Source organism: Agrococcus sp. UYP10 (assembly GCF_040547205.1).
Taxonomy (GTDB): Bacteria; Actinomycetota; Actinomycetes; order Actinomycetales; family Microbacteriaceae; genus Agrococcus; species Agrococcus jenensis.
The window spans coordinates 2118443-2174632 of record NZ_JBEPPG010000001.1; the positions used below are offsets into that span (position 1 = coordinate 2118443).

The window sequence follows — 56190 nt, forward strand, 5'->3', positions numbered from 1 at the left end:
GTCGCCGAGGCGCTCGGCTCGCTGCCCTGGTAGGGCCGGTCAGAGCTCGATCGACGCCATGTGCGAGCCGGAGACCTTGACGTAGCCGAGCCGCGCGTAGAGGCCGTCGGCGCCCGTCGGGCTCGCGGTGTCGACGTCGAGCACCGCGGCATCCATGCCGTCGGCGGCGAACGCGCGGATGCCCGCGGCGAGCGCGACGACCGCGACGCGGCGGCCGCGGTAGGCGCGGCGCACCCCGAGCAGGTCGGTGTAGCCGAACGAGTAGCCGCGCAGCGCGAAGTCGCCCTCGTAGCGGCTCGCCAGCTGGTAGCCCACCACGAGCGGCTCGCCGGCACGCAGCGATGCGGCCGTCTCCTCGTCGGTGGACGGGTCGGCGAGCAGCGCGTCGACGTCGGGTGCGTCGTCCACGACGAGGTACGACCACGTCGGCGCGAACTCGCTGCGCCCGTTGGTCCACTGCTCGCGGGTCTGCGGCTCGCTGCCCCAGTGGTCGCGGAAGGCGTCGTTGTGCGCGAGCCGCGCAGGCTCGTCCAGCTCGTCCGACCAGGGCACGAGCCGCAGGGAGCCGGACAGCGCGACCTCCGGCACGGGCTCGCCGTCGACGATCGGCCGCTTGAGGTCGGCGAACCAGCGCCGGATCTCGAAGCCGCCCTGCTCGTGGAGCCGCAGCTTCGACTCGGGCGCGTCGTCCTCGGCGAACGTGGCGATGCGCGCGGGGAGCTCCTTGCCGGAGGCGGCGAGCACCTGCCGGGCGCGCGCGATGAGCCATGCCTGCAGCTGCGTGCCGATGCCCTCGCCGCGGCGCTCGGGGTGCACGTTGCCGAAGACGAAGGCGCGCACGGCGCGCACGTCGCCGGGCGCGGTGTTGACGAAGCCGGATGCGCGCAGCTCGCCGTCGGCGTCGAACCCGAGCAGCGAGTCGGTGTCGAGGCTGCGCCACGGCGCCGCGAGGTCGTCGTGCACCTCCTCGAGCGACTCGCGGTACGGCTCGCGGTCGGCGTCGCCGACCGCGCCGTAGAGCGCGACGAGCGCGGGCGCGTCGTCGACGCTCGCGGGGCGCCACGTCAGCGAGCCGGCGGTGATCTCGGGCAGCGTGGCGGGCGCCTGGGCGCGCTCGGCGATGGGGGCGAGGGGCGTTGCGGTCACCGCCCCAGGCTAGCCGCGTAGGGTCGATCGCATGACTGAGCGACCCACCAGGATCGGCGTGCAGCTCGCGCCGCAGCACGCCCCCATGCAGGCCACGATCGACGCCGCCCGCCGGCTCGAGGACATGGGCGTCGACGCCGTCTTCGGCTGGGACCACTTCTTCCCGCTCTCTGGCGATCCGGAGGGCGTGCACTTCGAGTCGACGACGCAGCTCGCGGCGTGGGCGGTCGCGACCGAGCGCGTGCAGATCGGCCCGCTCGTCTTCTGCAACTCGTACCGCAACCCCGATCTGCTCGCCGACGTCGCCCGAACGATCGACCACATCTCCGGCGGCCGCTTCGTCTTCGGCATCGGCTCGGGATGGTTCGAGCGCGACTACATCGACTACGGCTACGACTTCGGCACGGTCGGGACGCGGCTCGACGCGCTCGCCGAGGCGCTGCCGCGCATCCGCGCCCGCTGGGACCAGCTGAACCCGCCGCCGCTCGGCCGCATGCCGATCCTCATCGGCGGCAAGGGCGAGCGGAAGACGCTCCCGCTCGTCGCGCGCCACGGCGACATCTGGCACTCCTTCGTGGGGCCCGACGAGCTGTCGCAGAAGCTCGACGTGCTGCGCGGGCTGTGCGAGGCGATCGGGCGCGACGTCGCCGAGATCGAGATCTCGAACGGCGCGAGCGTGCGCGACGGCATCGGCGGCGTGGGGTTCGAGCGCCTCGACGCGCTGCACGCGGCGGGCACGCGGCTGCTCACGATCCCGCTCTCGGGCGACGACGGCCCCGACGGCTACGCGCTCGACCGGGTGCCGGCCTTCCTCGAGTGGCGCGACCGCAAGAACGCGTGAGCCGGCGCTAGGAGCGCATCGCCTCGATGAGCTCGGCGAGCACCGCCTCGTGGCCGCCGCGCTCGAACGCCGCGCGCTGCCGGGCGGCCGAGCCGCCGCCGTCGAGCACCCGCTCGACGGTCGCGAGCGAGCGGGATGCGCCGAGGTCCTCGGCGATCGGGCGCAGCCGGTCGGCCGCCTCGGCGATCGCGTCGCGGGCGTTCTGCAGCGTGCCCTGCTCGTCGACGATCACGGTCGCGCCGAGGCCGTCGCGCGCCGCGCGCCACTTGTTCTCGCGCACGAGCCAGTAGGGCAGGTGGTGCTGCGGCGCACCGTCGTCGAGCGCGCGCGACGCCTCCTCGATGAGGCAGTGCGTGAGCGCGGTGACGGCCGCGAGGTCGTCGACCGACGGCGCCCCGTCGGCGACCCGCACCTCGAGCGTGCCGATCGAGGGGGAGGGGCGCACGTCCCAGCGCAGCTCGCCGAGCTCGTCGATGACGCCGGCGGCGAGCATGTCCGAGAGCGTGCGCTCGTACTCCGCCCAGTCGACGAGCATCGGCGGCAGGCCGCCGGTCGGCAGCTGCTGGAAGAGCATCGTGCGGTGCGACGCGAAGCCGGTGTCGAGGCCCTGCCAGAAGGGGCTCGACGCCGAGAGCGCGAGGATGAGCGGCAGCCGGTCGAGCATCGTGCGCAGCAGCGGCACGACCTTCTCGCGCTGCTCGATGCCGACGTGGTTGTGCACGCCGAAGATGATGAGCCGACGGCCCCAGTCCCCGGCCTTCTGCACCACGCGGCGGTAGCGGGCGTCGTCGGCCTGCTCCTGCTCGCGCCAGCGGCTCGTCGGGTGCGTGCCGGTGCCGACGATCGCGACGCCGAGGCGCTCGGCGGCCGTCACGGCGACGTCGCGCATCTCGCGCAGCTCGTCGACCGCCGCATCCGTCGTGGTGTGCACGCCCGTGATGAGCTCGATCATCCCGGTGAGGAACTCCTTGTCGAACCGCGGATCGTCGATCGCGGTGAGCAGCTCCTTGGCCCGGGGCACCATCTCGCCCGACTGGGGGTCCACGAGCGCCAGCTCCCACTCGACGCCGAGCGTCGAGCGCCTGGAGGATGCGAAGTCCATGGGTCGAGCGTAGGGCCGCGCCGCTGGATGGCGCGCACGTCGCCCCGCGGTGTGCCAGAATAGGGGGTCGAGCACGCGCCCGACCCTCTATCCGGCGCGCGGATGCTCACCGAGCTTTGCGGGCCGCGCATATCCCACGTGCGCAGGCCGCGGTGCAACACGAGAACACAAAGCAGGAGAACTGTGGCAGTCAAGATCCGTCTGAAGCGCTTCGGCAAGATTCGCGCACCCTTCTACCGCGTCGTCGTGGCCGACTCGCGCACCAAGCGCGACGGCCGCGTGATCGAGGAGATCGGCAAGTACCACCCGACGCTGAACCCGTCGCTGATCGAGATCGACAGCGAGCGCGCCCAGTACTGGCTCGGCGTCGGCGCGCAGCCGACCGAGCAGGTGCAGGCGCTCCTCAAGCTCACGGGCGACTGGGGTCGCTTCACGGGCGAGGGCCCGACCGAGAGCCAGGTCAAGCAGCCCGAGGGCAAGAAGGCGTTCGTCGCCGACGAGCTCAAGAAGCCGGTGCTGAAGCCCAAGGCCGAGAAGCCCGCCGAGGCTCCGGCCGCGGCTGCCGAGGAGGCGCCCGCCGCCGCCGAGGCCGAGTCGACCGAGTCCTGAGCATGCTGCGCGACGCCCTCGAGCACCTCGTCAAGGGGATCGTCGATCGCCCCGGCGACGTGCGCGTCGGCGCGCGCGACACGCAGCGCGGCGAGGTCCTCGAGGTGCGCGTGCACCCCGAGGACCTCGGCCGCGTCATCGGGCGCGGCGGCCGCACGGCCGGCGCGCTGCGCACCGTGATCGGTGCGCTGCCCGGGGGGCGCCGCGTCCGCGTGGACGTGGTGGACACCGATCGCTAGGCCCGCCGTGCCCGCTCGCACCCAGCTGCGCGTCGGCCGGCTCACGCGCGCCCACGGGCTGAAGGGCGCGATCAAGGTCGAGCTCTACACCGACGACCCCGCGCGACGCTTCACGCCCGGCGCGAAGTTCACGCTGCAGGTGCCCACGTCGTCGAAGTGGCACGGCAAGACCCTCGAGCTGCTCGAGCTGCGCGTCTACAACGGCACGCCCGTCGCGTTCTTCGCCGGCGTCACCGACCGCACCGAGGCGGAGTCGCTCGTCAAGGCCGTGCTCTGGATCGATCAGGATCCCACGGAGGTCTCCACCGAGCCCGACGCCTGGTACGTGCACCAGCTCGCCGGCCTCGACGTCATCCGCGACGGCGCCCGCATCGGCCGCGTCGTGCGCGTCGACCCGATGCCCGCGCAGGACATGCTCATCATCGACATCGATGGCGCCGAGACGATGGTGCCGTTCGTGAAGGCGATCGTGCCGGAGGTCGACCTCCGCGCCGGGCGCATCGTCGTGACCCCGCCGCCCGGGCTGCTCGAGGATCTCGAGACGCCCGACGAGCCGGCGGAGGGCACGGCCGACGAGGCCGCCGACGAGGCTGTCGTCGACGAAGCGCCCGAGGCGACCGAGGGCGCTGTCCCTGTTGACGCATCCGTCGACGACGCAGCCGCGGACGACTCGCCCGCCGACCGGGCCTAGGCCGTGCGCTTCGACATCGTCACGATCTTCCCCGAGTTCTTCGGCGTCCTCGACGTCTCGCTGCTGGGCAAGGCGCGCCGCGACGGTGTGCTCGAGCTCGGCGTGCACGACCTCCGGCAGTGGACGCACGACCGCCACCGCACGGTCGACGACACCCCCTACGGCGGCGGCGCCGGCATGGTCATGAAGCCCGAGCCGTGGGGCGAGGCGTTCGACGCGCTCCTCGGACCCGACGAGGACGCGGCAGGCATGTCGGACGCGGTGGTCGTGTTCACGACGCCCGCCGGCACCCCGTTCACGCAGTCGCTCGCGCGCGAGCTCGCGGCCGAGCGGCGCATCGTCTTCGCGTGCGGCCGCTACGAGGGCATCGACGCCCGGGTCGTCGAGCACGTGGCCACGCGGGCGCGCGTGCTCGAGGTGAGCCTCGGCGACTACGTGCTCAACGGCGGCGAGGTCGCCGCGATGGCGATGATCGAGGCGATCGGCCGGCTCGTGCCGGGGGTCGTCGGCAACCCCGAGAGCCTCGTCGAGGAGAGCCACGAGAGCGGGCTGCTCGAGCACCCGTCGTACACGAAGCCGCGCGTGTGGCGAGGCCTCGAGGTGCCGGAGGTGCTGCACGGCGGCAACCACGCCGCGGTCGCCGCATGGCGCCGCGAGCAGGCGCTCGAGCGCACCCGTCGCGTGCGGCCGGACCTGCTGCCGGACCTGCCGCCGGACGGCGACGACGCGGAGCGCGCGGCGTCCCGCCAGCCCTGAGCGAACATCCGGGCGCCCATCGGCTCTGCCGGTTAGCCTCGATGGCATGGCAGGGACCGCAGGCACGTCGGCAGGCTCGCGCACCGGTGCTCGACCCGGTGCCGGACGACACTGGGCGCTGCGCGGCTTCTTCTGGGCGATGATCGCCGCCATCGTGGTGCTGCCCGCCTGGATCATGTTCGGCCGCGCCTTCGCGGGTGCGCCGCTCGGCGACTGGCTGCTGCTGCAGGCGCTGCTCGGCCCCGGGCTCGCGGTGCTCATCGGCGTCGTCGTCGGCCTCACGGTCGCCCGCAAGGAGGTGCGCCGGCCCCGCGCCGTCCAGTGGCGCGACCTGCGCATCGTCGGCCCCTGGCTGCTCGTGATCGCGCTCCTCGGCTTCACCGTCGTCGACTCCGGCGGCGGACGCACCGGCAGCGCGATCACCGCGTGGTTCGGCGACGGCTGGCTCACGGCATCGCAGTCGCTCACCTCGATCGGCATCCTCGCGGTCGTCCTCGGCGGCGCCGTGATCGCCTGGCTGCAGGTGCTCGAGCTGGGCCGCGAGACGCGCGCCCGCGTCGAGCGCGCCGTGAACGACCTGCAGTCGCCGCTGCTCGAGCAGCGCGCCCGTCAGGCCGATGCGACCTTCGAGCCCGTCGACGGACCGCAGGCAGGCCGCATCATCAGCATCGACGACGACCCCCGCCGCTAGCGAGCTCGCGCGCGTTGGCGCGCGCCGCCGCGGTATGGCAAGATGGTCCGTTGGTGCCACACGCAGTCACCGCCTTCGTGCGGCCTCTGCCACATTTCCTCTGCCACAGGGGAGCGGCGGGCACCGAGCAAGAACCCCTGATCCTTCCATTCACGCGCAGCCGACCTGTGGCGGCTGCAGAGAGCGATACCGCCATGCACATCCTCGACAAGGTCGATGCCGTCAGCCTCCGTTCCGACGTCCCCGACTTCCGCCCCGGCGACAACGTCAAGGTCCACGTCAACATCATCGAGGGCTCGCGCTCGCGCGTGCAGATCTTCCAGGGCGTCGTCATCGGCCGCCAGGGCCACGGCGTGCGCGAGACCTTCACGGTCCGCAAGGTCTCGTTCCAGGTCGGCGTCGAGCGCACGTTCCCCGTGCACTCCCCGGTCATCGACCACATCGAGCTCGTGAGCCGCGGCGACGTCCGCCGCGCGAAGCTCTACTACCTCCGCGGCCTGCGCGGCAAGGCTGCGAAGATCCGCGAGAAGCGCGACTTCTCCTGATCGCACCAGAACGGGGCCGGCATCACGCCGGCCCCGTTCTGCGTTCGTCGCCGAATCGTGACCGGATGCGTCGCGGCGGCGCCGGGGTGGCGCACGCGCGCGCCTAGACTTGCCGAGGCGAAGGGTCGAGGGATGACGGAGACGGTGGAGACGGGTGCAGCGGGCCGCGAGCAGCGGTCCGGTGGCCGTGGCTTCCTGCTGTTCCTGCGCGACCTGGTGGTCATCTTCCTCATCGCCCTGCTGATCTCCTTCCTCGTGAAGACGTTCCTCATCCGGCCGTTCTGGATCCCGTCCGAGTCGATGAACGAGACGCTCCAGGTTGACGACCGCATCATCGTCAGCCTGCTGACGCCCTCCGTCGTGGCCGCCGAGCGGGGCGACGTCGTCGTCTTCGAGGACCCGGGCGGCTGGCTGCCCGAGCCGACGCCCGAGCCCGAGTCGGGCGTCTTCGGCGCGATCGACTGGTTCCTGACCTTCGTCGGCCTCGCCCCCGAGGACGAGCACGGCTACCTCATCAAGCGCGTCATCGGGCTGCCCGGCGACCGCGTGCAGTGCTGCAACGACTTCGGCCAGCTCACCATCAACGGCGTGCCGATCGACGAGCCCTACGTGCACCTCGACGCCGCCGGCCAGCCCGCGAGCTCCGTGCCCTTCGACGTCACCGTGCCCGAGGGCCACGTCTGGGTGCTCGGCGACAACCGCAACCACTCCGGCGACTCCCGCGCGCACATGGATGCGCCGGGCGGCGGCTTCGTGCCCATCTCGTCGATCGTCGGCCGCGCCGTGCTCGTGTCGTGGCCGCTCGACCGCTGGACCTGGCTGGACGGCTACGAGCCCTCGTTCATCGGCGTCGAGCCGCAGAGCGCCCCCGCGGAGCAGCTGCTGCCGGTCGCCGTCGCCGGCTGATGCCCGCGCTGCCGACGCTCGAGGTCGAGCGCACGCTCTGGGCCCAGACGCCGCTCGTCATCGGGATGGACGAGGTCGGCAGGGGTGCGCTCGCCGGCCCCGTGAGCGTCGGCGCGCTCGCGCTGCAGGCCGACTGCGGTGACTGGCCCGAGCACCTGCGCGACTCCAAGACGATGACGGAGCCGCGCCGCACGGCGACGGCGCCGCTCGTGCGCACGTGGGGCGTGAGCGCCGTCGGCCACGCCACGAACGACGAGATCGACGAGCTCGGCATCCAGGTGGCGCTCGGGATCGCCGGTCGGCGCGCGCTCGTCGCCCTGCACGAGGCGGGCATCGACGTGCCCGCCGCCGCGATCCTGCTCGACGGCATCCACGACTGGCTCGCGCCGGCGCTGCGGCGGCCGGTGCGCACGATCCTGCGCGCCAAGGCCGACCGAGACTGCGCATCCGTCTCGGGTGCCGCGCTCGTGGCGAAGGTCGAGCGGGACGGCCGGATGATCGAGTGGGACGACGTGCACCCCGGCTACGGCTGGGTGTCGAACAAGGGCTACGGCTCCGCCGCGCACATGGCCGCGATCGCCGAGCTCGGCCCGAGCGCGCTGCACCGGCGGTCCTGGCTGCACGCGCCTGGTGCGGCGCCCGTCGAGGCGTGAGTCTCACACACTGTGCCTCAAGCCCTGAGCCTCACGCCCTGAGCGCCGCGCGGATGTCCTCCGCGACGACGCGCAGGTCGTCGCCGAGCTGGTGCCCGCCCGTCGTCGTCCGCGTCGTGGCCCAGGGGATCGCCGCGGCGTAGCGGGCGCGGTGGGCGAACGGGACCGTCTCGTCGTCCTCGCTCGCGCACAGGAGCACCGGCGCATCCGCCGGCAGCAGCCGGTCGAGGTGGTCCGGGAGGTCGAACCCGTCGAACGTCCAGTCCGCATCGGCGCCCGGGAACGGCGCGGCGATGAGGCAGATGGCGGCGACCGCCCGGGCGCTCGGCCGCACCGCGAGGTGCTTGACCAGCAGGTAGCCGCCGATCGAGTGACCGACGAGCACGACCGGCTCGGATGCCGCATCGATCGCCGCGCCGATCGCGTCGAGCCATCGCTCGTCGTCGGGGTCGTCCTCCGGCAGGCGCGGGAACGCGACCGAGAAGCCGGAGCCCAGATGACGGGCGAGGCTGTCGGCGAGGGCCGCGTCCTCGTCGAAGGCCCCCTCGCCGGCACCGTGGAGGAACACGACGTCGATGATCACAGCGGGCACCTGCTCTCCTGATCGGCCGTGCAGACGGGGCGCCCGCACGGGGGCCATAGGATGGCACCGTGGAACCCGAGGACATCGAGGACTACGACCGCGAGGTCGAGCTGGCCCTCTTCAAGGAGTACCGCGACGTCGTCGGCATGTTCAAGCACGTCGTCGAGACCGAGCGACGCTTCTACCTGGCCAACGACGTGAAGGTCACCCGCCACGATGCGGGCACGGACTTCTACTTCGAGCTCGAGCTGACCGACGTCTGGGTGTGGGACATCTACCGCTCCGACCGCTTCATCAAGTCGGCGCGGGTGCTCACGTTCAAGGACGTGAACGTCGAGGAGCTCGCCTCCCGCGACCTCGAGCTGCCGAAGGACCTCGCGATCGAGGAGTAGCGGCGGTGCCGTGGCACGCATGCCGCGGCGTCAGCTGAGCGTGCGCTTCGACCGCTCCTCGCGCACCATCGTCGCGACCTCATCGCGGGCGGGCTCGAGCCCCGCGTCGCGCAGCTGCCGCTCCACGTCGTCGATCGCGGCGTCCTCGTCGCCGTCGAGCTGCACGTGCACGCCGGTGGTGAGGAGCTGCCTGAGCTTCGGATTCCACTCGATCTCCATGGACCGAGGCTCCCACGGGCGCGGCCGTCCGGCCAGGGGTTGTCCACAGGGCCGACCGTGACGCGCCCGCCGGGCGCCATCGCTGCGCTTCGATGCGCCCATGCGAGCGAAGGACCAGCTGGGCCTCGACGGTGAGGCAGCCGCGAGCGTGCACCTCGAGCGCGCCGGGATGCGCATCGTCGAGCGGCGCTGGCGCTGCGCCTACGGCGAGCTCGACATCGTCGCGCTCGACGGCGACACGCTGGTCTTCGTCGAGGTGAAGACCCGGCGCGGGCTGGCCCACGGCCATCCGTTCGAGGCGATCACGCCCGCGAAGGTGCGGCGGCTGCGCACGCTCGCGGGGCTGTGGCTGCAGGAGCGGCCGCACCGCGGCCCCATCCGGATGGATGCGGTCGGCATCGTCGCGCCGCGCACCGGTTCGTGGCGGGTCGAGCATCTCCGGGGCATCCAGTGAGCGGCTTCGGCCGCGCGGCGTGCATCGCGCTGCAGGGACTCGCCGGCATCAGCGTGCAGATCGAGGTGCACGCGGCATCCGGGCTGCCGGCGGTCTTCATCGTCGGGCTGCCCGATCAGGCGGTGCGCCAGGCGCAGCACCGCACGTGGAGCGCGATCGCGCGCATGGGCATCGCGGCGCCGAGCGGCCGCGTCGTCATCAACCTCACGCCCGCGTCGCTGCCCAAGGCCGGCACCCACTTCGACCTCGCGATCGCGATCGCGGTGCTGCGGGCGACGGGCGTCGTGCCGCCGGACGACGGCGAGACCGCCCTCATCGGCGAGCTGGGCCTCGACGGTCGGCTGCGACCGGTGGCGGGCACCCTGCCGCTCACCAGAGCCGCCGCGGAGGAGGGACGCACGCGCATCGTGGTGCCGACCGGATCCGTCGGCGAGGCGTCGCTCGTCGAGGGCATCCGCGTGCTCGGCGCGCCGAGCCTCGCGCATGCGGCGGCGCTGCTCGGCGCCGAGCTCGACCCCGAGCCGGTCGACGCCGTGCAGGCGCCCGCGGCGGTACCCCGCATGCACGCCGACCTCGACCTCGCCGACGTGGTCGGCAACCGCGATGCCGTGCAGGCGCTCGAGATCGCGGCCGCGGGCGCGCACCACCTGATGATGGTGGGCCCGCCCGGCGCCGGGAAGACGATGCTCGCCATGCGGCTCCCGGGCATCCTGCCCGCGCTCGACACCGACGCCGCGCTCGAGGTGGCGTCGTTGCGCTCGCTCGCGGGCGAGCCGCCGCCGTCGACGCTCGACGTGCTGCCGCCGTTCGAGCACCCGCACCACTCGGCGACGGCGGTCTCGCTCATCGGCGGCGGCTCGGGCACGATCCGGCCCGGTGCGGCGGCGCGCGCGACGCACGGCGTGCTCTTCCTCGACGAGGCCCCCGAGTTCCCGCGGGCGGTGCTCGACATGCTGCGGCAGCCGCTCGAGTCCGGCACGATCACGATCCACCGCGCGATCGGGGTCGCGACCTTCCCGGCGCGGTTCCAGCTGCTGCTCGCGGCCAACCCCTGCCCGTGCGGCCTCTTCGGCTCAGGGGAGTGCACGTGCGCGCCGCAGCAGCGCCGCCGCTACTTCGGCAGGCTCTCGGGACCGCTGCTCGACCGCGTCGACCTGCAGGTGCGCGTCGACCGGGTCGCACCGGGCGCCGACGGCGCGCGTCGCACGACCGCGGAGGCGTCGGCCCGGGTCGCATCGGCGCGGGAGCGCGCAGCGCAGCGCCTCGCCGGCACCGGCTGGACCGCGATGGGCCACGTGCCCGGGCCGTGGCTGCGCCGCAACCTCCCGCTCGACCGCGCCCTCCTCGAGCCGCTCGAGCGCGCCGTGGAGCGCGGCGCCCTGACGATGCGCGGCATGGACCGCGCGATCCGCGTCGCGTGGACCGCAGCCGACCTCGACGGCGTCGCGGGCCCCACGCGGGCCCACATCGGTCGCGCGCTGGCGCTCCGGAAGGGGATCCCGGCATGACGCCCTTCCGCATCGAGCTCGCCCGGCTGCGGGCGGCCGTCACGCCGACGCTGCCGGACGGGGAGGCCGACATCGCGGATGCCGACGTGCTCGAGCGCTTCGCGGCGGGCGCGTGGACGGTGCTCCCCGAGCCGGGCGACGGCGTCGCAGGCCTCGTGCGGGAGCGCCTCGGCGCCGTGCGATCGCTGCAGCTGCTCATCGACGGCGCGACGGCCGCCGACTGGGCGCGGGAGCTCGGCGATCGTGAGTCGGCGAGCGCCGTCGCCCAGGGGATCGCGCGCTGGCAGCCGCGCCTCGCGGCCGAGCGCATCCTCGGCGCGTTCACGCAGGGCGCCGCCTTCGGACAGCGGCTCCTGACCCGCGCCGACGAGCACTGGCCGCACGCGCTCGACGACCTCGGATCGCACGCCCCGGCGGCGCTCTGGCTGCGCGGCGACCCGGCGGCGCTCGCGGCGTGCGAGCGGTCGGCGGCGCTCGTCGGCTCGCGCGCCTCGTCCGGGTACGGCGAGCTCGTGACGGGGCAGCTCGCGGCGGGCCTCGTCGGCCGGCGCTACGCCGTCGTCTCCGGCGGCGCCTACGGCATCGACGGCACCGCGCACCGGGCGACGATGGCGGCAGGCGGCAGCACCGTCGCGGTGCTGGCCGGCGGCCTCGACCGCTTCTACCCCGCGGGGCACGACGAGCTGCTGCAGCGCGTCGCCGACACCGCGTGCGTCATCGCCGAGGCGCCGAGCGGCGTGCCGCCGACCCGCTGGCGGTTCCTCGCGCGGAAGCGACGTACTATGCGTCCATGACGACCTACATCTACGCCCGGCAGTCGGTCAACCACGCCGAGGGCATCGACCGCCAGGTAGCCCGCTGCCAGGCGCTGTGCGCCGCGAAGGAGTGGGAGGTCCAGGCGGTCTTCACCGACAACGCGGTCAGCGCCACCAAACGCCGCGGGCTGGGCACCTCATGGGTCCAGCTCCTGGCGGTCATGCAGCGCGGCGATGTCGTGGTGGCGGTGGACGTGGACCGGCTGCTGCGCTCGCTGGAGGACCTCGTGGACCTCCAGCGGCTCGGCGTGCGCGTACTCACGGTGGACGGCGAGATCGACACGACCACGGCGGACGGCGAGTTCCGGGCCTCCATGCTCGCCTCCATCGCTCGCTTCGAGACCCGCCGCAAGCGGGAGCGCACCCTCCGCGCGAACAACGCTCGGGGCGTCCAGGGCAAGCCCTCGCCGTCCCGCCGCCGCTACGGCTACGAGTCCGACGGCGTGACTCCCGTGTCCGAGGAGGCGGAGGTCGTTCGGCGCATCTTCGACGCCTTCCTGGCCGGGGCTTCCATCCGCTCCATCACGCGGGGCTTACAGGCGGACGGCATCGAGCCCACGACAGGCACAGGCTGGAGCACGAGGCGCATCCGGGACACGCTCTCCAACGTGCGCTACGGCGGTGCCATCGAGCACGAGGGCGAAGTGATCCCGTCGCCCGTCATTGTCCCCATTGTGGAGCCGGAGCGCGCCGCCGAGGCTCGGGCGCTGCTGGCCGACGAGTCCCGCCGCACGACGCCAGGGCCTGGAGTCCGGCACCTGCTCTCGGGCATCGCCTCGTGCGGTGTCTGCAGCTCGTCCATGTTCTTCATGCGGGACTACCGCTGCCGGGCCGACACCACGCATCCGTCGATCCAGAAGCGGCTGCTGGACCCGAGGGTGGAGAGCGAGGTCGTGAATGCGCTGCTGCTCGGCGGTGGGCGCATCGACGCTCTGGACGAGGATGCTGCCGCCATCGGTCCACTGACGGCCTCGCTGGCCCGGATAGAGGCTGAGACCCAGCGAGTGGTCGATGAGCGCTCTGAGGGGCTCCTGTCGCCTGCGGTGGCTCGGCTGGCGCTGCTGCGCTGGAAGGCGGAGCGCGAGGAGGTGGAGGCGAAGCTGGACCAGGCCCGCGAGCGCAGCGCCATCGCCCGGCTGCTGCTCGACCTCCGGCTCCGCCTCGCCCCAGACAGCCGCATTGACATGGACGAGGCCGTGCGGGTGAAGCGGGAGATCCGGTCCAGGTGGGAGGCGCTCGACCTGGACACCCAGCGCACCATCGTCCGAGCGCTCGTCACGGTGACGGTGCATCCAGGGCGGAAGGCCGAGCGAGTGGTGATCGAGAATCGCTGACTGCTGGTCAGCATTGCCTGTACAAAGTAACTAGGAATGGCCTATATCTCGAAATAAGGCTGCAGCTTACAGAGGCCCGATGGCAGCGCTGCCTGTACAAAGTAACTAGGGACGCCCGTACCAAGTAACTAGGAATGCGCTCTCGTGCCCTACGCTGAACACCGAGGGTCCAGACGCATGGTCCTGTCACAGCCCCCCGGCTGGGTCTCCAGCCCACACAGTCCGGGGGGCTTCCTCATGCCCGGACGCAGGTGGATGCCCTGTCAGGTGACTGGCTCGTGCCTGTACAAAGTAACTAGGGGCGAGAGGCCTTGGATCAGGCGTCTAAGGGTGTACAGAATAACTATCCGACCAGAGGGAGGATTGCAGGAAGAGAGAGTCATCTCGTGTTACTCTCGTGTCGAGCGCTTCGGTGCTCATGAGCGCTAGGGCTCCCGTTGAGAAGAGATTGAACTCCGGGGGCCTTTCGTGTGCCGCACCTCTGGAGTCTGGAGCAGGCACTCGGACACGAAAGACACACCATGCGCATCTACCCCTTCCCGAAGCCCAAGCTCGGCTCCGACTACTCCACCGATGTCATCCGCTGGATGGGTCGAAACTCGCTGCGTCGCCTGCACGCTGCGCACCTGGCAGGTCAGCCACTCCCAGATGAGGACGCTCTGATGGAGTGGATCTGCGACATCACCTTCGCCAAGGCTCCGCACGCTGGCGACACGCAGCAGTCGTGCACCAAGGTCGAGAAGCAGGCCATGGCCGCAGCCAAGTGGGCTCTGGACATCTACGACCCAGAGGCCAAGGTCTACCAGCGTGCGCGCCTTGGAGGCTCGAACTCCCGCCGTGGACCCTCCGCCATCACCGAGGCCAATCTGGATCGTCTGAGGGCTCTGGAGGGCCGCTCCAAGGCTCAGCAGGCGAAGGACCTGGGTGTGAGCACGTCCACCATCGCCTCGATGCGCAAGGAGCTGAAGCGCAGGGATGCTGAGGCGGCAGAGATGCTGGAGCGTGAGGAGCAGGACGACTTCGAGGCGCTCTTCGCTGCATCGACGGGCGAGATGATCGAGGTCGCTCACGAGCCCAGCCCGCTCGACTACCTGCTGGAAGCCCCGCAGGAGGACACGTTCTCTGCCGAACCGGATGCGCTGTTCACGCCTGCACATACCCAAGCCCCTGCATGCTCGGCACAGGCGGTCGTGGCGGCACTGGAGGGCGTGCCAGCGTGCCTGTTCGATGACATCGACCTGGAGCAGCACCTTATCCAGAAGAAGCGCCACCTGACGCTGGTGCCGGACTTCATCCCGGTCGATGGCGTGGCACCGCACTTCGCTGCTCGGAACGTGCTCGACACGCCCTCGTGGCCGGCTGCAACGTCCCCGCCCCGCCTACGCGCCTAGAAGAGGTCGTCCTCCGACAGGCTGATCAGACCGCACCGGCGGCAGACGTAGTGCGCCGATGACTTGCCCGCTAGCGCCATGCGCTCCAAGCACCTCGGACAGTTGGGGCAGGCCATCGCCTGGGCATCCTCCATGGCGACAGGGTATGGCCCCCCGGCTGGCGCTCGCGGAACTTGTCCACCGACAAGAATTCGGATGTCAACCGCCTGGCTACGCCGAGCGTCGCTATCGATGCGCCCGTTGCTAACTCGATGAGCTGCCGCGCACGAACGCGGAGCCCACGTTGCTCAGCAACCGCAGCCAAACCCTCCTTGATCGCGTGAGGATCACCACGAGAAGTAATGCGCCAAACCACCAGTGGGAGAGAGCTGTTGCCCACAGCGCATCGGCAAGCACCACGAGACCATCCCAGCGCGCCTCCCAGAACAGGTCTCGCAGATCCAGCCAATCCAGCATCGATCTCCTCCTTTGAACTGTGTCTAGCAGTAGGTCCCGACAGGACGGCGCAGGAGTCCTCGTGTCGTCCTCCCATTAGGAGCACGCTCCGAGCCATGGCGCTCCAGCGGTCTGTCGCGCATCAGCGCTTCGCCTGCGAGGGCTGCTGCCGCCGCACGGACACTTGGGATGAGTCGTGTCGGCAGGCGTCACGGCGTCGCCGACCGCTGAGGCTCAGCGCCGATAGCGTAAGAGGCAGGTCAACTTCAAGGGAGAACCTGCGTGCCCGGAATCCATCAGATCCTCGCCGAACTGCGCTCTATCGCCTACGACGAGCGCGACAAGGGCGACCGGTTCGAGCGTCTGATGCTGGCGTACCTCACGGTCGAGCCGCGGTACGCGCAGCTCTACGACGCGGTGTGGATGTGGACTGACTACCCGCAACGTGGTGTCCGTCGAGACACGGGGATCGACTTGGTTGCCCGCTCTCGTGACACGGGTGAACTGACCGCGATCCAATGCAAGTTCTTCGATCCGGCCACGACGGTGACGAAGCCGATGCTCGACTCGTTCTTGGCGGCGTCCAGCAAGAATCTTGAAGGCAAGCCGGAGTTCGCCGCTCGCATGGTGATCTCGACGAGCGACAACTGGGGCAGCAACGCCGAGGACGCCGTCGAGAACCAGAACCCTCCGGTCCAGCGTCTGCGAGTGCAGGACCTCGATGACTCCTCCATCGACTGGGGCCAATTCTCCCTGGCCACCCCCGGCGAGCTGACCAAGAAGCCAGCCAAGCAGCCGTTCCCGCACCAGGAACTGGCGATATCGAAGGTCGTCAGCGGCTTCGAGACAGCCGACCGGGGCAAGATGATCATGGCCTGCGGCACGGGCAAGACCTACACGAGCCTCAAACTCGTCGAGCGGATTGTGCCGCGCGGAGGCACGGTGCTGTTCCTGGTGCCGTCAATCTCGCTGCTCTCCCAGACACTGAAAGAGTGGACCATCGAGTCGGCTGTGCCGCTGCGCTCGTTCGCGGTGTGCTCGGATGTGAGCGTCGGCAAGCGCAAGTCGGACGAGGACATCCCGGTCACGGACCTGGCCTACCCGGCGACAACGAACACCACCAGGCTGGTGCAGAAGTTCTCCGAGATCCCCGAGGCCTTTGACGGCATCACAGTCGTGTTCTCGACCTATCAATCCATCGATGTCGTCGCCCAGGCACAGAGCAAGGGCATCCCCGAGTTCGATCTCATCGTCTGCGACGAAGCTCACCGCACGACCGGTGTGACACTTGCGGGCGAAGAAGAATCTTCGTTCGTGAAGGTCCACAACCAGCGCTACATCAAGGGCAAGCGGCGGCTCTACATGACCGCCACCCCGCGCATCTATGCGGACGCGAGCCGGTCGAAGGCGGAAGAGGCCGGGGCCGTGCTCACCGACATGGACAGCCCCGAGTACTACGGCGAAGAGTTCCACCGCCTTGGCTTCGGCGAAGCGGTCTCCATGGGTCGCCTCACCGACTACAAGGTGCTCGTGCTGGCGGTTGACGAGTCCTACGTCTCGACGCGCTTCCAGCGCCTCCTGGCGGACGAGAACAACGAGCTGACACTGGATGACGCGGCCAAGATCGTCGGCTGCTGGAACGGCCTCTCCAAGCGCTCCCTGACGCCGGAGGAGTTCGCTCTCGACCCCGAGCCGATGAAGCGGGCCGTCGCGTTCGCCAGGAACATCAGCGAGTCGAAGAAGATTGCGAACCTGTTTGAGCGTGTTGTCGAAGCCGAGATCGAGGCCATCGACCGTGAGACCGACGAGACCGCGTCGGACCTTCTCGATGTCGAGGTGCACCACGTCGATGGCACCTACAACGTGCTGGACCGCAACAAGGAGCTGGACTGGCTGAAGCAGGACCCAGGAGCGGGCAACGCACGCATTCTCACCAACGCGAAGGTCCTATCTGAGGGCGTGGACGTGCCCGCTCTCGACGCCGTCATGTTCCTCAACCCCCGTGACTCTGTCGTCGATGTCGTGCAGTCCGTGGGCCGGGTGATGCGCAAGCTCGAAGGCAAGAAGTACGGCTACGTCATCCTTCCTATCGGAGTGCCCACCGACATGGACCCCGCGACGGCACTGAACGACAACAAGAAGTACAAAGTCGTCTGGCAGGTACTCCAGGCCCTCCGTGCCCACGATGAGCGCTTCGACGCCATGGTCAACAAGATCGACCTCACGAAGTCCACCGAGGGCAAGCTCTCGGTTATCGGCGTCGGAGGTGGCGGCAAGGACGGCGATCAGGACGAGACCGGCAACACCGCCGTCACCCTGGATTTCCCAGCACTGGACCAGTGGCGCGACGCGATCCTCGCCAAGATCGTTCAGAAGGTTGGCGAGCGGCGCTACTGGGAGAACTGGGCCAAGGATGTCGCGGGCATCGCGTCCGACCACATGACCCGCATTAAGGCCTTAGTCGAGGGGTCGGACGCGACTCTCGGCAACGAGTTCGCGCGGTTCTTGAAGGGCCTTCAAGACAACCTCAACCCGTTCATCACCGAGCGTGACGCCATCGAGATGCTCTCCCAGCATCTCATCACGAAGCCGGTCTTCGACGCCCTCTTCGATGGCTATGCGTTCAGCGACCACAACCCCGTCTCGCAGGTCATGCAGCGCATGATCGACGCGCTCGAAGAGCAGCACCTGGAGAAGGAGACCGAGAAACTCGACAAGTTCTACGAATCCGTGCGCACCCGTGCATCAGGAATCACGGATGCGGTAGCGAAGCAGCAGATCGTGAAGGAGCTGTACGAGAAGTTCTTCCAGACCGCGTTCTCTGGCACCAGCGACCGACTCGGCATCGTCTACACGCCGAACGAGATCGTGGACTTCATCATCCGATCCGTTGATGATGCGCTGAAAACCGAGTTCGGAGCCAGCCTCTCCGATGAGGGCGTCCATGTCCTTGACCCGTTCACCGGCACCGGAACCTTCATCGTCCGCCTGCTTCGGTCAGGCCTCATCAGACCAGAAGACCTCGCTCGCAAGTACCGCTACGAGCTGCACGCCAACGAGCTGGTACTGCTGGCCTACTACGTGGCCGCGATCAACATTGAAGAGACGTATCACGACCTCGCGGGCGGTGACTACGAGCCGTTCGAAGGCATCGTCCTAACTGACACGTTCCAGATGACCGAGGACGACGACGAGCTGGATGGCGGCGGCGTCTTCCCCGAGAATAGCGAGCGGGTTGAGGCACAGAAGGCTCTCGACATCCGGGTGATCATCGGGAATCCGCCTTACTCGAAGGGGAGGGAGTCGGGCGACGACACCGACGGTAACGTTCGGTACCCGACTCTGGACGAGAAGATCGCCAAGTCTTATGTCGCGCGGTCAGAAGCTCAGCTGAAGTATAAGCTATACGACTCTTATATCCGCGCGATCAAGTGGTCAACCGAAAGGATCGCCAACGCGGGCGTGATTGCCTTCGTGTCCAATGGTGGTTTCATTGACGACACGCATGCCGACGGGCTCCGCAAGCAACTGCTGGACGACTTCAGCTCGATTTACGTCTTCAATCTTCGCGGAAACCAGCGAACCGCTGGAGAGGTGTCGCGTCGAGAAGGCGGGAAAGTCTTCGGGGCGGGCAGCCGGGCGACAGTGGCCATCTATCTGCTGGTAAGAAACCCACTCCAGGACCGTCCGGGCAAACTCTACTACCGAGACATAGGCGACTTCCTCACGCGAGAAGAGAAGCTAAGCATTGTCAGTGATGCGGCATCCTATGTCGGTGTCCCGTGGGGCGAGATTGAGCCGAGTCCAGATGGTGACTGGATCAATCAACGGAGCGCTGCGTTCGAAACGCTCATCGCCTTGGGCGACAAGAAGGCCGACCTTAGCGCGACTCGATACCTCGACTCGTACAGCAACGGCCTCCTATCGAACCGCGATGCGTGGGCCTACAACTTCTCGAAGCCAACACTAGAGGCGAACATTAGGCGGTCTATATCCGCGTACAACGCCTGTATCGACGCTGCACCTCCGGGATCTCGCCCAGAAGTTCTTGTGGACGCGAGCAAGCTGAGCTGGTCACATAAATGGCGAGCCGCACTGGCGCAGCGTCGCTACCTGGAGTTCGATCCAGATGCACTGACGGTCGCAAACTATCGGGTATTTCAACGGTCGTGGGCTTATACCGAGCCGCACTACATGGAGGCATTGTCGTTGATGCCTTCCCTGTTTGCGGGTGAGCCGAACTATGGCTTCTACTGCGTGGGAAAGAGTTCACAGGTCCCGTTCTCAGTACTAATGGTTGATGCTCCGCCTGACCTGCATCTCACGGGCGCGGGATCGGGCGGACAGTTCTTCCCGCGCTACCGATTCGAGAAGGGATCCGACGACTCGCTCTTCGCGGGGTTCGAGGACGGCGGCGACTCCCATCGACGGATCGACAACGTAACGGACGAGATCCTCACGGAGTACCAGGAGCTGTTCGGCGATGCGGTGACAAAGGATCACATCTTTTTCTACGTCTACGGCGTTCTGCACAGCCCTGATTACCGCGCGCAGTTCGCCGCCGACCTGAAGAAGATGCTGCCGCGCGTCCCGAAGTTGAGGGCCTTCTTCGAGTTCGCAGACGCGGGCCGCAGGCTCGCGGAGATGCACTTGAAGTACGAGACCGCCGAGCCGTACCCACTCGTGGAGACGCGCTCCGCGAACGCGAGCAACCGCGTGGAGAAGATGCGCTACCAGAAGCGCGGACGCGAGACCGACAAGTCCACGATCATCTACAACTCGGGTATCACGCTCTCGGGGATCCCTGATGAAGCACACGAGTACATGCTCGGCTCCCGCTCGGCGCTGGACTGGATCGTCGAGCGCTACCAGTTGAAGACGGACAAGGCGTCTGGCATCGTCAACGACCCGAATGCTTGGGCCGACGAGCAGGGAGACTCCCGGTACATCCTCGATCTGATCGCTCGCATCACCAGGGTCAGCGTGGAGACGGTGCGGATCGTGAAGTCGTTGCCCCCACTGGTCCTGGCCGACTAGGAGGTGACAGACGCGTTCCAGCATTCAATTGCGCTGCGCGTCGGGCGTACTCCACCGGCAGCGCTGGAGGCTCGCATCGCACCGACGGGGCCTTGATGAGCGGCGTCCGCCAACGCCGTGACCTACAGGTCGGCTAACACCCGGTAGAGGGTCGCCGGGGAAATCTTCACCATGTCCGCGATCTCAGCGCGCGTGTGGTCATTAGAGGCGACGAGGGAACGAATCTTGGCCAGCTTCTTGTCGTCCACCTTCGATGGGCGACCGCCGACCCTGCCCTTCGCTTTTGCAGCGTCGAGTCCAGCTCGGGTGCGCTCCAACATGGTGTCCCGTTCGAGCTGGGCGAAGGCGCTCATGATCGTGAGCATGGCCTTCCCCATCGGGCCGGTGGTCGTGATGCCCTCGGTGAGCGACCGGAACGTCGCGCCCTTTTGGGTGATCTGCTCGATGAGGTCCAGCACGTTCCGCGTGTTGCGCCCCATGCGGTCCAGCTTCCACGCCACGACCTCGTCGCCGTCCTCCAGCCGGTCTAGGAGCGCATCGAGCCGGGGACGGGAGGCCAGGGTGCCCGAGACTCCCTCATCGGCGTAGAGCCGGTTCGCCGGGATGCCTGCGGCCTTCAAGGCGTCGCGCTGGAGGTCGGCGTTCTGGTCGCGGGTGCTGGTGCGGATGTATCCGAAGGTCGTCATGGGGAGAGTGTCGCAGAACTCGTTTCTCAAAACTAGAGGTTTCGAGAGCTATTTCTGAGAGCCTTGCGTGACCCTGACTGTGGCTGCTCAACCGACTATCACTCAGGCATCGTTTGTGAGAGATCGCCTCGTAGCTCGTGCGTCCGCAGTGAAGGCGGGCTGAAGACTGCCGTCGCCGCCAAGGTCTAGCGTGAGGAAGGTGCCCGCGACGGTCTTCGCCGCGCTTCTGTTCCTCGTAGCCTGACCTGGTGAGCTTGCTTGACGACATCATCGACGGTGCGACCGACGACAGCGTAAGTACCTCGAACCTGCTCCGTAAGGTTCAGGTCGTTGCCCACCGCCTCGGTGCGGACGACATCCTGAAGTGGGTGCAACGGGAGTTGAACGGTTACCCGGACCCGGAGGACCTGCCGCCCTACCGTCGTGTCACGGTGAACGTGATGGGCACCTGGGCGGGACCAATGCAGTCTCGGCTCCGCCAACCGCTCAGTCCGGGCCAAATGCCCGAGGACGCCGCCTCGGTGCTGTTCAGTGTCAGCCTCGGAGCGTCCCTGGCAGAGATGGAGGAGCTGGCGTCCGATGCCTCGGAGCAGGAGTTGGGAGTTCCATGGGACACCACGCACGTGATCGCCTACAACCAGTGGGTGGAAGAGGGCGTGGTGCCGTTCATCGAGCACTACGGACTCTTCAGTGCGAACCGCATCGTGACACGAGGGGTACTGCGGGGCGTAATAGACGCAGCGCGCAACACGGCGCTCGGATTTGCCCTCGACCTTCAGGCAACGGCCCCCGAAGCGGGCACCTCAGGAGGTCCGACGATGGCGGAAGCGCCCGTGGCGCAAGTTGTGAACAACTACTACTCGACGCACATCGACGGGGACGGCAACCAAGTCGCGCAAGGCGAGAACATTCGCCAACGCTCCAAAGTGGTCAAGGGGGACTTGTCTGCGCTGCTGAAGGCTGCCGAGGAGGTCGGCCTGGACGCGGAGGGCAACGCCGAACTGGCTCGCGTCGTGCTTGCGGACGCGACAGAACGCCCGAGCAAGATCCGGTCCTTCCTCTCGCGTGTCCGCGAAGGCGCGTTCCAAATCGGAACGGGGGTCACCGCCGAAGTCGCAGCGACTCAGTTGTCGGAGCTCATCGCTGCGTTCCAGGGCTAGCCGACGAGGGGAAGCAGCAATGGCAGGCGCTACGCCTGCGGCTGCCTCAGGGGTTCCTCGCCCTGGTCCCCGTTCTGGTCGCGCACGTCGTCCGGCTCTTGCTCGTCCACCCCGAAAGGGTCCCACGACTCGGTTTCGTCCAGGTACTGCTCCGCATCGGAGCCAGCGACCCCGATCTTCGCGTCCATCACTTCGATCTGGTGGTTGACCATGCCGAACACGTCCGCCACCGTTCGGTAGTCCGATCCCATACCGCGCACGATGGTATCCGCCGCGTCGAGTTGCCAGTCCGCCTTCTGCTTCCGCTCCCTGTAGTCGTTGTCGTCCTTTGGCGGACGCCTAAGCAGGCTCCGGTATCCCTGGCGCGCTGCTTCGATCAGATCCAGAGCCAGTTGTTTGTCGGGCATGAACGCTCTCCTTCGGCGAAACGGAAGGTGCGGACCTGCGAGGGTGCAGGTCGCCTGGGAGACGCACGTTGGCCCCCGTGTTCGCGTGAACAGGGCGGTCGATCCCGCCTCTTAGGGCGTAACTATGCCCTATAGCGCGCCTTCGTTCGCTGTGGTGCGCTCTTGTTCCTGCGGGAATGGGGTGTGTCATCGAACCCGCCTCAGCGCCTCCCGGACTTCGAGGAACTGCGCTTCGCTCTCGCTCGCCTGCGTCGAACGAGGCGGTGGACTCTGGATGAGCTGGCTGAGCGCTCCGGCGTCGGTCGTCGCGCCCTGGTGCAGCTCGAAGCTGGCGGGTCTCATGGCTCCGTCGAGACGTGGTTCAAGTTGGCCGAGGTGTTCGACATCGAGATCGGCGAGATGTTGGCACCGCTGTACGGACCGGGCCGTAGTCGGCGCTGATCTGCCCAGCCGCCGCAGATCGCACAACCGGCCCCTTCGTTTCTGAAAACTGCGTTTCAGCGGTTCGCCGCATGCCCGTCAAATCTCGAAACGAGCGAGGCGCGCGCCCCGCAAGATTGTGTGGGGTGCACCCGACATTCGACGCCTCCACGCCCCGTTCATCGCTCACGCGAACACGTCGTCGTGTCGCTCACGGCTGCCGGTGCGTTCTACGTCGGCAGCATGACGCACAAGCGGCGAAGAAGGAGGAAACCAACACGAACCGTCGCCTGCACGAGAAGGACAAGAAGGCCGCAGCGCTGGAGCAGGAGCTCGTGGAGCCCAGTGTCAACCCGCAGACCCACGGGGTCTATTGCGTTACTCAGCCGGGGTCGTCGGTCCCGGTGCGGGGGTGGCGGGTGCCGCCGCCTTCTTGGTTGCCAGGCGCTCGACGCCCTCCTCCAGGCTCTCCACGACCTCGTTGAAGAGATCCTTGCCGACCTCTTCCGCGAGACGAGGCTTGCTGACTACTCGGTCCAGCTGGAACAGGCCACGGTAGAAGCTCACCCACGGATAAGCATCCGGGTCTGCCTTAACGCACCTAGCGCTTGCAGCGATCAGCTTGCCTTGTAGGGCGAAGTTCTTCTTCGCGGTGTGGCTCACGTGCAGTCCGTAGATAGCGGCGTTCAGATCGTTGAGGGCAGCCATGAACGTCTCGATGTTCTTTGGCGTGTTGAGAGGATCAGGCCCGACCTGCATGAGGGTTCGACCAGCAGCCCGGATCCTCTCGACTCCTGCCCTTCGCTCCTTGCGGTCGCTCTCCCAACGGTCCAGGAGCCGTTTCCAGAATTCGAGGAACAGCGGCACCAGGATGGATCCGAGGATCAGGAGGAACAGCGGACTCTCCCAAGCCGGCGCGCTGGCCGTGTCAGCCAACGACTCCATGGGCGTGGGCGTCGGGGTCAGTGTGGGCGTGAGCGTCGGCGTCGGCGTAGGCGTGGGCGTTGGGGGCGGTGTAGTTGCGGTCGGTGTGGGCGTCGGGGTCGGCGTTGGCGTCGCAGATAGCAGCAGAGTCCACACACCGCCACATTAGGGCCGTGGACAGATCCGCGCTGTCCGAAGCGCCTGTTGCTTACACAGCTAGCAGCAGCGCTTGCTCTGACGCATACGACGCCGCTTCCTCGCGCGCAACCGGCTCATCGCGGCGCTCGCGAGCGTCACGGTCGTCGTCGAGGCGGGCAGCCGGTCGGGCTCGATCAACACCGCCGGGCACGCGGCGGCGCTCGGCCGCCCGCTCGGCGCGGTGCCGGGGCCGGTGACCTCCGGCGGCAGCACGGGGTGCCACCGGCTGCTGCGCGAGTACGGCGCGGTGCTCGTCGAGCGCGCCGAGCACATCGTCGAGCTCGTCGATGGGCCGAGTGACGAGCCCGCGCCGCTCGGCGGTGAGACGCGCGACGAGATGGCCGTGCTCGACGCGCTCAGCACCCGCGCCCCGCGATCGGCGGATGAGCTCGCGATCCGCACCGGCATGGCGCCGTCCGACGTCTCCGCCTCGCTCGGGCTGCTCGAGCTGGGCGGGCGCGCCGTCGAGCGGGGGAGCGGCTGGGTGCGGTCCTCGTGACCCGAGCAGCCGACCGGGACCCGCTCCACCGACGAGGACCCGGTGCACCGGGTCCCGTCGGGTGGACGGGGTCCTCGACGCGGGCGAGGCGGCACCGCGCCGCGGCTCGGCGTGACTAGCCTGGGCGCGTGACCCTCGGGATGCATCCGGAACCGGCTGCGGTGATCGCCCACCTCAGCGACACCCACCTGCTCGCGGGCGGTGCACCGCTCGCGGGCGTCGTCGACACCGAGGGGCACCTGCGCGCCACCGCGGAGCGGCTCGTCGTCGCCGCGGCCGACGCCGACGTCATCGTCGTCTCGGGTGACGTCGCCGACCTCGGGGAGCCGGAGGCATACGCGCTCGCCCGCGAGATCCTCGAGCCGGCCGCCGCCGCCATCGGCGCGCCCATCGTCTGGACCGCCGGCAACCACGACGAGCGCCCCGCGATGCGCGCGTCGCTCGGCCTGCCGGGGGCGCCGCTCGACCCGCTCGACTCGGTGCTCGAGGTCGCGGGGCTCCGCATCGTCGCGCTCGACTCGAGCCTCCCGGGCTGGCACCACGGCGGCCTCGACGAGGGGCAGGCCGCGTGGCTGTCGGACGCGCTCGCCGACCCGCCGCCGCTCGGCGCCGTGCTCGTCATGCACCACCCGCCGCTCGCGTACCGGGGCCGGCTCATGCGGCTGCTCGAGTTCCGCGACGAGGCGCTGCTCGCCGAGGCGATCGGCGGCGGCGACGTGCGCGCGATCCTCTCGGGCCACCTGCACATCAACGGCTCCGGCTCGTTCGCCGAGATCCCGGTCGTGCTCGCCGGCGCGACGAGCTACGCCGACGACCTGGGTGGCCCGCCGCCTGCGATGCACGGCATCGACGCGACGCAGTCGTTCAACCTCATCGAGGTCTACGCCGACAGCATCGCGCACTCCGTCGTGCCCGCCCTGCCGCACCCCACCCGCGAGACCATCTCGCTCCAGCTCGCCGAGCAGGTGATAGCGCTCGATCCCGAGACGCGGGCCGACCGCTTCAGCCGGAAGCCGGACTGACGTGCGGATCGCCGAGGCCGTCGACGGCTACCTCGACCACCTCGAGCGCGAGCGCGGCTACTCGGCGAACACGGTGCGTGGCTACCGCGGCGACCTCCGCAGCCTCACCGAGCACTGCGAGGGCGCGGGCCTCGAGGACGCCGCCGGGCTCGACATCGATGTGCTGCGCGACTGGCTCTACGCGAGCGCGGAGGCCGGCATGGGCAAGTCGACGATCGCGCGCCGCAGCGCGGCTGCGCGCGGCTTGAGCCGCTGGATCGCCGCGCACGGAGGCGCCGACGTCGCCGGACGACTCCGCACGCCCAAGCGCGACCGCCACCTGCCGCGCGTACTCTCGCGCCAGGTGATGGATGGCGTGCTCGGCTCGCTCGCCGCCGCAGCGGGGGAGGGCGACCCGGTCGCGCTCCGCGACCTCGCCGTCGTCGAGCTGCTCTACGCGAGCGCGCTGCGCGTGAGCGAGCTCGTCGGCCTCGACGTCGACGACGTCGACCTCGAGCGGCTCACCGTGCTCGTGACGGGCAAGGGGTCGAAGGAGCGCGTCGTGCCGTTCGGGCGGCCCGCGCTCGACGCGGTGCTCGACTGGATGCGCGTCGGTCGACCGCAGCTCGCCGACGCCGAGCGCGCGCATCCCGCGCTGTTCCTCGGCGCCCGCGGCGGACGGCTCGGCCAGCGGCGCGTGCACGAGCTCGTCACCGCGCTGCTCGAGGAGATCCCCGGCTCCGGCCCGCACGGCCCGCACACGCTGCGCCACACGGCGGCGACGCACCTGCTCGACGGCGGCGCCGACCTGCGCGCGGTGCAGGAGCTGCTCGGGCACGCGAGCCTCGGCACGACCCAGATCTACACGCACGTCTCGCTCGAGCGGCTCGCCGAGGCGTACCGCGGCGCGCACCCGCGGGCCTGACCCCGACCACTGACCCTGCTCGCTGCTGCGCATCGGCAGCAGCACCGGCCGGGCGACGCCGAGGAGCGGCAGCGGATCGACGTAGGCGCCGCGCAGCCGCGCGCCGAGGTGCAGGCGCGCGTGCGGCGCAGCGGTGCCGGCGTGGCCGGCCAGCAGCACGCCGATGGTCTGACCGCGCTCGACGCGCGCACCCGCGACGACCGACGGCTCGACCGGCTCGAAGCTCGACACGAGCCCGCCGACGTGCTCGATCGAGACGACGGGTCGGCCCGCGACCGGTCCGGCGAAGCGCACGACGCCGCCGTCCGGCGCGATCACCACCGACCCCGCGGGTGCCGCGATGTCGATGCCCCGGTGGCCCGCGCCGTAAGCTGACGCAGGCAGGTCGAACGCGCGCACGACGTCGTGCGGCGACCCGGCGGAGGAGACCGGCCAGGCCCACGTGCCGGCCGCGACCGCCAGCAGGACCGCGAGGATGCGCATGCCCGGCATGGTGCCCGGGCGGACGCCGCGCGCGTGCCCCGCGCGTGCCGACCGGTGGAGAGCGGGCGTCCGCGAGCAGGGCCCCGGAGCGTGTATCGTGGGAGGGCATCGCTCATGCGATGACTTCGCGCGCCCGTCGCGACGACACCCCCTTCGGTCCAGCTGCTCGAGCTCGCTCGCGCGCCTGGTGGTGGTGCGTCAGGGCGCCAGGGGCTCGACCACCCGGTCGCGCCGGCAACCAGAACAGAAGAAGGAGGCGGCCATGGCCGTCGTCACGACTCGCCAGCTGCTCGACAGCGGCGTCCACTTCGGGCACCAGACCCGTCGTTGGAACCCCAAGATGAAGCGCTTCATCTTCACGGAGCGCTCGGGCATCTACATCATCGACCTGCAGCAGTCGCTCGCCTACATCGACAAGGCGTACGACTTCGTCAAGGAGACCGTCTCGCACGGCGGCTCGGTGCTCTTCGTGGGCACGAAGAAGCAGGCGCAGGAGTCCATCGCCGAGCAGGCGACGCGCGTGGGCCAGCCCTACGTCAACCAGCGCTGGCTCGGTGGCCTCCTCACCAACTTCAACACGGTCTCGAAGCGCCTGAGCCGCATGAAGGAGCTCGAGGAGCTCGACTTCGAGGACACCACGCAGGGCTACACGAAGAAGGAGCTGCTGCTCAAGAAGCGCGAGCTCCTGAAGCTGCAGAAGTCGCTCGGCGGCATCCGCAACCTCCAGCGCACGCCGTCGGCGATCTGGATCGTCGACACGAACAAGGAGCACCTCGCGGTCGACGAGGCGAAGAAGCTGGGCATCCCCATCATCGCCATCCTCGACACGAACTGCGACCCGGACGACGTCGCCTACCCGATCCCGGGCAACGACGACGCGATCCGCTCCGTCGCGCTGCTGACGAAGATCGTCGCCGACGCTGCCGCCGAGGGCCTCATGCAGCGCCACGGTGGCGGCGACGCCGCTGCCGAGCCGATGGCTGAGTGGGAGCGCGAGCTCCTCGAGCAGCACGAGGCCGAGGCCGCCGCGCCGGTCGTCGAGGAGACGCAGGCCGAGGAGCCGGCCGCCGAGGCACCGGTCGCCGACGAGCCCGCCACCGAGGAGCCGGCCGCCGACGCGCCCGTCGCCGAGGAGCAGCCCGCCGAGACCACCGAGGGCGACACGACGCCCGAGTCCAAGTAAGGAGCAGCGGATGGCATCCATCAGCATCGCCGACCTCAAGATGCTGCGCGAGCAGCTCGGCACCGGCATGAGCGACACGAAGGCAGCCCTCGAGGAGGCCGGCGGCGACGTCGAGAAGGCCACCGAGATCCTCCGCCTGAAGGGCGCGAAGGGCAACGCGAAGCGCGCCGACCGCTCGACGAGCGAGGGCCTCGTGGCCGTCTCCGCCGTCGACGGTGCGACGACGATGATCGCGATCGGTTGCGAGACCGACTTCGTCGCGAAGAACGAGAAGTTCATCGCGCTCGCCGACCGCGTGGTCGCCGCTGTCGCGGCCGCCGGTGCCACCGACCTGGCCTCGGCGCTCGCCGCCCCGGCCGAGTCCGGCACGGTGCAGACCGTCATCGAGCAGCAGGCCGCGACGCTCGGCGAGAAGATCGAGCTGACGAAGGTCGCTCGCATCGAGGGCGAGCAGCAGGCCGTCTACCTGCACCGCACGTCGAAGGACCTGCCCCCGCAGGTCGGCGTCGTGGTGGCCTACTCGGGCGACGACGCGGACACGGCTCGCGCCGTGGCGCAGCACATCGCCATGTTCGACCCCACCTACGTCACCCGCGACGAGGTGCCGGCGGATGCGGTCGAGAAGGAGCGCGAGCTCGTCACCGAGATCGCACGCGGCGAGGGCAAGCCCGAGGGCGCCATGCCGAAGATCATCGAGGGTCGCATCAGCGGCTTCTTCAAGCAGATCGTCCTGCTCGACCAGGACTACGCACGCGACAACAAGCAGAGCGTCGCCAAGGTGCTCGAGGCCGCTGGCCTCACGGTCACCGGCTTCGCGCGCTTCAAGGTCGGCGCGTAGGCACGAACGCACGATGAGGGCCGGGGGAGACCCCGGCCCTCTTCGCGTCCGCGGACGGATCCGCGCACGCGGACGCACCCGCGGGGGACGAGTCCCGCCACCCGCGCACGGTAGGCTTCTGCACGGCCCACTCGGGTCGTGACCCCCCAGGAGGACGCCCGATGACAGCACAGCCGCGACGCCGAGTCCTCCTGAAGCTCTCGGGCGAGGCGTTCGGCGCCGGCAGCCTCGGCGTGAACCCCGACGTGGTCGCCTCGATCGCCCGCCAGATCGCGGATGCGGCCGAGACGGTCGAGATCGCGATCGTCGTCGGCGGCGGCAACTTCTTCCGCGGTGCGGAGCTGAGCCAGCGCGGCATGGAGCGCGGCCGCGCCGACTACATGGGCATGCTGGGCACCGTCATGAACGCCCTCGCCCTGCAGGACTTCCTCGAGCAGGCTGGCGCCGAGACGCGCGTGCAGTCGGCCATCCAGATGACGCAGGTCGCCGAGCCGTACATCCCGCGCCGCGCCGAGCGCCACCTCGAGAAGGGCCGCGTCGTCATCTTCGGCGCCGGCGCCGGCCTGCCCTACTTCTCGACCGACACCGTCGCCGCGCAGCGCGCGCTCGAGATCACCGCCGATCAGGTGCTGGTCGCGAAGAACGGCGTCGACGGCGTCTACTCCGCCGACCCCAAGCACGACCCGACGGCGACGCGGTTCGACGAGATCACCTACCAGGACGCCCTGGTCCGCGGCCTCAAGGTCGTCGACTCGACGGCCTTCAGCCTCTGCATGGACAACAAGATGCCCATGCGCGTGTTCGGCATGGACGGCGACCGCGCCCTCGAGCGCGCGATCCTGGGCGAGCCGGTCGGCACGCTCGTGCGCGCCTGACGCCCGCCCCACGCAATACACTCAGCAGCGACGGAAGGAACCACGTGATCAGCGACGTTCTGGCTTCGGCCAAGGAGAAGATGGCCCAGTCGATCGAGGTCGCGAAGGCCGACTTCCAGACGGTCAGCGCGGGCAGGGCCAACCCGGCGCTGTTCCAGAAGCTGCTCGTCGAGTACTACGGCTCGCCGACGCCGCTCGTGCAGCTCGCGGGCTTCCAGCAGCCCGACGCGCGCACGCTCGTGGTCACGCCGTTCGACAAGAGCGCGCTCAAGGACATCGAGCGCGCGATCGTCGCCGCGCCCCACCTCGGCGTCAGCCCGTCGAACGATGGCGCGATCATCCGCGTCGTCATGCCGGAGCTCACCGAGGAGCGCCGTCGCGACTACGTCAAGATCGTCAAGGACAAGGCCGAGCAGGCTCGCGTCGCCGTGCGCAACATCCGTCGCCAGGCGCTCAGCGACCTCGACAAGCTGACCGAGGTCGGCGACGACGAGGTCGCGCGCGCCGGCAAGGAGCTCGAGGCCGCGACGAAGCAGGCCGTCGACGGCATCGACGACGCGCTGAAGAAGAAGGAGTCCGAGCTCCTCGAGGTCTGATCGAGGAGTCGGGAGGCGACGCGTGCGACGAGAGCATCGGAGCCCCGCCGAGATCGAGGCGCAGATCCAGGCGCAGATCCATGCCGCGCGGGACCAGATCGAGGCGACCCGCGCGCGCGTCAACAAGCGCACGGGCCGCGACCTCGCGGCCGCGACCGGCATGGCCATCGTGCTCGGCGTGGTGCTGCTGGCGAGCCTGCTGTGGGTGAAGACGCTGTTCATGGTCTTCGCCACCGTGCTCGTCGGCTTCGCGCTCTACGAGCTCGCGAGCGCGATGCGGTTCGGCGGCCGCGACGTGCCGCGCATCCCACTCGTGCTGCTCGGCAGCGCGATCCTGCCGATCACGTGGGTGCTCGGCGCCGCGGGGATGTGGTGGTCGACGCTCGGCGCGATCGCCGCGGTCGCGCTCGCGCGGGTGCTCGAGCTCGCCGACCGCAGGACCCGCACCGGCCTCCGCGCCGTCGCAGCCGACATCGCCGGGGGAGCGCTCTGCATCGCCTACGTGGCGGTGCTGGGTGGCTTCGCGGTGCTGCTGACCGCGCAGGACGGCGGCCAGTGGTGGACGCTCGCGATGATCATCATGACGACTGTGATCGACACCGGTGCGCTCGCCGCCGGCGTGCTGCTCGGCCGCCACAAGCTCGCGCCCCGCATCAGCCCTGGGAAGACGTGGGAGGGGCTCGCCGGCGGCGCCCTGTTCGCCACCATCACCGGCATCGCGCTCTCGGTGTGGATGCTGCAGCAGGAGTGGTGGTTCGGGTTCATCCTCGCGGCGCTGCTCGTCGCGGCCGCCACGGTCGGCGACCTCGCCGAGTCGATCATCAAGCGCGACCTCGGCATCAAGGACATCGGCTCGTTCCTGCCCGGCCACGGCGGCTTCCTCGACCGGCTCGACTCGATCCTGCCGAGCGCCGTCGTGATGATGGCGCTGTTCCAGGTGGTGCACGCCTGACCAGGCGGCCGCTGGCATGATGGAGACGATGAGCACGTTCCCGAGGGCAAAGCGCTCGCAGCCCGGCTACGACATCGAGCAGGTCGAGGACTTCCTCGAGGATGCTCGGCGCGCGTACGCCACGGACGCGCGCGCGGCGACCGCGATCGACAGCTCCACCATCCGCCGCATGAGCTTCACGATGCAGAAGGGCGGCTACTCGCCGGCGCACGTCGACGCGGCGCTCGAGCGGCTCGAGGAGGCCTTCGCGCGCCGCGAGCACGAGCGCGGCGTCATCGAGCACGGCGAGGAGGCCTGGTACGCGAAGGTGCGGGACCGGGCGCAGCAGGCGCTCGAGACGCTCAAGCGGCCGGACGGCGAGCGCTTCCGACGCGTCAGCCGGATCTCGCGCGGCTACCGCGTGCTGGAGGTCGACCGCTTCGCCGCGAAGATCGCCGACTACCTCGAGGACGGGCCCGACATGACGGTGCGCGAGGTGCGCACGGCGCAGTTCGACGCCCAGTTCGGCGGCTACGACGAGGACGAGGTCGATCAGCTGCTCGACACCGTCGTGAGCCTCATGCTGGCGGTCCGCTGACCGCTGGGAGCCCGCGCAGCCGGGGCTCGACCCTGGGCGTCGTTACCATTCCGTGATAACGTCGATTCTCGTGTTCACCAGGTCCCACTCCGCTTCCGCGCGCTCGACGCGCACGCGCGGCGTGCTCTCCGGGGTGTCGCTCGTGGCCGCTGCGGGCTTCGTGCTCGTCTCCGTCGCCGCGAGCCCCGGCTCCGAGGTGATGGCCGAGCCCGCGTCGCTGCCGAGCCAGCCGCGCGCCGGCCAGGCCGTCGACGCGGTCACCGGCTCGCAGGCATCCCTCGTCCGCGACGAGATCGTGGTGCACACGCCCACCCCGACGCCGACCCCGACGCCCGAGCCGGCACCTGCCGCCGCACCGGCAGCACAGGCTGCGGCGAGCGCCCCGCGCGCGGCGTCGATCGCGATCCCCGCCGTGGCGGCGCCGAACCCGGGCAGCGCCCAGGCCGCGGCCCGCCAGATGGTGCTGGCGCGCGGATGGGGCGAGGACCAGTACTCCTGCCTCTACAACCTGTGGCAGCGCGAGTCGAACTGGAACGTCTACGCGCAGAACCGCTCGAGCGGCGCCTACGGCATCCCGCAGGCCCTGCCCGGTTCGAAGATGGCGACCGCGGGTGCCGACTGGCAGACCAACCCCATCACCCAGATCAACTGGGGCCTCGGCTACATCGCCGGTCGCTACGGCACGCCCTGCGGCGCCTGGGGCCACTCAGAGTCTGTCGGCTGGTACTGAGGTGGCCGCGCGGCGGCCCAAGCGTCGCGCGCAGCCCCACGTGCCGCTCGACGTCGACCGCCTGATGCACGGCGCGGCGCGCACCGAGCACCGCGCGGGGGCCGAGTGGCACGTGCAGCCGATCTCGCCGCGCAACGCGGCGAAGGAGTACGTGTGCCCCGGCTGCGGCGGCACGGTATCCGCTGGCGTCGCGCACGTCGTGGTGTGGCGCGCCGACTCGATCTTCGGCGACGAGCGCGCGCTCGAGGATCGGCGCCACTGGCACACCGGGTGCTGGCGCGCGCGCTGACCGCACCCGCGTTCGCATGCCCGCGAGGGCGAGACAGGAGATGACGTGACGGAGACCATCGAGATCCGCTCGGGGGCCGAGCTGCCCGCGCGGCGCGACGAGATCGAGCTGCACACGCTCGACGGCCTCACGCTCGTCGGCGAGCTGGCGCTGCCGCTCGAGCGCGATCCGGTCGCGACCCTCGTCTGCCTGCACCCGCTGCCGACGCACCACGGCTTCATGGACTCGCACGTGCTGCGGAAGGCGGCGCTCCGGCTGCCCGCGCTCGCCGACCTCGCGGTGCTCCGCTTCAACTTCCGCGGCGTCGAGAGCCCGCGCGGCCGCAGCGAGGGGGAGTTCGACGGCGGCGACGACGAGCGCTACGACCTCGCTGCGGCGCTCGGGCTCGTGGCCGAGCGCGCGCTGCCGTCGCCGTGGCTGCTCGGCTGGTCGTTCGGCACCGAGGTCGCGCTGAAGCACGGCCGCGAGTCGAGCGCCGTCGGCGCGCTGCTGCTGTCGCCGCCGCTGCATCGCACGAGCGAGCAGGAGCTGCGCGCCTGGTCGGGCTCGGGCAAGCGGATGACGGCGATCGTGCCGGAGCTCGACGACTACCTCCGCCCGGCCGAGGCGCGCGAGCGCTTCTCGGTCGTGCCGGAGGCCGAGATCGTCGCGGTCGAGGGCGGCAAGCACCTGTGGGTGGGCGAGAATCAGGTGCGGCGCGTGCTCGACGCGATCGTCGCGCGCGTCAACCCCGCTGCCGCGCCGCTGCCGACGCACTGGCCCGTCGAGGCTCGCGCCGACTCCGCTGGATGACGGAGCGCTCGCGCGGCCCGCTGACGCGGCCCGCTACTTCGAGTCCTGCCGGGGGATGACGACTTCCTTCAGGATCAGCTGGATCGCCGCCGCGATCGGGATGGCGACGAGCGCGCCCAGGATGCCGAGCAGCGTGCCGCCGATGAGGGCGGCGAGCACGACGACGACGCCCGGCACCTTGACGGCGCGGTTCATGATCTGCGGGCTGATGACGTAGGCCTCGAGCTGCATGTAGATGAGGTACCAGCCAGCCACCCACACCGCTGTCTGCGGTCCGTCGAGCAGCAGCACGAGCAGCGAGATCGTCACCGAGGCCGAGATCGTGCCGACCAGCGGGATCGTGGAGGCGATGAGCGCGATCACCGCGTAGACGCCCGCGAGCTCCGAGCCCACGATCGACAGCACGATGAACGACAGCACGCCGTTGAGCAGGCCGAGCGCGCCCTGGCCGAGCACGAAGCGGCCGACCGACCGCATGATCTGCTCGGCGATCTCGATGAACTTGGGCCGCGACGACGCGGGCACGAGCCGGTACATGCCCGACTTCAGCGCGGGCATCGAGCCGGTGAAGTAGAGCATCAGCACGAGCACGATGAGCAGCCCGCCGACCGCGAAGACGACCTGCACGGCGCCGCCGACGATGCCCGCGGCGATGTCGGCCACCCACGGCGGCAGGCTCGACCAGGTGTTGAAGTCGTTGAGCGCCTCGCTCAGCTGCTGGAGCGTGCCGTCGAGGTCGAACTGCGGGAACGTCGCGCGCACCCATTCCAGGACGCTCTCGAAGGCGCCGCCCTCGATCTCCGCGACGATCGACTGCACGAGCACCGTGAACTGCGCGACGATCGTCGGCACGATGAGCCAGGTCGCGCCGACGGCGATGCCGAGGATCAGCGCGAAGATCACGAGCACCGCAGCCCATCGGGGCACGCCGCGGCGGATGAAGAACTGGATGACCGGCTCGACGCCGAGCGCGAGGAAGATGCCGGCGAAGGCCCACACGAGCACGGTGCTGATCTGCTGCACCGCGACGCCGATGGCGAGCGCGAGCAGCACGCCGAGGCCACCGACGAGGCCGAGCAGGAAACCGTTGCGGATCTTCACATCGGCAATCCTAGGGTCGCGCCGACAGGCGGCCCTGCCGCCCCGCCCACGGCCGGGGTTGGCAGGCTCAGGACCTCCCGGTACCCTGGAGGCTTGCCCGCTCTGCGCCGTCCTGCCCGGACGGACCGCCGGATCCCCCGGTGAGCGTGAAAGGACCTCTGACTCGTGCGATACATCCTCGCGGCCGTGAGCCTCGTGATCTCGCTCGTGCTGCTCGGGCTCGGCATCGGACAGCGCACCATCTGGGCTCCGCCGGAGTCGATCGTCTCGCAGCTCGATACCGCCACCGACTCGCAGCTCCTCGTGATCCCCGGCACGACCATGAACACGCACGACGGCAGGCAGAGCGTCGTCATCACCGGCGACGGGCCGATCACGGCCGTCGTCGGCCGCGATCACGACGTGCTCGGCTGGGTGGGGGAGTCGGCGCACGCCGTCGCGGGCATCGACGAGTCGGATGCGCTCACGCTCACGGAGCAGTCGGGCAGCAGCGACGCCCTGCCGCAGCTCGCGGGCAGCGACATGTGGATCGAGGAGCACGCCGGCGAGGGCGAGGTCAGCTTCTCGATCGACCTGCCGGTCGGGTACTCGATCGCGATCGCCGGCGAGCCCGGCACCGCCGCGCCCGCCGACGTCCGGGTCGAGTGGCCCTTCGACGCCAAGACGCCGCTCTTCGGGCCGCTCATCACCGCGGGCCTCGTCTTCCTCGCGCTCGCGCTCGTGCTGTTCCTGCTGGCCCTGCGCCGCCACCGCCGGCGCCGCGGTCCGCAGCGCCGCTCGCACCGCGAGCTGAGCCGGGCCGGGCGCCGCGCGCTCGCCCGCGACGCGCGCGAGGGCACGCCGCGGGGTGCGGTCGGGCCGGCCCAGGGCGCGCTCGAGGCGCCGTCGGCCGAACAGGCTCCGACGGACGTGCCGGATGCAGTCACGACGCCGGATGCCGCCGACGCCCCGGACGGCTCGGAGGCGCCCGCGGACGACGCGACGACCGACCGCTCGCGCGGCACGGCCGAGCGCACCGCCGCGCCGACCGGCCGCCGCCGCTTCGGCATGATCGCGCTGCCGATCGTCGCGGTCGTGGCGCTCACGGGCTGCGGGCCGCAGTACTGGCCGAGCGGTCCCTCGACGCCCGCGGCGACCGAGGAGCCCACGCCGACGAGCCTCGAGGACACACTCCCGCCGGTCGCGCTCACCGAGAACCAGTTCGACCGCGTGCTCGAGGAGACGCGGACGGTGACCGCAGCCGCCGACGAGGCGCGCGACCTCGAGCAGGTCTCGACCCGCGTCGGGGGCGCGGTGCTCGACGCCCGCACCACGAACTACGAGGTGCGCGGGCTCAACGGCGAGGTCGAGCCGCTGCCGGGGATCCCGGACGGCGACGTGCAGCTGATCCTGCCGCAGCAGACCGAGGTCTGGCCGCGCACGGTCATGGCGGTCGTCGCGTGGCAGGACGAGGCGCGCGCGCAGTCGGCGCTCGTCTTCGAGCAGGCGGACGCGCGCTCCGACTACCGGCTCGTCTACCAGACGACGCTCGCGTCCGGCGTGCAGCTGCCCGCCGTCGCGAGCCCGACGATCGGTGCCGCGAGCCTGCCCGGCGACACCCCGCTGCTGCAGCGCCGCCCCACCGAGATCACCGACGCGTACGCCGACCTGCTGCTGCGGGGCGACGCATCCGAGTTCGCCGCCTGGTTCCGCGAGGACGGCGACACCCTGCGCGCCGACCTCGGCCGCGCCGCGAAGGACGAGCTCATCCAGCGGCCGGAGTTCGCGCTCTCGGTGCTCGAGTGGGGCGCGGCGGGCGACGCGCCCGCACCGCTCATGCTGGTGACGAACGAGGGCGGCGCGCTGCTCGCGACGTCGTTCAACGAGACGGTGCGCGTCACGCCGAAGGAGGAGGGCGTCGAGATCTCGACGAGCGGCGCCGCCGCCAGCCTCGCGGGCGTCCAGGAGACGACCGCCGGCATCGAGACGACGTACCAGATCCAGGTGCTCTTCGCCGTGCCGCCGGCCGATGCGCCGGAGGGCACGCAGATCCAGGTCGTCGGGTACAGCCAGGCGCTGCTCGACGCGAACGAGGTGGGACAGTGACCGATACGCAGCTTCCGGCATCCATGGGTGGGGCCATCGACCTCTCGGCGCTCGCCGCGCGGCGGGACCAGCCGCCGGCGCCTGAGCGCGCGCAGGGCGGTGCGCCCGGCGTGATCGTCGACATCGGCGACGCCGACTTCGGCCAGATCGTCGAGCTGTCGAGCAGCGTGCCGGTGATCATCGACATCTGGGCCGAGTGGTGCGGGCCGTGCAAGCAGCTCTCGCCGGTGCTCGAGCGCCTCGTCGAGGGCTACGGCGGCCGGCTCGTGCTCGCGAAGGTCGACGCCGATCAGAACCCGCAGCTCGTGCAGGCGTTCAACGCGCAGTCGATCCCGACCGTGGCGGCCGTCATCGGCGGTCGCCCGGCGCCGCTCTTCACGGGCGCGCTGCCGGAGGAGCAGGTCAAGGACGTGCTCGAGCAGGTGCTCGCGTTCGCCGAGCAGCAGGGCATCACCGGCCGCGTGCCGGTGGGCGAGGCACCCGCAGAGCCGGAGCCGGAGCCGGAGCCCCTGCCGCCGCTGCACCAGGAGGCGTACGACGCGATCGACGCCGGCGACCTCGACACGGCGATCGCCGCGTTCGAGAAGGCCATCGCGCAGAACCCGCGCGACACCGACGCGATCGCCGGCCTCGCGCAGGTGCGCCTGCTCGCTCGGCTGCGCGACCGCTCCGCCGACGACATCCGGTCGGCGGCCGCCGCGCAGCCGCAGGACACCGAGGCGCAGCTGCTCGCTGCCGACCTCGACCTCTCGGGCGGCCACGTGGAGGACGCTTTCCTGCGCCTGCTCGACCTCATGGCGACGCTCGTCGGGGACGAGAAGCAGGACGTGCGGCTGCGGCTGCTCGACTACTTCGAGATCGTCGGCCTCGACGACCCGCGCGTGCACGCCGCGCGCCGCCGCCTGACCACGCTGCTGTACTAGCCGCCGGCGCCCGGCCCGCTGCGCCGCCGAGTTGGTCGCCCGCGGACTCGTGCAGTGGCCGAGCGGCCGTCCGAGAAGGTGGACGGTCGCTCGCGCGGTGCGCAGTCGATCCGGTCCGTGAGTGGTCAGTCCGGTCCGTGAGTGGTCAGTCTGGCGCGTGAGTGGTCAGTCTGGCGTGTGAGTGGTCAGTCTGGCGAGTGACCGGTCAGGTCCGCAGATGGCCGGTCAGTTCCGCACGTCAGCAGCGAGCACGGGATGCGGTCGTCGGCTCGGGCGCGAGTGACCGCTCAGGCGCGGGAGTGACCGCTCAGGCGTGGGAGTGACCGGTCGGGCGTGGGAGTGACCGCTCGGGCGTGGGAGTGACCCCTCGGGCGTGGGAGTGACCGCTCGGGCGCGGAAGTGACCGCTCGGGCGTCGAAGTGACCGCTCGGGCGTCGAAGTGACCGCTCGGGCGTCGAAGTGACCGCTCGGGCGCGGGAGTGACCGCTCGCCGTGCAGGTCTGCGCGGCGTCGCTCGCATGCGCGTGGCGCCACCCGGGTCCGGGCGGCGCCACGCACGCGAGGGTGCCTGTCAGGTGGCGGCGGGCTTGGTGGCCGGGAGCTGCTTCTCGGAGGCCTTCGGGCGCAGGATCAGTCCCGCGAGCGGCGGGATCGTGACCGTCGCGGATGCGGGACGGCCGCCCCACGCGTCGCCGGTCGCGTGCACCGTGCCCAGGTTGCCGACGCCGGAGCCGCCGTACTCGACCGCGTCGGAGTTCACGAGCTCCTCCCACTCGCCGGCGAACGGCAGCCCCATCCGGTAGCCCTCGATGGGCCGGCCGGAGAAGTTCATGATCGCCGCGACCGGGTCGCCGTTCGCGCCCCACCGCAGGAACGCGATGACGTTGTCGGACGAGTTGCCGCCGTCGATCCACTCGAAGCCGCCGGGCTCGTTGTCGCGCAGCCACAGCGCCTCGGTCTCGCGGTAGACCCGGTTGAGCTGCGAGACGAGTGACATGAGGCCGCGGTGCACCGGCTGGTCGAGGATCCACCAGTCGAGGCCGCGCGCCTCGCTCCACTCGCTCGGCTGCCCGAACTCCTGGCCCATGAAGAGCAGCTGCTTGCCGGGGTGCGCCCACATGAACGTCAGGTACGCGCGCACCGAGGCGAGCTTCTGCCACTGGTCGCCGGGCATCTTGTTGAGCAGCGAGCCCTTGCCGTGCACGACCTCGTCGTGGCTGATCGGCAGCAGGAACTGCTCGCTGAACGCGTAGAGGAACGAGAACGTGATCTCGCCGTGGTGGTGCGACCGGTACATCGGGTCGACCGCCATGTACTGGAGCGTGTCATGCATCCAGCCCATGTTCCACTTCATGCCGAAGCCGAGGCCGCCGGCGCTCGTGGGCTTCGTCACGCCCGGCCACGACGTCGACTCCTCGGCGATCATGATGATGCCCGGGCAGCGGCGGTAGACCGTCGCGTTGACCTCCTGCAGCAGCGAGATCGCCTCGAGGTGCTCGCGGCCCCCGTGCACGTTGGGCAGCCACTCGCCCTCGTTGCGCGAGTAGTCGAGGTAGAGCATCGAGGCGACCGCGTCGACGCGCAGGCCGTCGATGTGGAACTCCTCCATCCAGTACACGGCGTTCGCGACCAGGAAGTTCTTCACCTCCGGGCGGCCGAAGTCGAACACGTGGGTGCCCCAGTCGGGCTGGTCGCCGCGCCGGGGGTCCGGGTGCTCGTAGAGCGGCCGGCCGTCGAAGCGCGCGAGCGCCCACTCGTCCTTGGGGAAGTGACCGGGCACCCAGTCCATGATCACGCCGTAGCCGGCGCGGTGCAGGCGGTCGATGAGGTAGCGCAGGTCGTCGGGGTGGCCGAAGCGGCTCGTCGGCGCGAAGTAGCCGGTGACCTGGTAGCCCCAGGAGCCGCCGAACGGGTGCTCCGCGAGCGGCATGAACTCGACGTGCGTGAAGCCCGTCTCCTCCAGGTGCTCGATGAGCGCGTCCGCCATCTCGCGGTAGCCGAGGCCCGGGCGCCAGGAGCCGAAGTGCAGCTCGTAGGTCGACATGGGGGAGTTGTGCACGTCGCGGGCTGCGCGCGCGGTCATCCAGTCGTCGTCGCTCCACGCGAAGCGGCTCGTGCCGATCTTCGACGCGGTCGCGGGCGGCACCTCGGTGTACCGGGCCATCGGATCCGCGCGAGTCACCCAGCCGTGGTCGGTGAGGATCTCGTACTTGTAGGCGCTGTGCTCGAGGTCGCCGGGCACGAAGAGCTCCCAGACGCCGCTCGAGCCCATGGTGCGCATCGCGTGGGTGCGACCGACCCAGCCGTTGAAGTCGCCGATGATGCGCACGGCGCGCGCGTTGGGCGCCCAGACGGCGAACGCCGCGCCGGCGACGCCCTCGTGCTCGACGAGCCGCGAGCCGAGCACCTTCCACGCCTGCTCGTGCCGGCCCTCGCGCCACAGGTGGAGGTCGAGCTCGCCGAGCGTCGGCGTGAAGCGGTAGGGGTCCTCGGACTCCCACGAGCCGCCGTCGCCGTAGGTGGTGCGCAGGCGGTACGGGCGCACCGGTCCCGGCACGCTCGCCTCCCACAGGCCGTGACCGACGTGCGCCATCGGGGTCGTGACGGCGCCCGTCGCGCCCTCGCCGATGACCTCGACGGCCGTCGCGAGGTGCCGGACGGCCCGCACGACGTGCGCCGAGCCATCCGGATGCGCGCCGAGCAGGTCGTGGGGTGCGGCGTGCGCGCCGGCGGCCAGCTGCTGGATCGTCGATTCGTCGAGCATCATGCGACCGATCGTCGCACGTGCAGCACGTGAGCCGGCTCGACGAACGCGTCGAGCCGCACGAAGTTGTGGTCGCTCCACGTCCAGGTCTCGCCCGTGATGAGGTCATGCGCCTCGAACGACTCGCCCGGGCGCAGGCCCAGCTTCGTCAGGTCGAGGTGCACCGTCGTCTGCCGTGCCGAGTGCGGGTCGACGTTCGCGACCACGATGATCGTGTCGTCCTCGCCCGACTCGGTGAAGCGGCCCTCGAGGTGCTTCGAGTAGACGAGGATCGCGTCGTCGTCCGACCAGTGCACGTCGAGCGCCCACAGCTGCTGCACGGCGGGATGCTGGGCGCGGATCTCGTTGAGGCGCGTGATGTACGGCGCGATCGTCGTGCCGTTGCGCGCAGCCTGCTCCCAGTCGCGCGGCCGGTACTGGAACTTCTCGTTGTCGTTCGCCTCCTCGGCGCCCGGGCGCGCGACGTCCTCGATGAGCTCGTAGCCGGCGTACATGCCCCACGTGGGGACGGCCGTCGCCGCGATCGCCGCACGCACCTTGAACGCCGGCACGCCGCCGAACTGCAGGTACTCGGTGAGGATGTCGGGGGTGTTGACCCAGAAGGCGGGCTTGAACCACGCCGCCTGCGGACCGGTCACCTCGCGCAGGTACTCCTCGAGCTCCGCCTTCGTGTTGCGCCAGGCGAAGTACGTGTACGACTGCTGGAACCCGACCTTGCCGAGCGCCTGCATCATGGCGGGGCGCGTGAACGCCTCGGCGAGGAAGACGACGTCGGGGTGCGCGGCGTTCACGTCGCGGATGAGCCGCTCCCAGAACCACAGCGGCTTCGTGTGGGGGTTGTCGACGCGGAAGATCTGCACGCCGCAGTCGATCCACTGCTCCAGGATGCGGAGCACCTCGGCCAGGATCCCCTCGGGGTCGAGGTCGAAGTTGATCGGGTAGATGTCCTGGTACTTCTTCGGCGGGTTCTCGGCGAACGCGATCGAGCCGTCCGGGAGGGTCGTGAACCACTCCGGGTGCTCGGTGACCCACGGATGGTCGGGCGCCGCCTGCAGCGCGAGGTCCATCGCGACCTCGAGGCCCTCGGCCTCCGCGCGCTGCACGAACGCGCGGAAGTCGGCGATCGTGCCGAGATCGGGGTGGATGGTGTCGTGGCCGCCCGCCTTCGATCCGATGGCCCACGGGCTGCCGGGGTCGCCCGGCTGCGGCGTGAGCGTGTTGTTCGGTCCCTTGCGGTTGACCTCCCCGATCGGGTGCACCGGCGGCAGGTAGACGACGTCGAAGCCCATCGCCTTCACGGCGGGCAGGCGCCCGGCGGCGGTCGTCAGCGTGCCGGAGGCCCAGCTGCCGTCCTCGTGCTGCTCTGCGCCCTCCGAGCGGGGGAAGAGCTCGTACCAGGCGCCGACCGCGGCGCGCGAGCGCTCGACGCGCAGCTGCAGGGTCTCGGATGCGCTGACGAGCGAGCGCGGCCGGTTGCGGTCGACCGCGGCGAGCACGGCGGGGTCGTTGACCTCGGCCCAGCGCTGCAGCGGCGCGGTCTCGGTGCGCCGCATCCGCTGGGCGGCGCTCGTGAGCGCCGTCGCGTCCGCGGCCTGCGCCTGCGCCGCGGCACGCTCGAGCAGGTCGGCGCCCATCGTCGCCATGAGCTCGACGTCGATGCCGGCGGCGATCTTGATCTCGGCGTTGTGGTGCCATGTCGCCCACTCGTCGGCCCAGGCCTCGACGAACCAGGACCACATGCCCTGCTCGTCGACCTGCGCGAGCGCGCGGTAGGTGTCGAAGCCGTCGAGGAGCGGCTCCATCTGGACGCGCCGCTGCGACCCGGAGGGGGAGCGGAGCACGAGGGTCACGCCGATGCGGTCGTGCCCCTCCCGGAAGGCGACGGCCTGGAACGGCACCGCGTCGCCCACCACCGCCTTCGCGGGGAACCGGTTGCCCGGCACCTGCGGCGCGAGGTCGAGCACCGGGATCCGGGGCGTCAGGACATCCATCTGCTGGGCATTCGTCTGCTTCGGCACGTCACTAACGTAGCGAGCCTGCCTGCGAGCGGGGAGGATGCCCCTAGGCTCTGTCCTCGTGAGAGCGATCCGCAAGTTCACCGTCCGCACCTCCCTTCCCGCGCGCCTCGGCAGGCTCGAGGCGCTCGCCTCCAACCTGCGGTGGTCGTGGCACGAGCCGACTCGCGAGCTGTTCCGCGAGATCTCGCTCGACGGGTGGCGCGCCACCGGCCACGATCCGGTCCAGCTGCTGGGATGGGTCGGCCCCGAGCGCCTGCACCAGCTCGCCGAGGACGACGACTTCGTCGCCCGCGTCGACGCGCTCGCCGACGACCTCGACGACTACCTGTCGCAGGCTCGCTGGTACCAGTCGCTCGACGACGCGCCCGAGTCGATCGCCTACTTCTCGCCGGAGTTCGGCATCACGAGCGCGCTGCCGCAGTACTCGGGCGGCCTCGGCATCCTGGCCGGCGACCACCTCAAGGCCGCGAGCGACCTGGGCGTGCCGATCGTCGGCGTCGGCCTCTTCTACCAGTCCGGCTACTTCAAGCAGGCGATCTCGCGCGAGGGCTGGCAGCAGGAGTCGTACCCGGTGCTCGACCCGGATGGGCTGCCGCTGACGATCCTCCGCAACCCGGACGGCCGCCACGCCACGGTGGAGCTCGCGCTGCCCGGGCACCGCACGCTGCACGCGCGCATCTGGGTCGCGACGATCGGCCGCGTGCCGCTGCTGCTGCTCGACACGAACATCCACGAGAACGACGCCGACCTCCGCAGCGTCGCCGAGCGCCTCTACGGCGGCGGCGGCGAGCTGCGCCTGCAGCAGGAGCTGCTGCTCGGCATCGGCGGCGTCCGCGCGCTCGCCGTCTACAGCGACCTCACCGGCGCGCCGGTCCCGGCCGTCTTCCACTCCAACGAGGGCCACGCCGGCTTCCTCGGCATCGAGCGCATCTCGCAGCTCACGGCGACTGGGCTCTCGTTCGACGCCGCCCTGCAGCTCGTGCGCGCCGGCACCGTCTTCACGACGCACACGCCTGTGCCCGCGGGCATCGACCGCTTCGACGTCGAGCTCGTGCGCCGCCACCTCACGCGCGAGCTCGTGCCGGGCGTCGACGTCGAGCGCGTGCTCGCGCTCGGCCGGGAGTCCGACCCGACGATCTTCAACATGGCGCAGCTGGGCTTCTCCATTGCCCAGCGCGCGAACGGCGTCTCGAAGCTGCACGGCAAGGTCTCGCGGCAGATGTTCCAGGACCGCTGGCCCGGCTTCGACGTGCAGGACGTGCCGATCACCTCGGTGACGAACGGCGTGCACGCGCCGACCTGGACGTCGCCGATCCTCAAGCACCTCGCCGAGCGCGAGCTCGGCACGCTCGACACGGCCCGCTGCGACTGGGCGTCGGACGCGATCACCGACGAGACGCTCTGGGGCGTGCGCCGCGAGATGCGCCAGCACCTCGTCGAGGAGGCGCGCGACCGCACCCGCGTCAAGCACGAGCGCAACGACGGCGTCGTCCCGTCGTGGGTCGACACCATGCTCGACCCCGACGTGCTGACGATCGGCTTCGCCCGGCGCGTGCCGACCTACAAGCGGCTCACGCTCATGCTCCACGACCGCGACCGCCTGCGCTCGATCCTCACGAACGCCGAGCGCCCCGTGCAGCTCGTCATCGCCGGCAAGTCGCACCCCGCCGACGAGATGGGCAAGGCGCTCATCCAGGAGCTCGTGCGCTTCACGCAGGAGCCCGAGGTGCGCGGCCGCATCGTCTTCCTCGAGAACTACGACATCTCGATGGCGAAGTCGCTCTACCCCGGCTGCGACGTGTGGCTCAACAACCCGCTGCGCCCGCTCGAGGCGTGCGGCACGAGCGGCATGAAGGCGGCGCTCAACGGCTCGCTCAACCTGTCGATCCTCGACGGCTGGTGGGAGGAGTACTTCGACGGCAAGAACGGCTGGGCGATCCCGTCGGCGCACGAGCAGATGGACGCCGCCGAGCGCGACGCGTTCGAGGCGAACGCGCTCTACGACCTCATCGAGCACCAGGTGGCGCCGCGCTTCTACGACCGCGACGAGCGAGGCCTGCCGACCGCCTGGATCGCCTCGATCCGGCACACGCTCGCGACCCTCAGCCCCGAGCTGTCGGCCGAGCGGATGCTCGCCGAGTACGTCGGCCGCCTCTACACGCCCGCCGCGAAGGCAGCCGCCGTGGCCGCCGCCGACGGTGCGAGCGCCGCACGCGACTTCGCCGAGTGGACCGCGCGGATGCGCGATGGGTTCGGCGGCGTGCAGGTGCACCACGTCGAGGTCGAGGGCGTCGACGTGCCGCCGATCATCGGCGACGCCGTGACGGTCCGGGCGTTCGTCGCGCTGGGCTCGCTGCAGCCCTCGGACGTCGCCGTCGAGGTCGTCGCCGGCACGGTCACCGAGGAGGGCGAGCTGCGCCACGCGCGCCGCTTCCCGCTCGCCGAGGCCGGCGCCGAGGACGGCAACCACCGCTTCGAGTCGGCGATCGGCCTCGAGCGCGCGGGCACGTTCGGCTACACGGTGCGCGTCGTCCCGCGCCACCCGATGCTCGCCTCCGAGGCGGAGCTCGGCCTGGTCGCCTACCCGCGCAGCTGACCCCGGTCCGTTTCCATCGAACTTCCCTGAACTGCGGGATCCTCCGGAAGGATCCCGCAGTTCGGGGAAGTTCGGCGTTCGGGTCAGCTCAGGGTGGGCGGCGACGTCGTCGCGGGGGACGGCGGCGACGCGGGGGAGCGCAGCCGCATCACCGTCGGGGCGGGCGCGCCTGCCGCGGGCATGCCGTGCACCGCGTACACGCGCATGCTCATCGCCGTCATGGCGACCGCATCGCCCGGCACCACCTGCTCGGCGCCCTGGTGGTCGGCCGCGGAGTCCCACAGCAGCTCGAGCGCGGTCGCGCCGTCGGCGACCGGCGTCGTCACCCTCGTGTCGCGCGGCGAGCCGTGGAAGATCACGAGCACGCGCGAGTACGGCTCCTCCACGGGGGTCGACTCGGCGAGCATCTGCATCGTGCGGTCGTGGGAGTGGTCCCAGTCGTCGATCGTCATCCGCAGCCCCGCGGCGTTCCACCAGTCGAGGCGCGACGAGCCCGCCACGCGCTGGCCGGTCTGGCCGTACTCGAGCGGCCGGAGCGCGGGGTGCTCGCGGCGCAGCTGCAGCAGCCTGCGGGTCTGCTCGAGGAAGGCGTCCTGCCAGTCGCGGCGCTCCCAGCGCATCCACGTCAGGGCGGAGTCCTGGCAGTAGGCGTTGTTGTTGCCGCGCTGGCTGCGGCCGAACTCGTCGCCCATCGTGAGCATCGGCACGCCCGCCGAGACGAGCAGCGTGCCCAGCAGGTTGCGCATCGACTTGCGGCGGTCGAGCTGCACGGCGACGTCGTCGGTGCGCCCCTCGATGCCGTGGTTGTACGAGTGGTTGCCGTCGGCGCCGTCGCGGTTCTCCTCGCCGTTCGCCTCGTTGTGCTTGCGGTCGTAGCGGGTGAGGTCGGCGAGCGTGAAGCCGTCGTGGGCGGTGATGAAGTTGACGCTCTGCAGCGGACCGCGCTCGGAGGCGATGAGCCCCTCGGAGCCGGAGACGGCGTGCGCGAGCGGGCCCACGCCCGTGGCGCCGTCGCCGCCGTGGCGGAACGAGCGGTAGTCGCTCAGCCAGAACTGGCGCGCGGTGTCGCGGTAGCGGTCGTTCCACTCGCCGAAGCCGTCGGGGAACCGGCCGGTCTGCCAGCCGTCGGGGCCGACGTCCCACGGCTCCGCGATCATCGTCGCGCCGGCGAGCAGCGGGTCGGTGACGATGCGCCGCAGCAGCGGATGCTCGGGGTCGAACGCGCCGTCGGCCCTGCGCGCGAGCACCGGTGCGAGGTCGAAGCGGAAGCCGTCGACGTGCACCTCGCGGTGCCAGTAGCGCAGGGAGTCGAGCACGAGCTCCTCGGCCGCGTGCTCGGAGCAGTCGAGCGTGTTGCCGCAGCCCGTGTAGTCGATGCACTCGCCGTCGGGGCCGGTCCGGTAGTACGACGCGTTGTCGATGAGCCGCAGGCTCGACGGTGGGCCGTCCGCGCCCTCCTCGGCGGTGTGGTTGTAGACGACGTCGAGGAAGACCTGCAGGCCAGCCTCGTGGAGCAGCCGCACCATGCCCTTCACCTCGCGCAGCACGCCGCCGGTGCCGTCGAAGCGCGCGCCGCGCGACGCGTAGTCGCTGTGGGGCGCGAACCAGCTGAGGGTGTTGTAGCCCCAGTAGTTGACGCGGCCCTGGCGGATGAGCCGCTGCTCCGAGACGAACTGGTGGATCGGCAGCAGCTGCACCGTCGTGACGCCGAGGTCCTTGAGGTAGCCGATCGTCGACGGATGCGCGAGGCCCGCGTAGGTGCCGCGCAGCTCCTCCGGCATGTGCGGGCTCAGCTTCGTGAGCCCCTTCACGTGCGCCTCGTAGATCACCTGGCGGTCGAGCGGCACGTGCGGGCGCGGCACGTCACCCCAGTCGAAGGCCGGGTCGACGACGGTCGCGCGGTGCTGCCCGTGCGGCGTGCGCACGATGCCGCGCGCGTGCGGCGGGATCGCGTGGCGGCCCGGGTCGAAGGCGTGGCCCGGGCCGGTGGGCCCGTCGACGCCCACGGCGTACGGCGTGCCGAGCTCCAGCAGCGGGGTGTCGATCGTGAAGTCGTCGCCGACGCGCTCCATGGGCAGCGACGTCCGCAGCCAGTCGGGGTCGTCGCGGTCGAAGAGCCGCAGCTCCATGCTCGTCGCGCTCCGCGACCACACCGTCAACCGGTGGCCCTCCGGGGTGCGCTGGATGCCTCGCACCCGACTCCCCGACTCCACCACGCGCCCTAGGCTATTGGAGCATGTCCGAGTCCGAGCACCGAGCCACCGAGCGGGGCTCTGCCGCGCCTCGACCGGCCCGGCAGCTGCTCTTCGACCACGCGGCCGCGACGCCCATGCGCGAGTCCGTGCGGCGCGCGCTCGCGAGCGCGGAGCCGCTCGCCAACCCCGCGTCCACGCATCGCGAGGGCCAGCGAGCGAGGGCGGTGCTCGAGGAGGCCCGCGAGCGGCTCGCCGCGACCCTCGGCGCCCATCCGACCGAGGTCGTGCTCACCTCCGGCGGCACCGAGTCGATCAACCTCGCGCTCAAGGGGGCGTGGTGGGCGTCGCGCGATGCCCGCTCGAGCGAGGCGCTCGTGGTGCCGGTCGCGGAGCACCACGCCACGCTCGACGCGGTCGAGTGGCTCGAGCGGCAGGGCGCCGCGGTGCGGTGGGTGGGCGTCGACGGCTCGGCGGTCACCGACGCGGACGCCTTCGCGGCGGCGCTCGCCGACGGTGCGGCGGTCGCCACGATGCTCGTCGCGAGCAACGAGCTCGGCTCCATGCAGCCCGTCGACGCCGTCGCGGATGCCGCGGCGCGCGCGGGCGTGCCGCTCCACCTCGACGCTGTGGGCACGTTCGGCCACGTGCCGCTGCGGTTCGACGAGACGGGGGCGGCGCTCATGAGCGTCGCGAGCCACAAGCTCGGCGGACCGCACGGGGTCGGCGCGCTCGTGGTGCGCCGCGACGCGCGGCTGCAGGCGCTCCACCACGGCGGCGGGCAGCAGCGCGGGCTGCGCTCGGGCACCCAGGACGCGCTCGGCGCCTCGCTCTTCGCGCTCGCGGCCGAGGAGGCGCAGGCCGAGCTGGCCGCGGAGTCGGCGCGCCTGCGCGCCGAGACCGATCGCATCCTCGCCCTCGCCGCGTCGATCGAGGGCGTGCGCGTGCTCGCCGCGCCCGACCGGCTGCCGCACATCGCGCACCTCGTGGTGGAGGGCGCGGAGGGGGAGTCGCTGCAGTTCCTGCTCGACGAGGCGGGCTTCGCGGTCTCGAACGGGTCGGCGTGCTCGGCGGGCGTGGCGCGCGAGTCGCACGTCGTGCGCGCGTGCGGCGTCACGGGCGTCGCGCCGCTGCGGCTCTCGCTCGGCCGCACGACGACGGCCGAGGACGTGGATGCCCTGCTGGCAGCCCTGCCCGCGGCGATCGCGCGGGCCCGCTCGCTGTGAAGGAGTCCGAGCGTCGCGCTCAGCTCGCGCGACGCCGCCGCGCGAGCTCGACGACCACCACGGCGACGACCGCGCCGACCACGTCGGCGACGAGGTCGCTCAGCGTGTCGGCGTAGCCGACGCGGATCGCGGTCGTGATGAACGTGTTGCCGGCCCACTCGCCGAGCTCCCACAGCAGCCCCAGCAGCGCGACCCCGCTGACGACGTGGAGCATGCGCGCCGCCGCGGCCCGGCCGCCGTCGCCGCCGGGCAGCAGCCCGGCCTGCAGCAGCAGCGCCCGCGCGAGGAGCGCGAGCACCGCGCCCGAGGCGACGTGCGCGACGAGGTCGAGGGCGGGAACGCTCTCGTAGAGCCCGAGCGTCGCGCACCACGCGGCCGCGAGGAGCACCGCCTGCGTGGTCACGTCGACCGCGCTCGAGATGGGCGCGATGCGCGTGAGCATCGAACCGCCCAGCACGAGCAGCATCGCGGCGGCGGAGGGCGGCCCCGCGATGAGCCATGCGAGCGGGATCGAGGCGAGGATCACGAGCCGCAGCGCGTCGGTGGCGTGCCACCGCCCCAGCTCGAGCACGCGCGCGCTCATCCGCGCACGCGTCGCAGCCGGCTCGGGGAGAGCCGGCGCACCCAGCGGCGGCCGGGGGAGCCGCCCTCTGCCCAGTTGCGGCGGAACGTGCGCATCGCGACCGAGACGCGGCGGCGCACGTCGTCGCGGCTGCGGAAGATGCGGCCCTCCGCGCTCACGCGCATCCGGGGGTCGAAGCGGATCCGCGCCGCGGGTCCGAGGCGCATCGCCACGTCGAGGTCGTCGTGCACGTCGGCGTCGTCGCGCGTGGCGCGGTGCGCGATCGCCGTCCACGCCGAGCGCCGCAGCGCCATGTTCGATCCCCAGAGCGGCACGTTGCCGATCGCGGCGCCCGCGACGACGAACGTGCCGAACGCGTAGGCGACGCTCGCGAGCCCGGCCCACGGCGCCGGCACGTCGTGGAAGCGGCCCGGGCCGGTGATGGCGTCGAGCGCCGGGTCGTGGGCGAACGCATCGGCGATCCGCGCGATCCAGTCGACCGGCACGAGCGAGTCGGCGTCGCAGCGGGCGATCACGTCGCCGAGCGCGGCGTCGTAGCCGCACGCCGCGGCCGCGGCGACGCCGGGGCGCAGCTCCTCGACCACGCGCGCGCCGCCGGCCAGGGCGACCGCGGCGCTGTCGTCGGTGCTGCCGTTGTCCACCACGACGATCTCGAGCGGCGGCACCGACTGCGCCGCCAGGCGGGCGAGGCAGCCCCGCAGCGCGAGCGCGTCGTCGCGCACCGGGATGACGACGGAGACGCGCGGGGGCGTCGACGACTGGGCGCTCACCACTCCAGCCTCGCACGCCCCGCCCGATCGGTACCCTGGCACGCGGAGGTGGAGCGCATGAAGGTGCTGGCAGCCATGTCGGGCGGGGTGGACTCCGCGGTCGCGGCCGCGCGCGCGGTCGACGCCGGGCACGAGGTCGTCGGCGTGCACCTCGCGCTCAGCCGCATGCCCGGCACGCTCCGCACCGGCAGCCGCGGCTGCTGCACCGTCGAGGACGCGATGGATGCGCGCCGCGTCGCCGACCGCCTCGGCATCCCCTTCTACGTGTGGGACTTCTCCGAGCGCTTCCACGGCGACGTGGTGCAGGACTTCGTCGACGAGTACGCGGCGGGCAGGACGCCCAACCCGTGCCTGCGGTGCAACGAGCGCATCAAGTTCGAGGCGCTGCTCGACCGCGCGATCGGGCTGGGCTTCGACCGGGTCGTCACCGGCCACTACGCGCGCGTCGAGCGCACCGCCGACGGCGTCGAGCTGCACCGGGCGGCGGACTGGGCGAAGGACCAGTCCTACGTGCTCGGCGTGCTCACCGCCGCGCAGCTGGCGCACTGCTGGTTCCCGCTCGCGGACACGCCCACGAAGGCGGCCGTGCGCGCGGAGGCGGCCGAGCGCGGGTTCCTGCTGGCGCAGAAGCCCGACAGCCACGACATCTGCTTCATCCCGGACGGCGACACCCGGGGGTTCCTCGCGGAGCGGCTCGGCGCCGATCCGGGCGACATCGTCGACCGCGACGGCCGCGTCGTCGGCGGCCACGACGGCGTGAACGGCTACACGGTCGGGCAGCGGCGGGGCCTCTCGCTCGGCGTGCCGTCGCCCGATGGGCGCCCGCGCTTCGTGCTCGAGGTGAAGCCGTCGACGCGGCAGCTCGTCGTGGGGCCGAAGGAGGCCCTCGACGTCGTGCGCCTCGCCGGCACCCGCATCTCGCATGCCGGCACGGTGCATCCGCAGCTCGCCGACGGGCTCGACGTCGAGGTGCAGATCCGAGCGCACGCCGATCCGGTGCCCGCGCGCGCCCGGATGGACGGCGACGAGCTCGTGATCGAGCCGGCGGTGCCGCTCAGCGGCGTCGCGACCGGGCAGTCGGCCGTGCTGTACCTCGGCACGCGGGTGCTCGGGCAGTGCACGATCGACCGCACGGTCGCCGCGGACGTCGTGGCGGCGTAGCGCGCCTCGGCGGATGGCGGTCAGTGACTGCTGTGCTCCTCGACGGCGATGCCGTGCTCGCCGTGCGGCTGCGCGAACTGGCCGGCGTTCGTGCCGGCGAGGGCGGTGGTCGCGATCGTGGCGACGACCGCGGCCGACGACAGCAGCCCGAGCACCGTGTGGATGGGCCTCGGCTCGTCGTCGTGCGTGCGCCGCAGCAGCAGGAGCGCCGCTGCGCCGAGCGCGAGCGTCGACTCCGCGAGCAGCGGCGCCATCGGCAGGGACGATGCCGCCTCGGGCACTGCGAGCAGCGCACCGAGCCAGACGATCGTCGGCAGCAGCAGCGGCACGAGCACGATGCCGGGGTGCCAGCGGGTGCCACGCAGGGCTGCGACCGCGATGACCGCCTGCCCGATGCCCGCGGCCACCATGGGCACCGCGATCCACGGCACGGCCGCGGCGCCCACCGCCAAGGCGATGAGCGCCGCGCCGAGCGCTGCCACGGCTCCCCAGATCCGGGTCAGCGCTGCCATGACGCGATCCTTACGCGACCGCGCGACGCGTCGTCGTACCGCGGTCGAGCGCGAGGCCGGCGCCGAGGAGGACGATCGCCGAGGCGAGGTGCAGGATGTGGTCGGGCGCGTTCAGCGCGAGGATGTTGAGCGGCGTGCCGACCAGGAAGAAGCCCACGATGCCGAGCAGCAGGTACACCGCGCCGACCGTCGTGTTGGTGCCCTTGGCGGCGGGCGTGCTGCGGAGGCCTGCGGCCAGCAGCGCGCCGCCGATGATGAGGTGCGCGACGTTGTGCAGGTGGTTGACCTGGAAGATGCCGAGCAGCAGGCCGCCCTCCTGGCCGACGATGTTGCCGCCGGCCACGAAGAGGCCGAGCACGCCGACGAGCAGGTAGACGGCGCCGAAGATCGTGGCGACGAGGCGGTTGGGGGACTGAGTCATGACTCCTCCTTCTGTCAGGGCCGTTTCCGGCCTGCGCGCCGAGGTGGCGCACAAGGTGTCGATCAAGGTTCGGAGCCTCGGTCGACGCGGATTGGTCCTGATGCTGTGAATTCCTGTGCGAATGGACAGGTGGTGCATAGGGGGTGCACCTGGGGGACAGCATGCACGCACCGGCTGAGTGCATGATGGGGACATGGTGGGAATCGAGGCGGACGCCGCCCTCAGTGACGCGAACGCCCGAGCGCAGGAGCTGCGCGCCCGGATCGAGGAGGCGAGCACCGCCTACTACGACCGCGACGCGTCGATCATCGACGATGCGACGTACGACGCGCTCGTGCGCGAGCTCGACGAGCTCGAGCGCGCGCACCCCGAGCTGCAGAGCCAGGACTCGCCGACGCAGGCGGTGCAGGGCGGCACGGGCAGCGGCCTGCCGACGATCGAGCACCGCGAGCGCATGCTGAGCCTCGACAACGTCTTCTCGGTCGAGGAGCTGCGCGAGTGGTGCGCGAAGGCGGAGGCCGCGGCGGGCAGGCGGGTCGCGTGGCTCACCGAGCTCAAGATCGACGGCCTCGCGATCGCGCTGCGCTACGAGCACGGCGTGCTCACGTCCGCTGCGACGCGCGGCGACGGCCGCGTCGGCGAGGTCGTGACGGTCAACGCGCTGCGCGTCGCGGGCGTGCCGGAGCGCCTGGCCGGCACCGGGCATCCGCCGCTCGTCGAGGTGCGCGGCGAGGTCTTCATCCCGGTCGAGGCCTTCGAGCGCCTCAACGCCCTGCAGGCGGCGCTGCGCGACCGCTCGGTCGAGGAGGACCGCGGCAAGTGGGAGCGGCGGCCCGCCGCGAGCCGCGGCGACTTCGACGCCGAGCGCGCGGCCGACCGCGCGGCGAAGCGCTTCCCGGCCTTCGCGAACCCGCGGAACGCGGCCTCCGGCGGCCTGCGGCAGCAGCTCGAGAAGAAGACCGGGCTCGAGCTCGAGGCCGGCGAGGCGCGCATCGCGGCGCTCGCGATGTACGTGCACGGCTTCGGCGCATGGCCCGACCCGCCGGTCGCCGCGCAGAGCGAGGTGTACGACCTGCTCGCCGGCTGGGGGCTGCCGACGAGCCCGCACGTCGAGGTGCTCGACGGCATCGACGGCGTCGTCGCGTATGTCGAGCGCTTCGGCGAGCGGCGCCACGCGGTCGAGCACCAGCTCGACGGCATCGTGGTGAAGGTCGACGAGCTCGCGCTGCACGACGAGCTGGGGCAGACCTCCCGCGCGCCGCGCTGGGCGATCGCCTACAAGTACCCGCCCGAGGAGGTGCACACGAAGCTGCTCGACATCGTCGTGAGCGTCGGCCGCACCGGCCGCGCGACGCCCTACGCCAACATGGAGCCGGTCCAGGTGGCCGGCTCGGTCGTGCGGCAGGCGACGCTGCACAACCAGGACGTCGTGCGCGTCAAGGGCGTGCTCATCGGCGACACGGTGGTGCTGCGGAAGGCCGGCGACGTCATCCCCGAGGTGCTCGGCCCCGTGGTCGAGCTGCGCGACGGCACTGAGCGCGAGTTCGTCATGCCGGATGCGTGCCCGGAGTGCGGCACGACGCTGCGGCCGATGAAGGAGGGCGACATCGACCTTCGGTGCCCGAACGCGAAGGACTGCCCCGCGCAGGTGCGGGGCCGCGTCGAGCACATCGGCAGCCGCGGCGCGCTCGACATCGAGGCGCTCGGCGAGGTCACCGCCGCGGCGCTCACGCAGCCGAGCGTGCCGGCCGAGCCGCCGCTCGCGACCGAGGCGGGGCTCTTCGCGCTCACGCTCGAGGCGCTCGTGCCGATCGAGGTGGTCGTGCGCGACGCCGAGACCGGTCAGCCGAAGCTCGACGAGGCGGGCTCGCCGGTCGTCCGCCGGCCATTCCAGCGCCTCGCCACCGCCGCGGAGCGCAAGGCGGGCGCCGACGGGCCGCAGCCGTCGAAGCAGGCCGAGACGCTGCTCGCCGAGCTCGAGCGCGCGAAGACGAAGGACCTCTGGCGCCAGCTCGTCTCGCTCAACATCCGGCACGTCGGGCCCGTCGCGGCGCGCGCGCTCGCCGACTGGTTCGGCTCGCTCGCCGCGATCGAGGCGGCGACGCCCGAGGAGCTCGCGCAGGTGGAGGGCGTCGGGCCGATCATCGCCGACGCCGTCACGGAGTGGCTGGCGGTCGACTGGCACCGCGACATCGTGCAGTCGTGGCGCGACGCGGGCGTGCGGTTCGCGACGCCCGACCACCCGGGCCCGGGCGCCGCAGCGGAGCGCGGCGGCGTGCTCGCCGGGATCACCGTCGTCGCGACCGGCACCCTCGAGGGCTACACCCGCGAGGGGGCGCAGGAGGCGATCATGGCAGCCGGCGGCAAGGCGGCCTCGAGCGTCTCGAAGAAGACCGACTTCGTCGCGGCCGGTCCCGGTGCGGGGTCGAAGCTCGGCAAGGCCGAGGCGCTCGGCCTGCGCATCCTCGACGCGGCCCAGTTCCGGATCCTCGTCGAGCAGGGCCCGGACGCGCTGCCCGCGGTCGAGGAGGCGTGATGGACGGCGTCGCTGTGCTCGTCGAGGCCTTCTCCCGCGTGCCCGACGCCGCGCGCCGGGCGGCGCGCGGCCTCACCCCCGAGCAGCTCGTCGCCGTGCCCGCCGAGGGCGCGAACACGATCGGCTGGCTCGTCTGGCACCTCGCGCGCGGGCAGGACGCGCAGATCGCCGACGTCGCCGGCACCGAGCAGGTCTACCTGACGGGCGCGTGGGCCGCCAGGTTCGGGCTCGATCCGGACGGGGACGACACCGGCTACGGGCATGACCCGGCCGCGGTGCGCGCCGTGCGGCCGGAGTCGGCCGACGCGCTGCTCGACTACCTCGACGCCGTGCACGCGGCGACGCTGGCGTACCTAGGCACGCTCGACGATGCCGACCTCGACCGCGTCGTCGACGACGCGTGGGATCCGCCGGTGACGCTCGGCGTGCGGCTCGTGAGCATCGTCGACGACGACGTGCAGCACGTGGGCCAGGCTGGCTACGTGCGCGGGCTGCTGGGCGCGTGATCGACCGGCTCGCGATCGAGGGCTACCGCTCGATCCGCTCGCTCGTCGTCGACCTCGCGCCGCTCACCGTCGTGACGGGGCGCAACGGCAGCGGCAAGTCCAGCCTCTACCGCGCCCTGCGGCTGCTCGCGGCCGCGGGCCAGGGCAGGGCGGTGGGCGAGCTCGCGGCCGACGGCGGCCTCGACGCCGTGCGCTGGGCCGGGCCCGAGCGCATCTCGCGCGCCGTCCGCGAGGGCGGGCCGACCGAGGGGCTCGTGCGCTCCGGTCCGGTCGCGCTGCGGCTCGGCTTCGGCGCGGCCGACGGGCTCGGCTACGCGATCGACCTCGGCCTGCCCGTGCCCGCGAGCGGCGGCGGCTTCGTCAGCCACTTCGACCGCGACCCCGACATCAAGCAGGAGCATGTCTTCGCCGGGCTCGAGCCACGACCATCGAGCGTGCTGGTCGAGCGTCGGGGTGGCGTCGCACGGGTGCACGGCGACGACGGCTGGCGCGAGCTGGCCCGCGGCATGCCGGCGTGGGGCTCGGTGCTCGACGAGCACGCCGGGGCGGCGGACGCGCCCGAGATCGCGGGCCTCCGGCGCCAGATGCGCGCGTGGCGGTTCCACGACGCCTTCCGCACCGACGCCGGCGCGCCCGCCCGACGGCCGCAGGTCGGCACCAGGAGCCCGCGGCTCGACGACGACGGCGCGAACCTCGGCGCGGTGCTGCGCACCTCGATCGAGGCGGGTCACGAGCGCGAGATCGCCCGCGCCGTCGCCGAGGCGTTCGACGGCTCCGAGCTCGAGATCGTCGGGCACGACGGCCGCATGACGCCCGCGCTGCGCCAGCCGGGCGTGCTGCGGATGCTCACCGCCGACGAGCTCTCGGACGGCACGCTGCAGTTCCTGCTGCTGCTCGCGGCGCTCACCTCGGTC

55 protein-coding genes and 1 pseudogene (2 of these 56 only partly in view) are annotated in these 56190 nt (G+C 71.2%); 39 read left to right on the forward strand and 17 right to left on the reverse strand.

The window, feature by feature from the left end:
• On the forward strand, positions 1-33 hold the 3' end of the coding sequence (locus ABIB37_RS10400) for an NAD(P)H-binding protein (protein WP_354260152.1). 627 nt of this gene lie to the left of the window's left edge; only the last 33 of its 660 coding nucleotides appear in the window; its start codon lies beyond the left edge, outside the window; the stop codon is at positions 31-33.
• Between the two features lie 6 nt (positions 34-39).
• Here ABIB37_RS10400 and ABIB37_RS10405 read toward each other — a convergent pair whose 3' ends face one another.
• On the reverse strand, positions 40-1146 hold the full coding sequence (locus ABIB37_RS10405) for a GNAT family N-acetyltransferase (RefSeq protein WP_354260154.1): 1107 nt from the start codon (positions 1144-1146) through the stop codon (positions 40-42).
• Positions 1147-1177: 31 nt separating this feature from the next.
• Here ABIB37_RS10405 and ABIB37_RS10410 point away from each other — a divergent pair, with 31 nt between their 5' ends.
• Complete coding sequence (locus ABIB37_RS10410) at positions 1178-1987, forward strand: LLM class F420-dependent oxidoreductase (RefSeq protein WP_354260156.1); 810 nt, start codon at positions 1178-1180, stop codon at positions 1985-1987.
• 7 nt (positions 1988-1994) lie between these two features.
• Here ABIB37_RS10410 and ABIB37_RS10415 read toward each other — a convergent pair whose 3' ends face one another.
• Entirely contained in the window at positions 1995-3089 is a 1095-nt protein-coding gene (locus ABIB37_RS10415; protein WP_354260157.1) for a glutamate--cysteine ligase 2, read from the reverse strand.
• Between the two features lie 183 nt (positions 3090-3272).
• Here ABIB37_RS10415 and rpsP point away from each other — a divergent pair, with 183 nt between their 5' ends.
• From rpsP to rnhB, 8 genes are all read left to right on the forward strand, one after another.
• Positions 3273-3698 (forward strand): 30S ribosomal protein S16, encoded by a 426-nt coding sequence (rpsP, locus tag ABIB37_RS10420; protein ID WP_123698200.1) that lies wholly within the window; start codon positions 3273-3275, stop codon positions 3696-3698.
• A gap of 2 nt (positions 3699-3700) precedes the next feature.
• Positions 3701-3937, forward strand: coding sequence for an RNA-binding protein (locus ABIB37_RS10425; protein ID WP_354260159.1), 237 nt, complete (start codon positions 3701-3703; stop codon positions 3935-3937).
• A gap of 7 nt (positions 3938-3944) precedes the next feature.
• Positions 3945-4628 (forward strand): ribosome maturation factor RimM, encoded by a 684-nt coding sequence (gene rimM / locus ABIB37_RS10430; RefSeq protein ID WP_354260161.1) that lies wholly within the window; start codon positions 3945-3947, stop codon positions 4626-4628.
• Between the two features lie 3 nt (positions 4629-4631).
• Complete coding sequence (trmD, locus tag ABIB37_RS10435; RefSeq protein WP_354260163.1) at positions 4632-5384, forward strand: tRNA (guanosine(37)-N1)-methyltransferase TrmD; 753 nt, start codon at positions 4632-4634, stop codon at positions 5382-5384.
• Between the two features lie 46 nt (positions 5385-5430).
• Entirely contained in the window at positions 5431-6075 is a 645-nt protein-coding gene (locus tag ABIB37_RS10440; RefSeq protein ID WP_354260165.1) for a hypothetical protein, read from the forward strand.
• 194 nt (positions 6076-6269) lie between these two features.
• Positions 6270-6620 (forward strand): 50S ribosomal protein L19, encoded by a 351-nt coding sequence (gene rplS / locus ABIB37_RS10445; protein WP_123698196.1) that lies wholly within the window; start codon positions 6270-6272, stop codon positions 6618-6620.
• Positions 6621-6752: 132 nt separating this feature from the next.
• Positions 6753-7526, forward strand: a complete 774-nt coding sequence (lepB, locus tag ABIB37_RS10450; RefSeq protein WP_354260167.1) for a signal peptidase I — start codon at positions 6753-6755, stop codon at positions 7524-7526.
• Entirely contained in the window at positions 7526-8179 is a 654-nt protein-coding gene (rnhB, locus tag ABIB37_RS10455) for a ribonuclease HII (RefSeq protein WP_354260168.1), read from the forward strand. Before lepB ends, rnhB begins: the two co-directional genes overlap by 1 nt.
• Before the next feature lie 31 nt (positions 8180-8210).
• Here the strand turns inward: rnhB and ABIB37_RS10460 are convergent, their stop codons facing one another.
• Positions 8211-8771, reverse strand: a complete 561-nt coding sequence (locus tag ABIB37_RS10460; protein ID WP_354260170.1) for an alpha/beta hydrolase — start codon at positions 8769-8771, stop codon at positions 8211-8213.
• 59 nt (positions 8772-8830) lie between these two features.
• On the opposite strand from ABIB37_RS10460, the gene ABIB37_RS10465 reads away from it, so the two are divergent.
• Positions 8831-9154, forward strand: a complete 324-nt coding sequence (locus ABIB37_RS10465; protein ID WP_123698192.1) for a DUF2469 domain-containing protein — start codon at positions 8831-8833, stop codon at positions 9152-9154.
• A gap of 30 nt (positions 9155-9184) precedes the next feature.
• On the opposite strand, the gene ABIB37_RS10470 is transcribed toward ABIB37_RS10465, so the two are convergent.
• Positions 9185-9373 (reverse strand): hypothetical protein, encoded by a 189-nt coding sequence (locus ABIB37_RS10470; RefSeq protein ID WP_354260172.1) that lies wholly within the window; start codon positions 9371-9373, stop codon positions 9185-9187.
• 100 nt (positions 9374-9473) lie between these two features.
• Here ABIB37_RS10470 and ABIB37_RS10475 point away from each other — a divergent pair, with 100 nt between their 5' ends.
• The 5 genes from ABIB37_RS10475 (at position 9474) to ABIB37_RS10495 (ending at position 14875) form a co-directional block, all read left to right on the forward strand.
• The gene (locus tag ABIB37_RS10475; RefSeq protein WP_354260174.1) at positions 9474-9827 is read left to right on the forward strand and encodes a YraN family protein; all 354 of its coding nucleotides are present in this window, start codon (positions 9474-9476) and stop codon (positions 9825-9827) included.
• On the forward strand, positions 9824-11335 hold the full coding sequence (locus tag ABIB37_RS10480) for a YifB family Mg chelatase-like AAA ATPase (RefSeq protein WP_354260176.1): 1512 nt from the start codon (positions 9824-9826) through the stop codon (positions 11333-11335). The genes ABIB37_RS10475 and ABIB37_RS10480 overlap by 4 nt, the downstream gene beginning before the upstream one ends.
• Complete coding sequence (locus ABIB37_RS10485; protein ID WP_354260178.1) at positions 11332-12129, forward strand: DNA-processing protein DprA; 798 nt, start codon at positions 11332-11334, stop codon at positions 12127-12129. The genes ABIB37_RS10480 and ABIB37_RS10485 overlap by 4 nt, the downstream gene beginning before the upstream one ends.
• Positions 12126-13484, forward strand: a complete 1359-nt coding sequence (locus ABIB37_RS10490; RefSeq protein WP_354260180.1) for a recombinase family protein — start codon at positions 12126-12128, stop codon at positions 13482-13484. The genes ABIB37_RS10485 and ABIB37_RS10490 overlap by 4 nt, the downstream gene beginning before the upstream one ends.
• A 521-nt stretch (positions 13485-14005) precedes the next feature.
• Positions 14006-14875 (forward strand): hypothetical protein, encoded by an 870-nt coding sequence (locus tag ABIB37_RS10495; RefSeq protein WP_354260182.1) that lies wholly within the window; start codon positions 14006-14008, stop codon positions 14873-14875.
• Between the two features lie 243 nt (positions 14876-15118).
• On the opposite strand, the gene ABIB37_RS10500 is transcribed toward ABIB37_RS10495, so the two are convergent.
• Positions 15119-15331, reverse strand: coding sequence for a hypothetical protein (locus tag ABIB37_RS10500; protein WP_354260184.1), 213 nt, complete (start codon positions 15329-15331; stop codon positions 15119-15121).
• Between the two features lie 261 nt (positions 15332-15592).
• Between ABIB37_RS10500 and ABIB37_RS10505 the strand changes: the two genes are divergently transcribed.
• Positions 15593-20347, forward strand: a complete 4755-nt coding sequence (locus ABIB37_RS10505; RefSeq protein WP_354260186.1) for a DEAD/DEAH box helicase — start codon at positions 15593-15595, stop codon at positions 20345-20347.
• 122 nt (positions 20348-20469) lie between these two features.
• On the opposite strand, the gene ABIB37_RS10510 is transcribed toward ABIB37_RS10505, so the two are convergent.
• Positions 20470-21033: a recombinase family protein gene (locus ABIB37_RS10510; RefSeq protein WP_354260188.1), complete on the reverse strand. Its 564-nt coding sequence runs from the start codon at positions 21031-21033 to the stop codon at positions 20470-20472.
• A 248-nt stretch (positions 21034-21281) separates the two neighbouring features.
• Here ABIB37_RS10510 and ABIB37_RS10515 point away from each other — a divergent pair, with 248 nt between their 5' ends.
• Complete coding sequence (locus ABIB37_RS10515) at positions 21282-22193, forward strand: AbiTii domain-containing protein (protein WP_354260190.1); 912 nt, start codon at positions 21282-21284, stop codon at positions 22191-22193.
• Positions 22194-22222: 29 nt separating this feature from the next.
• Here ABIB37_RS10515 and ABIB37_RS10520 read toward each other — a convergent pair whose 3' ends face one another.
• Positions 22223-22600 (reverse strand): hypothetical protein, encoded by a 378-nt coding sequence (locus ABIB37_RS10520; RefSeq protein ID WP_354260192.1) that lies wholly within the window; start codon positions 22598-22600, stop codon positions 22223-22225.
• 183 nt (positions 22601-22783) lie between these two features.
• Between ABIB37_RS10520 and ABIB37_RS10525 the strand changes: the two genes are divergently transcribed.
• Positions 22784-23041, forward strand: a complete 258-nt coding sequence (locus ABIB37_RS10525; protein WP_354261587.1) for a helix-turn-helix transcriptional regulator — start codon at positions 22784-22786, stop codon at positions 23039-23041.
• A gap of 357 nt (positions 23042-23398) precedes the next feature.
• Here the strand turns inward: ABIB37_RS10525 and ABIB37_RS10530 are convergent, their stop codons facing one another.
• Positions 23399-23956 (reverse strand): hypothetical protein, encoded by a 558-nt coding sequence (locus tag ABIB37_RS10530; RefSeq protein ID WP_354260194.1) that lies wholly within the window; start codon positions 23954-23956, stop codon positions 23399-23401.
• Positions 23957-24185: 229 nt separating this feature from the next.
• Between ABIB37_RS10530 and ABIB37_RS10535 the strand changes: the two genes are divergently transcribed.
• The 3 genes from ABIB37_RS10535 to ABIB37_RS10545 all read left to right on the forward strand — a co-directional run bounded on the left by ABIB37_RS10535 (position 24186) and on the right by ABIB37_RS10545 (position 26567).
• Positions 24186-24641 (forward strand): DNA-processing protein DprA, encoded by a 456-nt coding sequence (locus ABIB37_RS10535; protein WP_354261589.1) that lies wholly within the window; start codon positions 24186-24188, stop codon positions 24639-24641.
• A 128-nt stretch (positions 24642-24769) separates the two neighbouring features.
• Positions 24770-25663, forward strand: coding sequence for a metallophosphoesterase (locus tag ABIB37_RS10540; protein ID WP_354260196.1), 894 nt, complete (start codon positions 24770-24772; stop codon positions 25661-25663).
• Between the two features lies 1 nt (position 25664).
• On the forward strand, positions 25665-26567 hold the full coding sequence (locus tag ABIB37_RS10545; RefSeq protein WP_354260198.1) for a tyrosine recombinase XerC: 903 nt from the start codon (positions 25665-25667) through the stop codon (positions 26565-26567).
• Positions 26568-26699: 132 nt separating this feature from the next.
• On the opposite strand, the pseudogene ABIB37_RS10550 reads toward ABIB37_RS10545, so the two are convergent.
• Positions 26700-27059, reverse strand: a pseudogene (locus ABIB37_RS10550) (murein hydrolase activator EnvC family protein); the annotation flags it as partial.
• A gap of 253 nt (positions 27060-27312) precedes the next feature.
• Here ABIB37_RS10550 and rpsB point away from each other — a divergent pair.
• The 9 genes from rpsB (at position 27313) to ABIB37_RS10595 (ending at position 33882) form a co-directional block, all read left to right on the forward strand.
• A complete protein-coding gene (gene rpsB, locus ABIB37_RS10555) occupies positions 27313-28233 on the forward strand; it encodes a 30S ribosomal protein S2 (RefSeq protein ID WP_123698185.1) in 921 nt (306 codons plus the stop codon).
• A 10-nt stretch (positions 28234-28243) separates the two neighbouring features.
• Entirely contained in the window at positions 28244-29071 is an 828-nt protein-coding gene (gene tsf, locus ABIB37_RS10560; RefSeq protein WP_354260200.1) for a translation elongation factor Ts, read from the forward strand.
• 161 nt (positions 29072-29232) lie between these two features.
• Entirely contained in the window at positions 29233-29946 is a 714-nt protein-coding gene (gene pyrH / locus ABIB37_RS10565) for a UMP kinase (RefSeq protein ID WP_354260202.1), read from the forward strand.
• Between the two features lie 44 nt (positions 29947-29990).
• A complete protein-coding gene (gene frr, locus ABIB37_RS10570) occupies positions 29991-30542 on the forward strand; it encodes a ribosome recycling factor (RefSeq protein WP_354260204.1) in 552 nt (183 codons plus the stop codon).
• Positions 30543-30564: 22 nt separating this feature from the next.
• Positions 30565-31494 carry a phosphatidate cytidylyltransferase gene (locus tag ABIB37_RS10575; RefSeq protein ID WP_354260205.1) on the forward strand — a complete coding sequence of 310 codons (930 nt, stop codon included), beginning with the start codon at positions 30565-30567 and terminating at the stop codon, positions 31492-31494.
• A gap of 28 nt (positions 31495-31522) precedes the next feature.
• A complete protein-coding gene (locus tag ABIB37_RS10580) occupies positions 31523-32071 on the forward strand; it encodes a DivIVA domain-containing protein (protein ID WP_354260207.1) in 549 nt (182 codons plus the stop codon).
• A gap of 70 nt (positions 32072-32141) precedes the next feature.
• Positions 32142-32801: an aggregation-promoting factor C-terminal-like domain-containing protein gene (locus ABIB37_RS10585; RefSeq protein ID WP_354260209.1), complete on the forward strand. Its 660-nt coding sequence runs from the start codon at positions 32142-32144 to the stop codon at positions 32799-32801.
• Positions 32802-32841: 40 nt separating this feature from the next.
• Entirely contained in the window at positions 32842-33090 is a 249-nt protein-coding gene (locus ABIB37_RS10590) for an Rv1322 family protein (protein WP_354260211.1), read from the forward strand.
• Between the two features lie 45 nt (positions 33091-33135).
• Entirely contained in the window at positions 33136-33882 is a 747-nt protein-coding gene (locus tag ABIB37_RS10595) for an alpha/beta hydrolase (protein WP_354260213.1), read from the forward strand.
• Between the two features lie 33 nt (positions 33883-33915).
• Here ABIB37_RS10595 and ABIB37_RS10600 read toward each other — a convergent pair whose 3' ends face one another.
• A complete protein-coding gene (locus ABIB37_RS10600) occupies positions 33916-34983 on the reverse strand; it encodes an AI-2E family transporter (RefSeq protein ID WP_354260215.1) in 1068 nt (355 codons plus the stop codon).
• A gap of 186 nt (positions 34984-35169) precedes the next feature.
• On the opposite strand from ABIB37_RS10600, the gene ABIB37_RS10605 reads away from it, so the two are divergent.
• Both ABIB37_RS10605 and ABIB37_RS10610 read left to right on the forward strand, forming a co-directional pair.
• The gene (locus ABIB37_RS10605) at positions 35170-37068 is read left to right on the forward strand and encodes a DUF8094 domain-containing protein (RefSeq protein ID WP_354260217.1); all 1899 of its coding nucleotides are present in this window, start codon (positions 35170-35172) and stop codon (positions 37066-37068) included.
• Entirely contained in the window at positions 37065-37991 is a 927-nt protein-coding gene (locus tag ABIB37_RS10610) for a tetratricopeptide repeat protein (protein WP_502914044.1), read from the forward strand. Before ABIB37_RS10605 ends, ABIB37_RS10610 begins: the two co-directional genes overlap by 4 nt.
• Positions 37992-38562: 571 nt before the next feature.
• Here ABIB37_RS10610 and glgB read toward each other — a convergent pair.
• Complete coding sequence (glgB, locus tag ABIB37_RS10615) at positions 38563-40758, reverse strand: 1,4-alpha-glucan branching protein GlgB (protein WP_354260219.1); 2196 nt, start codon at positions 40756-40758, stop codon at positions 38563-38565.
• On the reverse strand, positions 40755-42746 hold the full coding sequence (locus tag ABIB37_RS10620; protein WP_354261593.1) for an alpha-1,4-glucan--maltose-1-phosphate maltosyltransferase: 1992 nt from the start codon (positions 42744-42746) through the stop codon (positions 40755-40757). Before ABIB37_RS10620 ends, glgB begins: the two co-directional genes overlap by 4 nt.
• An 85-nt stretch (positions 42747-42831) precedes the next feature.
• On the opposite strand from ABIB37_RS10620, the gene glgP reads away from it, so the two are divergent.
• Positions 42832-45369 carry an alpha-glucan family phosphorylase gene (gene glgP / locus ABIB37_RS10625; protein WP_354260221.1) on the forward strand — a complete coding sequence of 846 codons (2538 nt, stop codon included), beginning with the start codon at positions 42832-42834 and terminating at the stop codon, positions 45367-45369.
• Between the two features lie 83 nt (positions 45370-45452).
• Here glgP and glgX read toward each other — a convergent pair whose 3' ends face one another.
• Positions 45453-47585 (reverse strand): glycogen debranching protein GlgX, encoded by a 2133-nt coding sequence (gene glgX, locus ABIB37_RS10630; protein ID WP_354260223.1) that lies wholly within the window; start codon positions 47583-47585, stop codon positions 45453-45455.
• A gap of 20 nt (positions 47586-47605) precedes the next feature.
• On the opposite strand from glgX, the gene ABIB37_RS10635 reads away from it, so the two are divergent.
• The gene (locus ABIB37_RS10635) at positions 47606-48787 is read left to right on the forward strand and encodes a cysteine desulfurase family protein (RefSeq protein ID WP_354260225.1); all 1182 of its coding nucleotides are present in this window, start codon (positions 47606-47608) and stop codon (positions 48785-48787) included.
• 19 nt (positions 48788-48806) lie between these two features.
• Here the strand turns inward: ABIB37_RS10635 and ABIB37_RS10640 are convergent, their stop codons facing one another.
• Positions 48807-49370 (reverse strand): DUF2238 domain-containing protein, encoded by a 564-nt coding sequence (locus tag ABIB37_RS10640; protein ID WP_354260227.1) that lies wholly within the window; start codon positions 49368-49370, stop codon positions 48807-48809.
• Positions 49367-50140, reverse strand: coding sequence for a glycosyltransferase family 2 protein (locus ABIB37_RS10645; RefSeq protein ID WP_354260229.1), 774 nt, complete (start codon positions 50138-50140; stop codon positions 49367-49369). The genes ABIB37_RS10640 and ABIB37_RS10645 overlap by 4 nt, the downstream gene beginning before the upstream one ends.
• A 57-nt stretch (positions 50141-50197) precedes the next feature.
• Between ABIB37_RS10645 and mnmA the strand changes: the two genes are divergently transcribed.
• Positions 50198-51301, forward strand: a complete 1104-nt coding sequence (gene mnmA, locus ABIB37_RS10650) for a tRNA 2-thiouridine(34) synthase MnmA (RefSeq protein WP_354260231.1) — start codon at positions 50198-50200, stop codon at positions 51299-51301.
• 20 nt (positions 51302-51321) lie between these two features.
• On the opposite strand, the gene ABIB37_RS10655 is transcribed toward mnmA, so the two are convergent.
• Positions 51322-51813 carry a hypothetical protein gene (locus ABIB37_RS10655; RefSeq protein WP_354260233.1) on the reverse strand — a complete coding sequence of 164 codons (492 nt, stop codon included), beginning with the start codon at positions 51811-51813 and terminating at the stop codon, positions 51322-51324.
• 10 nt (positions 51814-51823) lie between these two features.
• Positions 51824-52234: a DUF4383 domain-containing protein gene (locus tag ABIB37_RS10660; RefSeq protein WP_354260235.1), complete on the reverse strand. Its 411-nt coding sequence runs from the start codon at positions 52232-52234 to the stop codon at positions 51824-51826.
• Between the two features lie 193 nt (positions 52235-52427).
• On the opposite strand from ABIB37_RS10660, the gene ligA reads away from it, so the two are divergent.
• The 3 genes in view from ligA to ABIB37_RS10675 are tightly spaced (each overlapping or abutting the next) and all read left to right on the forward strand, a layout consistent with a single transcriptional unit that may run on beyond the window.
• Entirely contained in the window at positions 52428-54770 is a 2343-nt protein-coding gene (gene ligA, locus ABIB37_RS10665; RefSeq protein ID WP_354260237.1) for an NAD-dependent DNA ligase LigA, read from the forward strand.
• Entirely contained in the window at positions 54770-55276 is a 507-nt protein-coding gene (locus ABIB37_RS10670) for a mycothiol transferase (protein ID WP_354260239.1), read from the forward strand. Before ligA ends, ABIB37_RS10670 begins: the two co-directional genes overlap by 1 nt.
• Positions 55273-56190: the 5' portion of an AAA family ATPase gene (locus ABIB37_RS10675; protein ID WP_354260240.1), read on the forward strand. The gene runs 249 nt beyond the window's last position; 918 of the gene's 1167 nt are visible here — the first part of the coding sequence; its start codon is at positions 55273-55275; its stop codon lies beyond the right edge, outside the window. Before ABIB37_RS10670 ends, ABIB37_RS10675 begins: the two co-directional genes overlap by 4 nt.

Excerpts from the sequence above, each read along its gene's own strand:
- ABIB37_RS10500 (WP_354260184.1), bottom strand. The coding sequence starts at position 15,331 with ATGCTGGATTGGCTGGATCTGCGAGACCTGTTCTGGGAGGCGCGCTGG.
- ABIB37_RS10425 (WP_354260159.1), top strand. The coding sequence starts at position 3,701 with ATGCTGCGCGACGCCCTCGAGCACCTCGTCAAGGGGATCGTCGATCGC.
- ABIB37_RS10470 (WP_354260172.1), bottom strand. The coding sequence starts at position 9,373 with ATGGAGATCGAGTGGAATCCGAAGCTCAGGCAGCTCCTCACCACCGGC.
- ligA (WP_354260237.1), top strand. The coding sequence starts at position 52,428 with ATGGTGGGAATCGAGGCGGACGCCGCCCTCAGTGACGCGAACGCCCGA.
- ABIB37_RS10640 (WP_354260227.1), bottom strand. The coding sequence starts at position 49,370 with ATGAGCGCGCGCGTGCTCGAGCTGGGGCGGTGGCACGCCACCGACGCG.
- ABIB37_RS10635 (WP_354260225.1), top strand. The coding sequence starts at position 47,606 with ATGTCCGAGTCCGAGCACCGAGCCACCGAGCGGGGCTCTGCCGCGCCT.
- ABIB37_RS10620 (WP_354261593.1), bottom strand. The coding sequence starts at position 42,746 with ATGGATGTCCTGACGCCCCGGATCCCGGTGCTCGACCTCGCGCCGCAG.
- lepB (WP_354260167.1), top strand. The coding sequence starts at position 6,753 with ATGACGGAGACGGTGGAGACGGGTGCAGCGGGCCGCGAGCAGCGGTCC.
- ABIB37_RS10660 (WP_354260235.1), bottom strand. The coding sequence starts at position 52,234 with ATGACTCAGTCCCCCAACCGCCTCGTCGCCACGATCTTCGGCGCCGTC.
- ABIB37_RS10485 (WP_354260178.1), top strand. The coding sequence starts at position 11,332 with ATGACGCCCTTCCGCATCGAGCTCGCCCGGCTGCGGGCGGCCGTCACG.
- mnmA (WP_354260231.1), top strand. The coding sequence starts at position 50,198 with ATGAAGGTGCTGGCAGCCATGTCGGGCGGGGTGGACTCCGCGGTCGCG.
- ABIB37_RS10475 (WP_354260174.1), top strand. The coding sequence starts at position 9,474 with ATGCGAGCGAAGGACCAGCTGGGCCTCGACGGTGAGGCAGCCGCGAGC.
- ABIB37_RS10670 (WP_354260239.1), top strand. The coding sequence starts at position 54,770 with ATGGACGGCGTCGCTGTGCTCGTCGAGGCCTTCTCCCGCGTGCCCGAC.
- ABIB37_RS10510 (WP_354260188.1), bottom strand. The coding sequence starts at position 21,033 with ATGACGACCTTCGGATACATCCGCACCAGCACCCGCGACCAGAACGCC.
- ABIB37_RS10440 (WP_354260165.1), top strand. The coding sequence starts at position 5,431 with ATGGCAGGGACCGCAGGCACGTCGGCAGGCTCGCGCACCGGTGCTCGA.
- ABIB37_RS10415 (WP_354260157.1), bottom strand. The coding sequence starts at position 3,089 with ATGGACTTCGCATCCTCCAGGCGCTCGACGCTCGGCGTCGAGTGGGAG.
- glgB (WP_354260219.1), bottom strand. The coding sequence starts at position 40,758 with ATGATGCTCGACGAATCGACGATCCAGCAGCTGGCCGCCGGCGCGCAC.
- ABIB37_RS10655 (WP_354260233.1), bottom strand. The coding sequence starts at position 51,813 with ATGGCAGCGCTGACCCGGATCTGGGGAGCCGTGGCAGCGCTCGGCGCG.
- ABIB37_RS10410 (WP_354260156.1), top strand. The coding sequence starts at position 1,178 with ATGACTGAGCGACCCACCAGGATCGGCGTGCAGCTCGCGCCGCAGCAC.
- ABIB37_RS10490 (WP_354260180.1), top strand. The coding sequence starts at position 12,126 with ATGACGACCTACATCTACGCCCGGCAGTCGGTCAACCACGCCGAGGGC.
- ABIB37_RS10580 (WP_354260207.1), top strand. The coding sequence starts at position 31,523 with ATGAGCACGTTCCCGAGGGCAAAGCGCTCGCAGCCCGGCTACGACATC.
- rnhB (WP_354260168.1), top strand. The coding sequence starts at position 7,526 with ATGCCCGCGCTGCCGACGCTCGAGGTCGAGCGCACGCTCTGGGCCCAG.
- rpsB (WP_123698185.1), top strand. The coding sequence starts at position 27,313 with ATGGCCGTCGTCACGACTCGCCAGCTGCTCGACAGCGGCGTCCACTTC.
- rplS (WP_123698196.1), top strand. The coding sequence starts at position 6,270 with ATGCACATCCTCGACAAGGTCGATGCCGTCAGCCTCCGTTCCGACGTC.
- ABIB37_RS10520 (WP_354260192.1), bottom strand. The coding sequence starts at position 22,600 with ATGCCCGACAAACAACTGGCTCTGGATCTGATCGAAGCAGCGCGCCAG.
- ABIB37_RS10495 (WP_354260182.1), top strand. The coding sequence starts at position 14,006 with ATGCGCATCTACCCCTTCCCGAAGCCCAAGCTCGGCTCCGACTACTCC.
- pyrH (WP_354260202.1), top strand. The coding sequence starts at position 29,233 with ATGACAGCACAGCCGCGACGCCGAGTCCTCCTGAAGCTCTCGGGCGAG.
- tsf (WP_354260200.1), top strand. The coding sequence starts at position 28,244 with ATGGCATCCATCAGCATCGCCGACCTCAAGATGCTGCGCGAGCAGCTC.